The following is a 54278-nucleotide window of genomic DNA, read 5'->3' on the forward strand; positions in this document are numbered from 1 at the left end:
GCCCCAGATCTGGACGCCGTCGTCGAGCATCGCCCGTACGAGAAGAGTGCCGGTCACCGCCCGCCCGAGCGGCGTGGTGTTGAAATAGGTGCGGCCGCCGGACCGGATGTGGAAGGCCCCGCAGGCCAGCGCCGCGAGCCCCTCTTCGACCAGGGTCGCCCGGCAGTCGACCAGCCGCGCGATCTCCGCGCCGTATTCCTGGGCCCGCCCGGGCACCGAGGCGATGTCGGGCTCGTCGTACTGCCCGAGTTCCGCCGTGTACGTGCACGGGATGGCCCCTCGCTCGCGCATCCACGCGACCGCGACGGAGGTGTCGAGGCCACCGGAGAAGGCGATCCCGACTCGTTCACCGACAGGGAGGGAATTCAGCACCTTGGACACAAGCAGAACTATACACACCCATGCATGACCATGCAATCAAGCCGTCGACCAGCGGGCGACATGTGTCGCTGATCAAGTTGCAGATCGTGCGACAAAAGATGCAACATGAGATGTGGCATCCCAACGGGCACCCGTACCCCTGTCAGAGCTCGACCGGCAGTTCCTGGAGGCCATCCGCACTCCCGGGAGTCCGGAGAACCTGGCCGTCCAGCAGTTGGCGGGCGCCACTCTCGGCCCCGACACGTCCACCGCGACGGCCCTGCACACCCTCGTCGACGTGGCCAGGAAAGCGGTTCTGAACGAGGTGATGGTGACCGGATACGCCGCCCTCGCCGCCGCCCAGACCGAAGAAGACCACGCTCACCGCCGCGCCGCCCGCCGACGGACCGCCGAGGTCTCCCGCGACTGATGACCACCAACGCCGCATACCCCTTGCGGGGCCGGGTCTACATGGCCGACCTGGGCGAAGACTACGGCGAGAAGCCCTACGTCATCGTCAGCAACAACGCCCGGAACAGGGCGCTCCCCAGTTATCTGGCCGTCCGGGTCACCACGTCGGCCAAACCGCCGCTTCCGAGCATCGTGGAACTGACTCCGGAAGATCCGTTGGCCGGCCGTGTGCTCTGCGACGACATCGTGATCCTCTTCGAGGAGGATCTTCAGCGAGATCTGGGCGGGCTGAGCCTCCACTCGATGTTGCGCGTCGGCCAAGGCCTGAGACACGCGCTGGCCCTCTGATCATGCGAATTCGAGTGTGCCTGGGTAGGCAGTCCTCATGGGACTCGACTCCGGGCGGCCGCACGTCATCGGCCTCGTGGCGCATCCGCGTAATCCCGTCGCCGGTTCCGTCGCGCTGATCAGGGAGTTCGCGTCGGCCCGGGGGGCGACGCTGATCGCGCTGAAGGCCGACGCCGCCCGGCTCGGGGGCGATGTGCGGCCCGTCTCCGCCGTCGAGTTCGCCGAGCGGGCCACCGCGGTCGTCAGCCTCGGGGGCGACGGGACGATGCTGGGGGCGATGCGGCTGGTGGTGGGGCGCGGAACGCCGGTGCTCGGGGTCAACCACGGCAACCTCGGCTTCCTCGTCGAGGTCTCGCCCGCCGAGCTTCCGGCCGCGCTCGATCGGCTGACCAGGGGCGAGTTCATGCTGGAGCCGCACAGTTGCCTGATGGTCGACGGCGTGGTGGCGTTCAACGACGCGGTCGTGACGGGGGCGCGTCAGTGGGCGACGGTCAACGTCGACCTCTCGGTCCACGGGATCCAGCACGGCTACTACCGGTGCGACGCCGTCGTGGCGTGCACGCCGACCGGGTCGACCGCCTACAACTACGCGGCGGGCGGGCCGGTGTTGTCTCCCTCGGTGCCGGCGCTGGCGCTGACGCCGGTCGCGCCGATGACGGGCATCGACCGGACGGTCGTCTTCGGGTCCGACGACGAGATGCGGCTGACCAACCGGTCGGCCGAGCCGGCCCGGGTGCTGCTCGACGGCGTGCACACCCGGGATCTCGGCCCGGCCGACGGGATGGGGGTGCGGCTGCGCGCGGACGCGGTGAACCTGGTGCGGTTCGACGCCGCGGCGCACGCCCAGCGGACGCGGGTCAAGCTGAGCCTGCTCGACCTGCCGCTGCGGCCCGACCAGCTGCTCGAACTCGTGCCGGAGGAACTGAGGGAACGGGCTCAGCGTCTGCGCAGCAGGTAGGTGTCCATGATCCAGCCCTTGCGTTCCCGGGCCTCGGCGCGCACTTCCCTGATCCTGGGGGCGACTTCGGCGACCGGGCCCGCGACCAGGATCTCGTCGGGGGTGCCGAGGTAGGCGCCCCAGTAGATGTCGAAGTCGTCGAGGCCCTCGAAGGCGAGGCGGGCGTCGAGCATGACGACCATGTCGTCGGCGCTCGGGCCCTCGTCGGCGAGGCGGCGGCCGGTGGTCAGGTGGACGGGGCGGGCGACCCGCGTCAGGCCGATGCGGTGGCGGGCGGTCAGGGCGGCGACGGCGCTGATGCCGGGGATGACCTCCACGTCGATATCGGCCGGGAGGCCTTCGAGGGCGGCGAGCGTGCTGTCGTACACGCCCGGATCTCCCCAGATCAGGAACGCCCCGGTCTGGCCCTCGCCGAGGGCGTCGTCGATCATGCGGTGGTAGAGGACACCTCGGCGTTCGCGCCAGTCTTCGACCGCCTCGGCGTAGGCGGCGGCGGTGCGGTCGCGTTCGGGGTCGGCGGCGGTGACGATCCGGTGGGGGTCGCGCGCGTGCGCCTTGATCATCTGGTGGCGCAGATCGGTCAGGTCGCGCTTCTCCGCACCCTTGTCGACGATGAAGAAGACGTCGGTGGCCGCGATGGCCTTGACGGCCTGGAGGGTGAGATGGTCCGGATCTCCGGCGCCGATCCCGATGAGGAGGAGGCGTTTCACACAGACGAGTGTGTCACCGGGTCGCGGCGGCGATCACCCGGGTCAGCGCCTTGTGCAGGTCCTGCAGTTCGGCGACGTCCATGCCGAGCCGTTCGACGATCGTGGCGGGGATCTTCTCGGCCTGGGCGCGGAGCGCGCGGCCGTCGTCGGTGAGGGTCACCGCGAGGGAGCGCTCGTCGGCGGTGCCGCGCCGCCGCTCGACGAGGCCGGCCGCCTCCAGCCTCTTGAGCAGCGGCGACAGTGTGGCCGGCTCCAGTTGCAGCAGGCCGGCGAGGTCTTTGACCGACAGCGGCGCCCGCTCCCACAACGCCAGCATGACCAGGTATTGCGGGTGGGTGAGGCCCATCGGCTCCAGCACCGGCCGGTAGAGCGCGATCACCGACCGGGAGGCGACGGCGAGGGCGAAGCAGACCTGGTTCTCCAGAGACAGCGGATCCATTTTCGTCGCCTCCTAATAGTTAGTACACTAAATGTTAGTGCACTACCGAACCGAGGATGGCCCTGATGCGAAAGCCCCTGGAAGAGCGGATCGCCGAGCGGCAGGCGAAGCGCCCGCCGCTCAAGGACGACAAGACCTTCGAACACGGCCCGGCGAAGTGGCTGTTCGTCGCCTTCATGGTGTTCGTGGTGCTGATCCACCTGGTCGGGCTCGTCATCGTGATGGCGATGGAGACCTGATCAGCCCTGCGCCGGGATCCATCCCATGCCGACCGACAGGATGACGAACACCCCGAGGACGATCCGGTAGATCACGAACGGGGTGAACCGGTGGGTGCTGATGTAGCGCAGGAACCACGCCACCGCCGCGTAGCCCACGAAGAACGAGATCACCGTGGCCAGGATCGTCGGCCCCCACGCGGGCGCCTGACCCTCGCCGATCTCGAACAGCTCCAGCCCGCCCGACGCCAGCACGGCCGGGATGGCCAGCAGGAACGAGTACTTGGCCGCGTCTTCACGCCGGTAGCCGAGCAGCAGACCCGCGGTCACCGTGCCGCCCGAGCGGGACACGCCGGGGATCAGCGCCAGCGACTGGGCGAAGCCGTAGCCGAGGGCGTGCTTGAAGTTGAGGTGGGTCTGCAGCGACAGCGTGTTGCGCGCGGTGTGGTCGGCCCACCAGAGGATGAGCGCGAAGACGATCAGGGTGACGCCCACGATGCGCAGGTCGCGGAAGACCGTCTCGATCTGGTCTTTCAGCACCAGGCCGAGGACCGCGATGGGCAGGGTGCCGGCGATGATGTACCACCCCATGCGGGCGGCCCAGTTGTCGCGCAGCTCCTTGTTGAACAACGAGCGCGTCCAGGTGGAGATGATCTCCCAGAGCTCTTTCCGGAAGTAGATCAGCACGGCGGCCTCGGTGCCGAGCTGGATCACCGCCGTGAACGCCGCTCCCGGGTCGGGCCAGCCGGCGAAGGCCGACACCACGCGGATGTGGGCGCTGGAAGAGATCGGCAGGAACTCGGTGAGCCCTTGGATCAGCCCGAGAATGACCGCTTCGAACCAGCCGATCACGACCGCACCTTTCCTCTATTCAAGTGGTGGAGCGGCCAGGCTAGCGGATCTGGAGCCCCGCCCACGTCGACCTGACGGTCGAGGCGTGGAGTCGTACGGGGCTGGCACGCTGGACTGCTTAGAAGGTGATGTTTCCGTGAATGTCCCGGGCCTGGATCACTTTGTTGGCTTGACCCGTGAAGGAATTGGCCACACCGCCACTCTGCGCCTGGTTCCACAAGGCGTGACACTCCTGACGGAACGCCGGATCGCGTGAGAACTCCGTTTCCAGCGCGGCCGCAGTGGTCTCTTGTGATTCGAGTGCCTCCGGCCGACCCCGGAAGCGGTCGCGGATGCGGCCGACCATCGTCGACAGCGCTGTTCCCGCCGACTCTCCAGCTCCGGTGGCGACACCGGTAGCGATGGCACCCGCGATGGCGAGCGTGATGGGGTCCATGATGAAACTCCGATGATCAGGGGGCGGGACTCGGGCGGGGCAGGTTCTCCAATACGTAGACGTCCCAGCGAGGCGGAGTGATCCCGGTGAAGGGGCCGTTTCTGCCGATCAAGCGCCAGCCGAGATGCCGGTAGATGCTCTGTGTACTCAAAGCCGTCGGCTGTACGGACAGGACAGCCCGCTCCTCCGACCGAGAGCCGAGCAGACTGTCGATGAGTCTTCCGCCGATACCGTGACCTCGCCAGTTCGGAAGAACGGCGAGACTGACAAGGGCGAAGGTGCGGCTATCCCACTCGTCGGTGAACTCGGCCGGGAGCGACTCTGGGATAGCCCTCCACCATCCGTGGTCGGGAGGCAGACGATGACCGTAGGCGTATCCGACCGCTTCACCACTGTGCCATGCGATCGCCACGCCGAAACTCGGGTCTCCGGCCAGCCGGTGGAGTTCCTCCGCATTCTCCTGCGATGTCTGCGGTGTCCATGCGAAGGGTTCTCGAAGAAAGACGTCGTCATGAATGGCGCAGATGAAAGTGAACCAGTTTTGGCATGACGCCCCATGCCCCAGCTCCACAATGAACTCGCTCATTCGGCTTCAGCGGCTTTCGCCCGTAATTCTCCGCCGAGGGAGTCTTCGCCGAAGGCCTCATAGAGTTCCGCCGCCTCGCACCAACGATGTCGTGCGGCGGAGGAGTCGCCCTCACCTTGGTGTATGTCACCCATCATCGCCAATGTCATCGCAAGGCTCCGCCGATCCTTGAAGCGCTCGAACGTCGCTCCCGCCCGTTCGAGCAGTACTTGAGCCTCAGCGCTCCGTCCGAGCTCCATCAGCGCCCTTGCGAGTGGGCGAGTCCCCCAGGCCGCGCTCCATTCGTCGTGCGCCTCAACGAAGACCTCCACTGCTTCGGCTCCCAGTGACGCCGCCTTCTGGAAGTCGCCCAGCAGGGCGGCGTGTTCCCCGAGACTGAGCAGTGCCATGCCCTCTCCTCGCCGCAGTCCCCCAGAACGGAAAACCTCCAGCGCCGACCGAAAACAGGTGTAGGCCTCTTCGCGGTTACCCAACTGCTCGTGAATAAGCCCGAGACCACGAAAGGAGAAACCGGTGAGCCAGGCGTCGCCAGCCTCTTGACCATAGGCGATGACACTCTCGTAGTTCGCCATCCCACTTTCCGGTCTTCCGCCGCGCCAGTCGGCGTCACCCAAAGCGAAAACGTTCGAGGCTTCGCCCAGTCGATCACCGAGGATGCGTGCAGCCTCGGCTCCGGCTCGGTGGATGGCCTCCCACTCCGTCCAATACGAGTGGAGTTCGAAAAAACCGTCAGCGACGACCGGCAGTTTCCACGCGATGTCGTACTGACCAGTGTCCAGAGCCTGATCCAAAGCGGCCAGGATGTTGAGGTGCTCCACCTCGAACCAGACCATGGCCTTCTCCGCGTCGTTGAACGCCGGTATCTGGAGCTGTCCGGCCGGAACGAGAGGCACCTCATGCGAGTGAGGAAGGATCGCCTTCCGACCGGAATCGGTGGTAAGGAGATACCAGCTCAGAACCCGGCGTACGGCAAGCGTCTGGCCTTTCGCACTGACCTCTTCGCGAAGACGCTCCTTCGCGTATGTCCGAAGCAGGTCATGCAGGCGGTAACGGCCACGGGACACCTCGTGCAAGAGATGCGTCGCGCAGAGAGTTTCCAATAGCCGCTGAGTGACACGTGGTTCGACATAGTCGAGCAGCGCCATAGCCGCCTCGACGCCGAATTCACGTCCTGGATGGAGACCTAGCAGTCGAAAAGCGTGCTGCATTTCCGCAGAGAGCGCACGATACGACCACGAGAAGGCGGCACGCACGTCGCTGAGCTCATCTTCGCCGGACGCGAGCGAATCAAGCCTATGCTGTTCCTCTTCGAGCTCAGCGACGAGGTCGGCAAGCGCGAGCCTCGGCCTGTCCACCGCCCGTTCGGCCACCACTCTCAATGCCAGGGGTAGATGGCCGCAGAGCTCGGCGACCCGAAGGGCCGCGTCGGGTTCTGCCGCGACCCGGGCGTCGCCAATCACCTGCACGAGTAACTCGACGGCGTCCGATGGACTCAGCACGTCCAGGGTCACACGCGCGGCTCCTTCCCGTGTTACCAGCCCAGCCAGGCTACTTCTGCTTGTGATCAAGGCAAAGCAGCCGCGCGACGCCGGAAGTAGCGGGCGCACCGTTGCAGTGTCCGCGGCATTGTCGAGGACAACGAGCATCCGCCGACCGGTTACCAATGAACGGAACAACGAGGCACGCTCCGCGAGCGTCGCGGGGATGCCCTCCTTTGGAATATCCAACGCTCGTAGGAAACTGTCGAGCGCCTGATCGGCACTCAGCGGAGCGCTTGGCCCGTAACCGCCCAGGTCGACATAAAGATCTCCGTCCGGAAAGCGGTCGCGGACCCGATGCGCCCAGTGCATGACCAATGCGGTCTTTCCGACGCCGGGAGGGCCCGCAATGGCGGAGACCCCACCTGTGCCACTCTCAGTGGCGAGGAGGCGATCCAAGGCGGCGACGATCTCAACTCTGTTGACGAACCCAGCAACCGGCAGAGGCAACTGCCGAGGCAGCGGCAGGCTCCGGTTGGGGGACGGCAGATTGATGTGGCCGTGCATCGCACCGATCTGCACAACAGATTCGGCATCGCCGGCGAAATCGTTACTGAAGCTCTGCATTTGCGCCGAATCGCCAGAGATCAAAATACACTGTCATATTTTTCAGCGAACACGGGGAACGGGATGGACCAGCCCACCGCCATGTCGCGCCAGAAATTGGCCTGGACGATCCGCTCGGGGTCATCCACGATCTCGGCCGCCTCAAAGGCACCACCATCTTGGTAGTGCATCGTTATCAGAGTGGACGAGTCGAAGAGCCAGTAGTCATAATGCGGCATCCCCGTCGGCCACTCGCCGGACGAGACCGGAAGGAGCCGGACGTCTTCACCGGCCTGCACGGTATGTGTATAGGACCAAGCGCATTCGAAACGGACATAGTCCGACAAGGGCTCCTCTACCACGTGGACGCGGTGTAGAAGCTTCCCGGCAGCCCGTGCCGGTCTGACTGTCTCCTCTATCCACCGAGCGATGCCCGGGAACTCACCGCGCTGCTGGCCGCCCAGGAAGAGATCGAACTCCGCCTTCTCGTATGAGACGTCATAGCGCTGCAACGACTCCAGCCGGTAGGCGGTGAAGCGGAAATCGGTGAAGAAGCGGTTGAACTCCGCATCGTCGAGGGACCGAAACATCCGTCCCACTTAGCGGGCCTCCCCCTTCTCGCGGAGTCTCTCGACCGCTCCCAGCAGAACTTCGGGAGCGATCTGCAAGGCAATCTCACCTGGTAGGACGTTGACGAGGTTGGACGACGTGTCCTCGTCGACCGCCGGCCCTTGCACCACAATCTGGCCGTTATCGGCCAAGTAGATGGCAGGACAGCCGTTACCGCCAGAATTCTGGTCTTTATAGAGCATCTCGAGCCGCACGGGGCCTCCCATGAGATCGCCAAAATTGCCCACAAGTTATCCCGGCAATCCGTTCCGGTCAACCCAGTGGATCGAGAAGCCATAGCAGGAAATACACGGGTGCATCCATTTACGTGCCACACCGGCCAAGCAAGCCCGATACCCCCAAGTCCGATACGTACAGCAACTAGTCGACGCACCTGCGGTGAAGGAGATTAACCAAATGCCATTTGAGTCGATCTGCGACCGAAAATACTGACCCCAGCGCACGGCGGATGCTGTAGCCCCAGCTCGAGCTCCTGACAAAGATTCCGGTCAGGACACTCTCCAAAAGAAGGCTGAGATCAAATGCACGGTCTGGCAGACGCGGCGTCAGGCGGCACCGGCCGTCCCTTCTCCGGCAGCAGTGGCGGCTGGACATCTGAGCACACGCTCCAGCGCACAACGTGGCCAGGCAACGTACACACTGATGCCATCCGTCACAGGCGTGGTTAGGCGGTCGAACCCGTAGCCTGGCTCGGCATCGTAGCGAAGCGATCGCCCGGGACCTCGTGGCCTACCACGGCGACGTCATCGTCGAACTCATATCGCTTGCCTGCTACGTGCTCAATCGAAGAATCCAACAGATGGACGTGCCCGTTTCATGGTGATTCGTCAAGTTTGCAGGGGCAGGCTTCCCTCTGTTGGCAGATGATAAAGGGGTCCGATGGCCCTATCTGCACCACCTACGGCGTCGGCGAGCTGAGCGCGATCAACGGCATCGCGGCGGCGTACGCCGAGGAGCTGCCGGTGTTCCTATTGGTGAACATGCCGAACACGCCCGTACAGGCGCGTCGTTCGCTGGTCCACCACACGCTCGGCAACGGGGGTTCAACCTGTTCCGCCGGATGTCCGAGCCGGTCGTCTGCGCCAGCGGGATCCTGACCCCGCAGAACGCCGCCGCCGAGGTCGAGCGGTAGAACGGCGCCGCGCTGTACCATCGCCGGCCCGTCTACGTCGCCTTCCCCGCCGACCTAGCCTCGATGCCTATGGTCAGCCAGGCCGCACCGCTGCCGCCGTCGTCGAGGCGGTCACCCGGATGCTCGTCAAGGCCGAGACGGCGTGCATCTTGCCGGGTTGCTCACCGTGCGGGCCGGGCTGGCCGAGGAACTGCGGTCGTTCCTGGACGCCACGGGCCTGCCCTTCGATGGTTGTATCGAGGTGGTGACCGACGCGTACACGGCACCGCCGCTGGCCGTGCGACTACACGCCAACGTCGAGACCCTCTACTCCTAGAACCTCGATCTGGTAACGCCCGTCGGCGTCGCGGTGCGCGCCGTGGATGTCGGTGGCGAGCTCGGGAAAGGCGCGGTCGAACTCCTCCAGCGCGCGCAGGTACGCCATCAGCGGCCCGTCGGCCGCCCCGGCGGCCTCGCCCGGCATGAGCATGGGGATGCCGGGAGGGGTGACGACGACGGTGGCCGCGGCGACCCGGCCGGGGAGCTTGGCCAGCGGGACCCGTTCGGTGCGCCGCCGGATCATGGCCTGGTAGCAGTCGGCCGGGGTCGTCACCGGTTCGGGCAGGTCGGTGAAGACCTGGTCGAGCAGGTCGCCCACCGCCGACCCGCGCAGCATGTCGTGGACGTCGGCGCAGTACTTCCGCAGCGTGACCGAGGGCGGCCCGAAGCCGGGCAGCACCTCGGCCAGGGGCACGTCGTTGTCGTAGGCGTGCTTGAAGTCGGTCAGGGCGTCGATGAGGGTGCCCCACTTGCCCTTGGTGATCCCCATGGAGAACAGCACCAGGAGCGTGTGGTCGCCGGTCTTCTCCACCACGATGCCGCGCCGCTGCAGGTAGGCGTCGACGACGCGAGCCGGGATGCCCCAGTCGAGGGTGCCCGCGGCGGCGTCGGCGCCGGGGCAGGTGATGGTCACCTTGATCGGGTCGAGCAGGGCGTAGCCGTCGGCCATGCCGTCGAACCCGTGCCAGGCGGCCCCCGGCTCCAGCACCCAGTAGCGGGGGTCGGCGCACAACTCGGCGAGGTCGGCGTCGGCGACCGCCGGCGGCTGCCAGACGCCGAAGAACCATTCGGGGCGCCGGCCGTCTTCGCGGATGCGGGCGGCCAGCCGCGTCATGGCCTGCCGGAACCGGACCGCCTCGACGATCGCCTCCTGGGTGAGGAAGGTCCCCGACGGCCCGTCCATCATCGCCGCCGCGACGTCGAGTGAGGCGATCATCGGATAGAGCGGCGAGGTGGTGGCGTGCATGAGGAAGGTCTCGTTGAACGCGTCGTAGTCGACCGGCGCTCGCGGAGCCGGCCGGACGTGCACCATCGCGGCCTGCGACAACGCGGCCAGCAGCTTGTGGGTCGACTGGGTGGCGAAGACCGTGGGCCGGTCGGGCCCCGGCAGGGTGTGGACGTCGACCGCCATGCCGTAACGGCCCGCGTAGAGCGGGTTGAACCGCCCGTAGGCGAACCACGCCTCGTCGAAGTGCACCCGGGGCACACTGGCCCCGAGCAGCTCGGCGACCCTGACCGCGTCGTAGCAGACGCCGTCGTAGGTGGAGTTGGTGACGACCGCGTACGTCGGCTCACCGGAGGCGAGCGGGTGGTCGGCCACCCGCGCCCGGACGGCGGCCTCCTCCAGCGCCATAGGAGGAATCGGCCCGGCCAGCCCGAGTCCGTTGCGCTCGGGCACGAGGTAGACGGGCCGGGCGCCGCTGATCGCGAGGGCGTGCTGCACGGACTTGTGGCAGTTGCGGTCGACCAGGACGGTGTCGTCGCGGGCGATGGCATGGTGCCCGACGATGCGGTTGGCGGTCGAGTTGCCGTTGACGACGAAGAACGTGCGTTCGGCGCCGAAGACGCGGGCGGCGTTGTGCTCGGCCTCGCCGATCGGGCCGGTGTGGTCGAGGGGCGAGCCCAGCTCCGGCACCGAGATCGACAGGTCGGTGCGCAGCAGCCGCTCGCCGTAGAAGTCGAAGAAGGCCCGCCCCACGGGCGACTTCAGGAACGCGACGCCCCCGGCGTGCGCGGGGGTGTGCCAGGAGTAGCGGTGGTGGTCCTGCAGCCGCCGCAGGGCGCGGAAGAAGGGCGGGAGGATCGTGTCGGCGTACTGCTCGGCGGCGTGGGCGATGCGGCCCGCGATGAACTGCGGGGTGTCCTCCAGCGGGAAGACGTACCCCTGGATGACCTCGTAGACCCACAGGGGAAGCTCCTGGTCCTGCGTCATCAGGAAGACGGGCAGCCCGCGGAAGCGCCCGGCCACGGCACGGAGGAGGTCTTCTGCGCCGGGCGCGTCCCAGGCCGCCAGCACCGCCGTGAGCGAGGCGTCCGACCCGATGACGGCCAGGGCGTCGCCCGGCCGGTAGGTCCAGCGCACCTGCAGGCCCTGCTCACTCATCGCGGCACAAACCCGTCGGAGTTGCTCGGCCAGTGCGGTGTCGGCGTCGGGGTGCTCGGTGACGGCGACCAGAACCATTCGCTCCATGCAGCGCTCCACGGTCAAGGGGGCAGGCGTGACCATCCAATTACAGAGAGTGACTGGTCAAGTGACAATCCCTTTCGAGCCATACCGCCGTCGACAGCTCAGGACTTGATCACCAGATTGGCCTGCGGGTCGTAGCAGATCAGTCCGTTGCGCTTGGCCAGGGAGATCAGAGTGGAAGCGACTTCCACGCTTCTCGACCAGGAAACGGCCGCGATCAGAAAGCCGGGACCCGTGAACAGCTCGGACATCCAGGGGGAATTCTCGACGTCTTCATCGGTCGACTCCGAGGTCAGATCCGGATACACGGAGATCACCTGCTCATGGAACGTCCGCACGGCCGGAGCGTCGGGGACCAGGCCGCTCTTCTCCTCGATGAGGCCTCTGTAGATCTCCGCGGCCTGAGCGGCATCGGTGTCCTCGGAGGCGTGCCAGAACGCCAGATCGAAGCTCATGAGGGACCGTACAGGTGCCGCCAAAGCCTGGTCAAACTTTACATATGCGCAGGTAGGCGCAGTTATTCTGACGTTCCTGGCAGCGAACTCGGCCCCACCGGAAGAGGGGTGATGGCGTGAAATCGGCTGACAGTGTCCGTAGAGCGGCGACCCCGGCGGTCGCCGTCGTCGACTGCGCCGGGGTGGTGATCGGGTGGACCCGGGCCGCCGAGGAGCTCACCGGGTATCTCGCGGCCGACGTCTTCGGGCGGCCCATCGGCACGCTGCTGCGGCCCGGGGGCGAAGGGGGCGGTGCGTACCGGCCCGGTAAAGGGATCATGGAGGTGCGGCGGCGGGACGGTGAGGTGGTCATCGTTCGGGCCGACGCCGCGCCGATCACTCTGGGTGACGACACCGACGGCCCCGGGCAGTCGTGGTTGTTGTCGGCGATCCCGGTCGCCCTCGACCTGTCGACCGACACCGGCGCGCTGCTGGATTCGCTCATCGGCAGCTTTCCCGTCGCGATGGCGATCTGGGACAAAGATCTGCGCTGCGTCTGGTTCAACGAGGCGGCCGAGCGGCTCCGGGACGGCTATCCCTACTACCGGATCGGGCGTTCGCTGACCGAGGTCATTCCGGGGATCGACAACGAAGGGGTGCAGGAGGTGATGCGCGAGGTGCTCGCCGACGGGCGGCCCGTGATCGACCGTGAGGCCCACTGGTCCTACGCGGGTGAGAAGCGGGTGTTGTCGGTCTCGCTGCTGCCGCTCGCGGGGGTGGACGGAAAGCCGCTGGGCGTCTGCTCGGTGGCCCTGGATTTCAGCAACAGCAAGGCGCGGGACCACCTCGACCTGCTGCGTGAGGCCGGAGTCCGGCTCGGCAGCACCCTGGACGTCATGAGCACCGCCCAGGAACTGGCCGAGCTGGCCGTTCCGGTCCTGGCCGACTACGTGACCGTCGACCTGCCCGAGGCGATGCTGCCGGGCACAGAGCCGCTGCGGCGGCTGGCCACGACGGAGGCCGCGATCCCGGCGTTCCGGCGGGCGGGCGTGGCTTCGGTGCGGGCCGGGGCGCCCGAGTCGCTCTGGGAGCGGGGCGATGCCGTGTTCGTGCCGCCGAGGTCCCCGTTCATGGAGGTCCTGCGGTCGCGCCGGTCGCACTTCGAGCCCGTGCTCGACATCTCCCCCGGCACCTGGCTGGATCTGGACCCCGACCGGTCGCGGGTCATCCGTGCCACCGGCATGCACTCGCTGATCGTCGTTCCGCTGGAGGCACGCGGCGACGTCTTGGGCGTCGCGGTCTTCGTGCGCACCTCCAACCCGGCGCCGTTCAGCAAGGACGACCTGCTGGTGGCCGAGGAGCTGGTCACACGGGCCGCGCTGAGCCTGGACAACGCGCGCCAGTACACGCGTGAGCGGCTGACCGCGCTCGCGCTCCAGCGCGACCTGCTGCCGCACCACCTGTCCGGCGGCGGCGCCGTCGAGGTGGCCTCGCGCTACCTGCCCTCCGACGCGCACGAGGGGGTCGGCGGCGACTGGTACGACGTCATCCACCTCCCCGGCGGCCGCATCGCCCTGGTCGTCGGCGACGTCACCGGGCACGGCATCAACGCCGCGGCCACCATGGGCCGGATGCGCACCGCCGTGCGTGCCCTGGCCGTCTGTGACCTCCCACCGGACGAGCTGCTCAGCCACCTCGACCGGCTCATGACGGAGGACGCCCTCACCCCCGACGCCATGGGCGCCACCTGCCTGTACGCCGTCTACGACCCCCGGACCGGCCGCTGCACCATGGCCACGGCGGGCCATCCGCCACCCGCGATCATGACCCCGTCAGGCGCGGTGATCTTCCCGTCGCTGCCCCCCGGCACGCCGATCGGCGTGGGGCTGGGCGCCTTCCAGTCGTACGACCTGCACCTCCCGCCGGGAACCCTGCTGGCCCTCTACACCGACGGCCTGATCGAGACGCGGCAGGCCGACCTCGACGCGGGCATGGCCAGGCTCGCCGACACCCTCGCCCGCGCGGCGTCGCGATCGGCGACGCTCGACCACGTGTGCGGGGACGTCATCGGCTCCATCGTGGGTCAGGCGCCCTCCGACGACGACATCGCCCTGCTCATGGCCCGCATCCTGGCCTGATCGGTCAAGAGCGCCAGAGGGCGGCGTGCGAGATCTCGGAGTTGTTCGCCCCCTTGGTGACCACCGATCCCACGGCGTACACCTCCCTGCTGCCGGGCCGCCAGGCCAGCGAGTGGACGCGCGGCTCCGCCCCGGGCGGCGCGGGCAACCGGTGGCGGGTCCAGCGGCGACCGTCCAGATGCCAGAGCACATCCCTCTGCCCGATCACCCAGAGCCCTCCCCTGCCGTCGGGCTCGGCCTGGCCGAAGCGGGTCATCCGGCCGGCGGTGGAGGTCAACGGCCCCCAGTCGCAGGTCCAGCCCTTCCCGTCCCAGTGCATCGCCAGCGGGTGGCCCTTCTCCACGGGCTCGTTCTCCTCGTCGTACTCGTCCAGGACGGTCCAGGACAGACCGCCGACGACCCAGACGTCGTCGGCGCCGAGCACCACGACGTCGCTCAGGGTGGCGCGCGGCAGGGTCACGTCGGCGGGCGGCTCGAACGGTGGCGTGGTGATCCGGCGCCACGCCCCGGACTCCCGGCGCAGCGCCGCGGGTTCGCCGTTCTGCCCGCTGACCGCCCACAACTCCCCGCCTCCGGAGCTCAGGGCCCCGGCCGCCGCGGGCAGCGGGTGCTGACGCCACTGACCTCCCGTCCACGACACCGCCGTCGGGCCGTTCACGGCCCACGCCTCACCGTCGACGGCACGCGCGGTGGTGTCGGCCCAGCCGACCGAGCGCGCGGCCGGTTCGGGCAGCGGTTCCGCGCGCCATACGCCGTCCGCGAAGGCGGCGACGACTCCGGCGGTCTCCTTGGGCGACTTGCCGTTGGACACGCCGAACACCCACGCCTGATCGGCGGAGGCCGCCGCGACCGCCACGTTGGTCTGCCAACGTGGCGGCCGGGCCTGCGGGATCTGGAAGGTCTCCCACCTGGAGCCGTCCCACCGGCGCACCCCGCCGTCCCTGCTCACGAGGGCGCCGTCCTCTTCTTTCACGCTCCGGTAGGTCGACCACAACGCCCCGTCGGGGGCCGCCGCGAGCAGCGACATCGAGCCGCGCTCCTCGTCGATCCAGACCGGCCGCCATGCGGTGCGGACGTCGGCCGCGCGCAGGTCGTCGGCCTTCTCACCGGGAAGCTCGCAGCCCGCCGACCGGGCCGGCAGGGGCGGGAGCGCGGCCGCGGGGGTGGGCGTGGGAGTGGGCGCGGCGGTCGTGCGGACGGGCGCCTCCGGCGCGGACGTACAACCGGCGACGACCGCCACGGCTAAGAGACATGCGGCCGCTCTCATCCCGCGAGTCTCGCACGCGGGCGTCCTAGGCTACGGCGCATGGACACGATCCCCCTCGGCAGGCCCGCCCAGCTCGTGGTCGACTGCGCCGACCCGGCCTCCCTCGCCGTCTTCTGGGGCAGGCTGCTCGGCACGCCGCCGGTCCACCGTGATCCCTCGTGGTCATATGTGGACGGTGTGGTGCGGATCGCGTTCCAGCGGGTGCCCGAGCCGAAGACCGGCAAGAACCGGGCCCACCTGGACGTCGAGGTCGCCGACGTCGCCGTCGCGGCGGCCACGGCCGTCGCCTGGGGCGCGAGGGAGAGCGGGCCCCTGCGCACCGACGCCCAGGGCTCCTTCCAGGTCATGCGCGACCCCGAGGGCAACGAGTTCTGCCTGGTGTCGAATGACCATTCGGCGCTATCATCGCCGAATGGCGATGGATAGGCTCTGTGTCAGTGCGGACATCGCGGCCGGCGTCTCCCCCGCGGCCGCCCTGTTCCATTCATTGGGAGACGAGACCCGCCTGCGCATCGTCCAGCGCCTCAGCCGGGGCGAGGCCCGGGTCGTCGACCTCACCACGGAGCTCGGGCTGGCCCAGTCGACCGTCTCCAAGCACCTGGCCTGCCTGCGCGGCTGCGGGCTCGTCGACTACCGGACCGAAGGCCGCCAGTCCTTCTACGCCCTCACCCGCCCCGAACTGATGGACCTGCTCGCCTCGGCCGAGCACCTGCTCGCGGCCACCGGCCACGACGTGACCCTGCGCCCGGCCGGGGAGATGCGGTGACCACCGTCCCGGCCCGCCGGGCGAGGTTACGGAGCCGCATCCGCTGGCTGGTCGCCGCCACGATCACCTACAACGTCGTCGAGGCGGCGGTGGCGATCACCGCCGGGACCGTCGCCTCTTCGGCCGCCCTCATCGGCTTCGGCCTCGACTCCCTGGTCGAGGTCGCCTCGGCCGCCGCCGTGGCCTGGCAGTTCTCCGTCGCCGACCACGAGCGCCGCGAGCGAACGGCCCTGCGGGTGATCGCGGTCTCCTTCTTCGCCCTGGCCGCCTATGTGACCTTCGACGCCGTGCGCGCCCTGCTCGGTGCGGGCGAGGCCGAACACTCCACCGCCGGGCTCGTCCTGGCGGGGCTCTCTCTCGTCGTCATGCCGTTCCTGTCGTACGCGCAGCGCCGGACCGGACGCGAACTCGGTTCGGCCAGTGCCGTCGCCGACTCCAAGCAGACCCTGCTGTGCACCTACCTGTCCGGTGTCCTGCTCGTGGGCCTGGCGCTCAACAGCCTGTTCGGCTGGGCGTGGGCCGACCCGATCGCCGCCCTGGTCATCGCGGCCGTCGCGGTCAAGGAAGGCCGCGAGGCGTGGCGCGGCGACGCCTGCTGCGCGACCGGCTCCTGCGACGGCTGATCCCGTCCCGGTGATCAGTGTCCCAGGTGAAGAGGACCGCGTACCCGGCGCGGTTGCCTTCAACCCTTTCCGGCGATCGTAACTGAGCGTTAAGTTTCGACCACTCTGGGGTATCTGCCGGTTGTCCGAAGAGTGCGCCAAATGTCCCGGTTAGGGAAGTCCATGAACGCTCAGCACGCCGATGTGGTGGCCTTTCTGATCCGCCAGCATTCGGAGATCAAAGACCTGTTCGCCGAAGTCGAGGCCGCAGAGGGGGACGCCCGCGAGGAGGCCTTCCGCCGGCTGGTCCACCTGCTCGCCGTCCACGAGACGGCCGAGGAGGAGCTCGTCCACCCGTACGTGCGGCAGGTCGTCGACGGAGGCGACGGGATCGTCGACGACCGGCTGCGGGAGGAGAACGAGGCCAAGCAGCTGCTGTCCGACCTCGACGAGATGGGCTCGCAGCACCCCGACTTCCTCAAGCACCTGGAGGTGCTGCGCAAGGACGTGCTGACGCACGCCCGCGCGGAGGAGCGCTACGAGTTCCCCCACCTGACCCGCGAAGGCGATCCCGCCCGGTTGACGAAGATGACCGCCGCCGTCCAGGCCGCGGAGAAGATGGCGCCCACCCGGCCCCATCCCGGCGTCGAGTCGGCCACCAAGAACCTGCTGCTCGGCGCGCCCATGGCGATCATGGACCGGGCCCGCGACGCCATTCGCAAGGCCATGGGAGAGGGCAAATGACGTTCAACCCGCTGCGCGAGCGCGGCATCCCGCTCGACGAGCAGGTTCGCACCTGGCGGGAGCTCGCGGTGATGCCCATCGATCCCGACGAGGCCGACCCTTATACGCGCTGCCGGATCATCACGATGAACGGCATCGAGACCGAGGCGATCTTCTTCAGCCACCACATGGCCCGCCACTGCCCCAGCATCGAGATGAAACAGCAGCTCGCCCGGGTCCGCTACATCGAGGCCCAGCAGCAGAAAGCCGTCAACTGGCTGCTGCCCGGGCTGGCCTCGGTGCTGGAGACCACGATCGCCTACGAGCAGGTCGCGGTCGACCTGACCGCCTGGGTCGCCCGGATGGAACCCGACCCCTACCTCAAACAGGCCTACCAGTTCGGCGTGCTGGAGGACTTCGACCACCTCTACCGGTACGCCAACCTCTACGAGATGATCGAGCACCGCAAGGCCGAGAAGATCGTCGACGGGCTGACCGAGGTCATGCCGGGACGGCCGACCTACCTGCACCACCGGAACCCGGTCGACAACGTCCGCCAGAACTACGACAAGGACGCGGCCGCGCCGATCTCCAAGCTGCACGCCCTCACGATCATGGCGGCCGAGCAGCAGACCATGAACTTCTACATGAACGTCGGCCCGCTCTACATGGAACCGATCGCCCGCCAGCTCTATCAGGAGATCGGGATGATCGAGGAGGAGCACGTCACCCACTACGAATCCCTCGTCGACCCCGGCGAGACCTGGTGGGAGATGCTGCTCAACCACGAGTACAACGAGTGCTACCTCTACCACTCCTTCATGGAGACCGAGTCCGACCCGAGGATCAAGGCGATCTGGGAGCTCCACCTCAACATGGAGCTGGAACACCTGCGCCTGGCGGCCGAGATGTTCAAACGCCACGACGGCCGCGACCCCGAGCAGGTCCTGGCACCGGCGCTGCCGGCCCCGGTCACCTTCGAACCGAACAAGGCCTACCTGCGCGAACTGCTCGCCACCCAGATCGACTACACCACGATCGGGACGGGCTACGTCCAGGAGGCCCACGAACGCTTCGAGGCCATGCAGCGGGCCGTCATGGACGACGAGAAGCCCGCCTCGGAGTTGATCATCTCGGAGAACGCCATGAAGTCGGGACACGAGTACCGGCTGGAGACCGAGGGACCGCACCCGGTGCCGAGCCTGCGGATGAACCGGCCCACCTGACGCGTCCGGAAGAAATCACCTGACGATCGGGGCTTTTCCCGGACATGCCGGGAAGGGCCCCAATGGTGGACCATTCACGCGCACCCATTCTGGAAGCCCTCGCCGCCTACCATGCCAGCGGGCAGACTCCGTTCACCCCGCCCGGCCACAAACAGGGACGAGGGGTCGATCCCCGGGTCGCCGAGGTCATGGGCATGGACGTGTTCCGGTCGGACGTGCTGGCCACGGCCGGGCTCGACGACCGGCAGTCGACCGGCGGCATCGTGCAGGAGGCCGAGGAGCTGATGGCCCATGCCGTCGACGCCGACCATGCCTTCTTCAGCACCTGCGGCAGCTCGCTCTCGGTCAAGACGGCGATCATGGCGACGGCCGGGCCGGGAGAGAAACTGATCATCGGCCGCGACGCGCACAAGTCGGTCGGCTCCGGGCTGGTCCTGACGGGGGTGGTCCCGGTCTGGGTCGACCCGACGTGGGATCAGGAGCGGCAACTGGCCCACCCGCCGTCGGTGGAGGCGTTCGCCGCCGCCCTGGAGGCCCATCCCGACGCGAAGGGCGTCCTGGTGATCAGCCCGACGCCGTACGGCACCTGCGCCGACCTGTCGGGGCTGACCCGCGTGTGCCACGAGCACGGCAGACCGCTTCTCGTGGACGAGGCCTGGGGCGCCCACCTGCCGTTCCATCCCGACCTGCCGACCTGGGCGATGGACTCGGGCGCGGACATGTGCGTGACGTCCGTGCACAAGATGGGTTCGGCCCTGGAGCAGAGCTCGGTCTTCCACCTCCAGGGCGACCGCATCGATCCCGCCCTGCTCAAGGCCCGCTCCGACCTGCTCAACACCACGAGCTCGTCAGTGCTGATCTACGCCGCGCTCGACGGCTGGCGGCGGCAGATGGTCGAGCACGGTCACGCGATCTACGACCGCGCCCTGGCGCTGGCCCACCACGTGCGCGCCGCCGTGAACGACATCGACGGCTTCCACGTGTACGGCCGCGCCGAGTACGGGCACCTGACCGCGGACATGGACCCGCTCCAGGTGGTCATCGACATCTCCGCGACCGGCGCGTCCGGATACGTGATGGCCGACTGGCTGCGGGAACACCACCAGATCAACATGCACCTGTCCGACCACCGCCGGATCAGCGCCCAGCTCAGCCACGCCGACGACGAGAAGTCGGCCGAGGCGCTGCTCTCCGCCCTGCGCGACCTCGCCACGCACGCCGCCGACATGCCGGCCGCCGAGGTGCGGGTGCCCGGCGACCTGCGCCTGGAGCAGGTCATACCGCCCCGGGACGCCTTCTTCGCCGAGATCGAGCAGGTCTCCGTGGACGAGGCCGCCGGACGGATCTCCGCCGAGATGCTCACGCCCTACCCGCCGGGCATCCCGGCCGCCCTGCCGGGCGAACGCCTCACCGACGACGTGCTGACCTACCTGACCACGGGCCTGCGCTCGGGCATGGTCATCCCGGACGCGTGGGACTCCTCACTGAAGACGATCCACGTCGTCAAGGACTAGCACCAGCGCCACCTGCCCACCCGCACGCGGACACCCGCCGACGTGTGGGCGATCGGAGCCGCATCGGCGGACAGGCCCGCCGCCTGGAGCAGGTTCTGGTCGAGGGCGGTGACCCGTGCCCGGCGGAGGGACCAGCGCGGGTGCTCCACCTCGGCGGTGGCCAGCCGCCCGGCGACCACGGTGAACAGCCGGTAACGCTCCGTCAGGAAGTCGGTCAGCGCCTCCGGGGCCACGGGCTCGCCGATCTCGACGTCGGCGTCGCCGCTGATCCCGGCCCGGCCGTGCCTCCTGCACCGGTAGGCGACGCGGTCGGCGTCCACCCGCACCGACATGGCCGACCAGTGGTAGGGCAACCGGTACCCGGCCCGCCCGGCCGCCACGGCGGGCAGCCGGGCGGCGTCCAGCGACAGGAACCACAGGCCGCCGCGCCCCTGTTCGTCGTGGACGTAGGTCCGCACGTTGGTCTCGGGAAACCGGGACAACCAGGGCAGCGCCGGCACGACCGGAGGCCGCACGTCCTCCATGAGGAAGGGCGTCAGCCCGACCCAGGCCGACCCGTCATGCCGCTCGGCGGTGAGGCCGGGCGGCAGCAGGGACTGGATCAGGTCGGCCGGAAAACGCCAGTGCAGAAAGGTGATGTGCGACCAGCTCTGGTACATCACCGGCAGAGTGACCATGTTCGCGGTCTAGCCGAGTTCGTCGACGACGTCCTGCAGGTTCTCGTACGTGCGGTCGGGGATCGAGCGCACGAGGTCCAGGACCTCGTCCGGGGCGCCTTCGGACTGGGCCTGCTTCAGCAGGGCGGCACGGTCGGCCGGGAAGACGTGCGTCCCGCTGATCCATTTGGCCAGTTCGCTGCGGCTGTCGACTTCGCGCGACGTCATTCCCTCAGGCGAGCCGGGCGCGTGAGCGGGATCGTGTTGCATGTCATCGTCCTCTCGTCGCGGATGGTCAGTCATCCCTACCCGCGATGACATGGGCAAACATGCCGGGTTCCAAGATTGGCGGCCCAAAGAGGGATGGCGCGCGGAGCCACGGGTAAGGATGCGGACCTGGCCGAACAGCGTGCCATCTCGTCGGCTCACCCCTTGGGAAGGGGCACGCCATGGACAGCAAAGCCAAGGCCCTGGGTCATCCGATCCATCAGGTCCTCATCGTCTTCCCGCTGGGCCTGCTGGTCACAGCGGTGATCTTCGACATCATCCATCTGTTCACCGGTGGCCGGGACTTCTCGCTGGCCGCCGCCTACGTCATGGCGGCCGGCCTCATCGGAGGCGTGATCGCGGGGATCTTCGGGCTGGTCGACTGGCTCGCCATCCCGGCACGCAGCCGCGCCAAGCGCATCGGCGCCCTGCACGGACTCGGCAACGTGGTGGTGCTGCTGCTCTTCCTGGGGAGCTGGTTGCTGCGCGCCAACTCCGTGGACTGGGTTCCGGGCGCTCTGGCGCTCGTCCTGAGCTTCGCCGGAGTGGTGCTGGGCGGGGTGACCGGATGGCTGGGCGGCGAACTGGTCGACCGGCTCGGTGTCGGCGTCCACGAGGGCGCGAACGTCGACGCCCCCAGCTCGTTGACCCACCGGCGCGCCGCCTGAACCGGTGATCCGCACTGGGCGGATCTACGCTGAATGTTTGCGGCGGGACGCGATTAACGCGACACGTCGGCGGGGACGGAACCCAGTCCGGCCCGACGGGAACCCGGCCCACCCCATTACGCCTGACCTCGGTGAGGAACGGTGCAGGCGACTTTGGGAGTACGACACCATGGATTCCATCACGCGCGACCCCGGCCGCGAGCTGTCCGACGTCGCCGTTCCGCGCCAACTGTCCGTGCGGTTCCTCTCCGTCGGCACTCAGACGGTCGTCGCCGTCGTCGACGGCGAACTCGACCTCTACACGGCGCCGTTGCTGGAGGCGACATTGCTTCCGTTGCCCGCCAAGGGCGTGCGCCGGATCGTCGTGGACGCCCGAGGGTTGCGGTTCTGCGACGTCTGCGGCTTCCGGTCGCTGTCGGAGATCAACGACATGGTGGCCGGCCACGGAAGCGAACTCGTCGTCGCCCGGCCCAACAGGGGTCTTCGCCGCATCGCGACGCTCGTACAGGAGCTCTACCCGGCCGCCGGATCCCCGCCGATTCGTATACAACCCTGATCCAGGCACGCGGGACCGGCCGATCGCTCAGTCGCCGCGTCCGGGCTCGGTCATCCGGCGGGTCATGCGCGCCTTCAACGTCTCCGGCAGCACCTTGCCGGCCATGGTCTGCGCGAGGTTCTTCTTCGACCCAGCGACGACGTGGTCGTCACCGGCCATCAGGGCCTCGAACCCCTGGCGCGCGACCTCGGCCGGGTCGTCCTTGTCCGCCGAAGCGACCTTGGTGTCCTCCATCCCCGCCCGGCGGAAGAAGTCGGTGTCGGTCGGGCCGGGCAGCAGCGCGGTCACGGTGACCCCGGTGTCCTTGAGCTCCTCGCGGATCGATTCGGCGAAGGAGTACAGGAACGCCTTGGACGCGGCGTAGACGGCGTGGAAGGGCCCGGGCATCGTGCCGGCGATCGACGAGGTGACCAACACCCGCCCTCGATGGTTTTTGATCATTTCCGGCAGGACCAGCTTGGCCAGGTGAACGGCCGAGACGACGTTGAGCTTGATCAGCTTGAGTTCCGCGTCGAGGTCGGTCTCGCGGGCGAAGTCGCCCCCGACGCCGACCCCCGCGTTGATCGCCACCGCCTCGATCGGACGGCCCGACGCCGTGGCGCGCAGGTGGAGCTCCTCGACCCCCTCGTGGTGGGCCAGATCGACCCGGACCGTCGAGACCGCGGCCCCCATGTCCTCCAGGTTCCGGGCCGCCTCCAGCAGACGCTCGTCCTCGGCCGCCACGACCAGGTCGAAGCCGTTTTTGGCGAACTGCCTGGCCAGTTCGTAGCCGATTCCGCTCGACGCGCCGGTCACCAGGGCCAGTGGCCGCGTGCTGGGCATGCTCATGACAGATCCTTCCGTGGTGTGTCGCTGAGTCGGTTCAGCGCCGTGCTGAGCGTCATGCCGTAGACGACGTGCCCCAGCGCCATGACGGCCTGCCGCGCCGGACGGTCGCGTGACGCCGGGGGCAGGGCGCCCACAGCGGGCACCCATCCCTGGTAGGAGGCCAGCCACATGGTCAGCCCGTAGACCGCGCCGAGTAGCGCGGGCGGCCGGCGCCGCCGGGTCAGCAGCGCGAAAGCGCTGCCCGCCGCGGCGCCGAACCCGAAGTGGGACACCACCGCGAGCGGTTTCTCGGCCGGCTTGGGCCGGTGGCGCGACCCCGGCAGCAGGGTCCGGACGATGCGCTTGGGCGGCTGCTCGCTCATCAGTCCCGTGCCGCGACCCGCCAGCATGACGACGCTCATCGCGCCGGTGGCGAGCAGACCGCCGACCGCGCCCGCGCTCAGTCTCCTCATTGGGGCACCTTCTCCCGGGGTTCTCCTGGACGGGGGTGCTTTCGGGCGGCCGTACCCCTCCTACCAGGCGCTACACGTTCAGGCGTGCTCACGGCGGCCGGGGCGGGACAACACCACGCCGAGGGTGAGCAGGCCGAGGCCGAGGGCCAGGTGCAGCCAGTTGTCGGCCGTGTTCAGGGGCACGAAGTTGCCGTCGTCATCGTGGTCGACGATCAGGCCGTACACGAACAGCAGCAGGTAGACCACCCCGCCGCCGATGAGGAACGCGCGGGCCGCCGAGGCGGTGCGGGCGGCGGCGATGCCGGCCACGCCGAAGAGCAGATGGACGATGTTGTGCAGGATCGAGACCTGGAAGACGCCGAGCAGCAGCGCCTCCGAGTGGTGGCCGGCGAACTCCATGGTGTCGTAGTTGGTGGTGACACCGGGGATGAAGCCCAATAAGCCGACCAGCAGGAAGACGACACCGGCGATCAGCGAGGCCTGGCGAAGGGGGGAACGGGTCCGGTTGGACGCGGGAGTGTTCATGAGAACTCCTGTCAGGACAGGGAGTGCTCGCAGCGCGACTGTTGTGCTGGTGTCCCGCCGCTACCCGGCTCCGCCCGCCGCAATCACGAGGCGCGGGGCAACATCGAGCCGCCCAGCTCACCGCGGGGGTCGTAGACCACGCACATGATGTCGCGGTCGCCGTCCGCCCAGGTCTCGGCGGTCGGCAGGATCGGGTAGTAGTCGAGCTCGGCCCCCGCCGCACCGGGCCAGTAGTTCACGAAACCCCGCTTGCAGCTGGTCCAGCCGAAATCGGCCAGCGCGACACGGTCGTAGGGCCCGTCGTCGGCGTGCACGAAGCCGTAGGACTGGTTGTCGGCGTGCTGGTCGCAGGTCGTGTAGAGGACGATCTCCTCGCCCGCCGCCGGGGAGTACTCCGGGTCGGTGAAGCACTCGCCCGGCTCCAGGTTGAGCACGCCGGTCGTCTCGGGGGTCAGGAAGTCGTCGCCCTTCTGGACGGCGGGCGCGGCCGGGATGACGAAGAGCGCGCCGAGCGCGAGCACGGCCGGCGCCATCGTCAGAAGGCGGTGCGGCCGCCGGGCTACGGTCATCGACACCTGTGCAGGCTGGCGGACCATGTGAAATATCACCACAACGCCGGGTGTCGGCCGGATGACGGCTCGCCTCCCCCCGCGTGACCTCGGGTGACGTTGCTCACAACGGCGCGACGGAGATCGTCAGTTCACTCTGCGGCAAGCTTCCGGCCGATCTTTGGCCAACCGATTCTGCGTGGATTCGGACATCCCCATCGTGCCCCTCGGTGGGATGCAGTCCCCTTTCCTCAGGAGTGAAGCTCGACGTGAGTGACGCCACCCGACCCTGGTCCCTGCGGACCCGGAAGGCCAAACTGACCGTGATCGGCGCCAGCGCGCTGCTCGTCGGCGGTATCGCCTTCAGCCCGATGGCGTTCGGCGCCGCCGCACCGCCGAAGTTCCCCGCCGCCGAGATCCACAAGCCCACCCCGATGCCCGACCGGGTCATCCTCACCCCGACCACCACGCCTTCCTCGTCCCAGAAGGTCACGTGGCGGGCCGAGACCACCGCCGAGTTCGCCCAGGCCGAGATCCTGGAGTCGCCTCGCGCGCTGGGCGAGGTCGCCCCCGCCGCCGGCGCCGTCACCAACGTGAAGGCGCAGTCGAGCACCCCGGTCAACACCACCCTCGGGTACGCCTCGACGTACCACACGGTCGAGTTCACCGGCCTCAAGCCCGCCACCCGGTACACCTACCGCGTAGGCGACGGCACCAACTGGAGCGAGTGGAACGACTTCACCACCGCCGCCGCCGCTTTCCAGCCGTTCTCCTTCATCTACTACGGCGACGCGCAGAACTACATCGACTCGGCCGTCCCCCGGGTGTTCCGCCAGGCGTTCGCCGACCGGCCGCAGGCCAAGCTGATCGTCAACGCCGGTGACCTCATCGACTCCGCCAACAGCGAGGAGCAGTGGGGCCAGTGGTTCAAGGCCGGCGGTTTCATCGACAGCCAGGTCAACAACCTCTCCATCACCGGTAACCACGAGTACAGCGGCTCCGCGCTGTCGTCGTTCTGGGTGCCGCAGTTCCCCTACCCGGACAACGGCCCCGCCTGGACCGACTACCCGAGCGCCCAGAACATCGCGAAGACCGCGTACTACGTGGACTACCAGGGCGTCCGCTTCATCGGCCTGAACACCAACGTGCAGTCCATCCCCGAGCTGATGGCCAAGCAGACCGCCTGGCTGGAGGGCCTGCTCAAGGACAACCCGAACAAGTGGACCGTGGTGACCTTCCACCACCCCGTCTACTCCAACACGGGCACCCGCAACAACCCCGTGGTCCGCGCCCAGTGGGCCCCGCTGTTCGAGAAGTACGGCGTCGACCTGGTGCTCCAGGGCCACGACCACTCGTACGGCCGCGGCAACCTGAAGTCGGCCCGCCAGTCCGCGACCACGCACAACGGCGTCTCGTACGTGGTCTCCGTCTCCGGCGGCAAGATGTACGAGCTCAACGGCGGCGTGAACTGGACTGGCAACGGCGCCGAGGTGATCAGCACCAGCGAGAACACGCAGCTCTACCAGATGATCGACGTCGACAAGGACCAGATCCGCTTCGAGGCCCGCTACGCCAACGGCGAGCACCACGACGGCTTCCTGATCCGCAAGAACGACGCCGGTGAGCGCACCGTCACCGAGCTCGTCGACGGCAACACCGGCGAGCAGGTCACCGTCGACAAGACCAGCGTCGAGCCGGGCGAGCAGCTCACCGCCACCGCCTTCGGCTACGACGCGGCCGAGAAGGTCAAGGTCTACCTCCTCCGCACCAAGGGCACGGTCGACAGCCGGATCTACGTCGGCACCCAGACCGCCGACGCGCTCGGCAAGCTGACCTACGGCTTCAAGCTGCCGGCCGACCTCGACAAGGACAGCACCTACCGGGTGTACCTGGAGAGCGCCACCCAGAAGATCACCAGCCCGGTGATCACGGTCAAGTAGCACCCAGGACCGGGCCGGCGCACCCGCCGCCGGCCCGGCTCCGCCCCGACAGGAGACCCCGTGACCTTCCGCACCCGCCTGGCCTGCGCACTGCTCGCCGTGGCGACGACCGTCGCCGTACCGGCCGCCGCGCATCCCTTCGGCCCGCCGTCCACCGCGCGGATCAGCGTCGACGGCTCCCACGTGGCCATCTCCTGGCTGGCCGCCGAGGACGACTGGGTCGCGCTCGGCCAGTCGGTCGGCGCATTCGAGAACCCGGTCACCGGAACGGTGTCGACGACCCTCACGGGCGAACAGAAACTGCAACGGTCCGCGGCGGTGCGGGATTACCTGCTCGACCGGATCACCGTCGCGCAGGGCGGGAGGCCGTGTCCGGGCCGGCTTGAGTCGCTGGAGCAGTTGGTCGTCCAGGGCGCCCGGTTCACCTTCGACTGCCCCCAACCGGCCGTCGACCTGGACGTCACGGTGAGCGCCCTCACCGACCTCAACGAGAACTACCGGACCATGCTGACCGCCGAGACGCCGGCCGCCCCGTCGCAGGCGCTCTATACGGCACGCCAGCCGACCACCCGGCTCCGCTTCACCGCCTCGGGCGGAGGAACACCCACGGCGGTGCTCACCGTGGCCGCCGGCACTGCCGGCGCGGCTGCGCTCATCGGCGGATTCGTGCTGGTACGGCGCCGGCGGATCGCGAGCGCGGTGATCTAACGCGGATCGGCCGGATCGATGCCGCGTTCCCTCAGCAGCGCGTCGAGTTTGGCCTCGATGCGTTCATCGCTCTCCCTGGACTGGGAGGAACCCCAGTAGTAGAGCACCGCCAGACCCCGCGGTCTGCCATAGGAGCTGCAGGAACTCCGGGTGGAGGCCATGAACTGCGGCAGATGGTCCGCCCAGGCGAAGTCCCGGCCGTGATCACTCTGCTCGCCGGCGAACGCGACCGCCTGGAAGATGAACTGGCCGATCCAGGAGATCAGGAAGAACGCTCCGGTCACCAGCGCAAAAGAATAGGCCCGGCTGAACTTCGGCATCCTGACCTTGCCTTCGAGGTGCGTACCGGCCATGGCACACGCTCCTTGGCAGATGGCTTCTGTCCTGAACGGACGTCAGAGCTGCCCTCATATCCGGCGATGACACCTGAGCCCCAGCCTGAGCCCTGCCTCACTAGGCACCCTGAGGGTGCCTCCGATAGAGCAGGCAGAACTCGTTGCCCTCCGGGTCGGCCAGCACGACGAACCCCTCGTCTCCCCTTTGGCCGACGTCGACTCGTCTGGCCCCCAAGCCGATCAGTCGCTCGACTTCGTCGTCCACCTGTCCGGCTGGGACATGGAGGTCGGGATGGTTACGGTTCTTGCCGTTCTTGGGTTTGCCCGTCTCCTGGAGCCAGACCGTCAGCGACCCGGACGGGGCGTCGGACGGGGGCCACAGGTGCGGGCTGCTCCCGTCGTGCTCGATCTCGTAACCGAGTGCCTGCGACCAGAACGCGGCCATCTTCCGGCTGTCGATCACGTCGATCGTCCACTGCGCGAATCGGCTCGTCACGGTGCCCCCAGGAGTCGTGGACTCGGTGCTTACGAGGTGTGGGAGCTACCCCGGCAGACGGTGTTCAGCCGACGCGGAGATTTCTCGCCGTGGTGAACCTCCGGCTCAACGCCGGATGACGGCCGATAGGCGAGGTCGTTATCCGAGCTAGGCGGAGAGCGTGGGATTCAAACCCACGAGGAATGTCACCACTCCTAGCAGTTTTGATCATGAATCGGCAGCGACTGCCGGCTCATCCCACTGCTGGAGCTGTGGCACCCCTGACCGCCGCGTGCCTCGCTTGGCGCGCCGCCAACCTCCGGGTTACGCGACCTTCCTCATTCCTTGCCCCTCAGCCCACGCCATCCCATGGACCTGGGCGAAGCCCTGGGCCTCCGATCGCCCCCAGCGTGGCTGGCGCCCACTGCTTGGCGCCCGGGACGCGTGCGCGGATGGGCGCAAGCCGGCAACCTCTCCTGGGCATCCTTTCGCGGGCTTCTTGGACGGCGCCCAGGAAGTGCCGGCCGCGCTTTGAATCGATCTCGTGCACATTTGACGACGCGGCGTCGACGGTCGATACCGCTCAGACGGGCCGGATCACGGCGGCGGTCCTGGATGCTTCATTACTTCTCGCGGACCTGGGCGGCGTGGATGGGGACGTCGTTGTTTCCGCAGATCTTCGTCTTTTTCTTGGGCTTCCAGGTCATCTTCCAGGAACTGCCGTTCTCCTGGCTGGCTCCGACGCTGACGTTTCCGATCTTTATCGAGGCCGACGCCGTGTGGGTGGAGTCTCGCGACACCCACGTGTCGCTTCCGATCTGGGTGGTGTTATCCGACTTGCAGGGCCAGACGCTCTTGAGAGACTGCTTTGAGTTTCCTCCCGTGAAGCGGTCCGGGCGCCACTCGAAGACTCCTACGAGCTTGGTTTTGAGCGTGACGTTGTCGACACACACAAGATCCCATGTTCTGAACTCGAACTCGGCCCGAAGGCGGACGTTCTGGTTGGTGCCGATCTTGAATTTGACTCCGCTGGAGACGGTCTGCGCGTGCGTGTATCCGGCCTTGAACTCACGGCCTTGGCCGCTGACGACGGCCACCGCTTCGACCGAGGTCTTCGCGGTCGTCGACCACTCGTACAGGGCGGTGGTCTTCGATCTCGTGTACACGGTCTGGAGCGGGACCCAGCGTTTGATGACCGGGAGGCTCGACTTCCTCCAGGAGTAGCCGCCGTAGCCGTCGGGGCAGTATTTCCCCGGGTTGGGAATCGACGTGGTGGAGCGATGGCCGGTCAGTTGCAGACGGGGTGCGCCGGAGCTTGCGGCGAGGCGGCGGTCGGGTGATTCCGCACCGGTTGGGCCGGCACTTAGCCAGCGTGCCGCTTTTCTCGATGGGGGATACAAATACGTCCTGCGCATGACCGCGTGCTGCCCGCCCGCGGAGGTGACGAGGACGGAGACCCGCCCCGAGGCGTCGATGTAGCCGTCGAGCGAGGTCAGCGCCGGGGTGTCGAACGTGAAGGCGCCGCTGCCGTCAGTGGTGGTCTCGTCGAGCTTGATGACCTCGATGCCGACACCCGCTGCCGTGGCGGCGGTGACCTCGCGCGACGGTTCGAGGTCCAGGCGCAGCGGGGTATCCCTGATGGGTTCGCCCGCTTCGTCCAGGAGAGTTCCCGAGAGGATCGGCGTCCGCCGGACGCCTGGCATGGCCGCGGCTGCCAGGGCCCGGGAGAGTTCGAGATTCGGACGCTTGAGGCTGTTGACCGTGATTTCGGACGTGGGCGCTTGGAGCTCGTGCGCCTGAGCCGGTGGAACAGTTGGAACTACGAAGATCGCGATGAGGATCAAGGCGAATACCGACTTTGATGTAGCCATGTACTGTCCTCCGATTTACCTCATTCAAGGCATGGCGAAGTCGACTGAAGTCGATCCCCCGTTTTGAACACCCCGTCAGTGTTGATGGCGCCACTTCCGGCGCGATGAGTCGAAAGCACCGTAAATAGTCACGCGACCTCGGTCAACACGTTCCGGTTGAGCCTCATATCAAGCGCGCATAGAGGCGGTAGGTCAGCAGGCGGTCGCGCCGTCGTCGACCAGGTAATTGGCGCCGGTCATGTACGACGCTCGGTCCGAGGCCAGGAAGACCACCAGGTCCACGATCTCCTCCGGGCGGGCGAAGCGCTTGAGCAGGGCCTGGTCGTCGGCCAGGTCTCGTTCGCTCGCGGGGGTCAGCACCGGGCCCGAGCTGACGGCCACGGCGCGAATTCCGTGAGGGCTCCCTCCAACGCCACTCAGCGGGTCATGCCGATGACGCCCGCGTTGGCCGCAGCGCTGCCTGCGATCTGGCCGGCCATGGAGGCCACGTTGACGATGACGCCGCCGCCGCGTTGCACCAGGTGGGCCAGGCGAACTTGGACACGAGGAAGGGGATGTCCAGTTCGCCCGCGATCGTCGTGTGCCAGTCGGCGATCGAGAAGCCGAGCAGGGCCGCGTTGTTGTAGACCACGTCCAGGCCTCCATGGACGGCCACGGCCTCCTCCACCACCTGGTGGGCCTGGTCGGGGGTCGGTCGGGTCGATGGGGGCGACTCCCGTCATCTGGCCGCCTGCCTCGCGTACCAGCGCCACAGTCTCGCTGTTCGCCGCCGTCTGGATGTCGCAGCCGACCACTCTGAGCCGGACATCGTCCACCGCAAGGTGATCGTAGGGAGATGCGTCTACGGGCCTAATCACCTGGGGAAACATCACCAAGATCATCCCGTGATCAACGACATGCAGCCGGCCACGACGGCTCACGGCTGCACGCCCAAGAAATGATCACCCAGGCCACCCGCCACCTATCAGAGCAGGTCAGACCACGTTTCCCAAGCTAGGCGGAGAGCGTGGGATTCGAACCCACGAGGAACGTCACCGCCCCTAGCGGTTTTCAAGACCGCCGCCATCGTCCACTAGGCGAGCTCTCCAAAGCACCCCCAAGGGGGGTGCCACAGAACGCAACCCTACTCTCTCCCGCCCCCACCAGAGGACGGGAGAGCCACGCCACTAGATGTGATCCGGGATCTCGGAGTACCGCCGCTCCCCAAGCCCCGGCCCTCCAGCGAACCCGTCCCCCACAGAAGCCGCCAGCCGCAGGAACGCGGCCCGGGTAGGCTCCTGCAACCTCTCCAGGTCGATCTCCGCCCCTTCTTCAAGGTGCGGGTCATAAGGCACCCGAACCACAGCCCGGCACCGAGCCGCGAAGTGCGCCTCAAGCCGCTTGAGGTCGACGGTCGACTTGGACCGGGGCCGCACGCTACAGAGCACCACAGTCGCCGACCGGACAAGATCCCCGTAGTCGTGCGCCTCAAGCCAGTCGAGCGTCGCCGAAGCCGCCCGCGCCCCGTCGACGGAAGGACTGCTGACGAGCACCAGCTGGTCGGCGAGCCCGAGCACGCCGGACATCGCCGAGTGCAGCAACCCCGTCCCGCAGTCGGTGATGCAGATCGAGTAGAAGTTCTCCAGAACGGCCGAAACCGCCTGATAGTCCTCAGCGGAGAAAGCCTCCGACACGGAAGGATCCCGGTCGGACCCGAGGATCTCGAGCCGCGAAGGCGTCTGTGAGGTGAAGGCCCGGATGTCGACGTACCGCCGGATGTCCCCGCGCTCGTTCAGCAGGTCACGGATGGTCGCCGAGGTCTCGAGCTCGACCTTGTCGGAGAGCGTCCCACGGTCGGGGTTGGCGTCGACGGCGATCACGCGGTCGCCGCGGACCTGTGCCAGCGTCGCGCCGAGGCCCACGGTCGTGGTGGTCTTCCCGACGCCGCCCTTGAGGCTGAGCACCGCCACACGGTGGTGGCCGGCCGAGACGGGGGTGCGTGCCCGCGACACCAGCTCCTGGCGGCGCCGCACCTCGGGGGCCTCGCCGGGCTTTATCAAGCCGGCCGTCGCCTTGAAGACGACGCGGCGCCAGCCGGTGGCGGGTCCGTCCTTGCGGCCCTTGAGGAGGGTCGCGGGGTCGAGGCTGTCGGCCGAGGGCTTCGACGAGCGGGGCACGAGGGCCCGCGAGGGGGTCGAGAAGGCCGGTGCGGGCAGGTTGTCGGGCTGGCGGCGGCGCGGCTGGTAGGGCTCGCGCTCGGCGATCTCGCGCGACTCCGAGACCGGCGGCTGAACCTCTCTGGTGTACGCGTCCAGCGCCTCCCGCGCCGAAGACCGGAAGGCCTCCCCGGGACCGGGGGCGGCCTCGGCCGGCGTGCTGAGGTTCTCCCGCAGGGATCCCCTTAACGGCTCCTCGGCGTCCCTGATGGGCCGGAACCGGTCGCCGGGGTCGGTGTCCTCGGCGGCGGGGGTCTCCTCGGCCTCGGTGCCGGGCCAGGAGAACCGGCCGGACTCGGAGTCGGGCCGCGACACCCGGTCGGTGTCACGCGGGAAGCCGAAATGCCCCGAGTCGGTGTCAGAGCGCGAGAGACCGAAAGACCCGGAGTCCCGGTCGGTGTCGGCGCGCGAGAGGCCGAAAGACCCCGAGTCGGATTCGGTCCGCGTCACGCGGTCGCTGTCGGAGCGCGAAAGGCCGAAAGGCCCGGAATCGAAGTCCGAGTCGCTCTCCGGCCGCGAGACCCGGTCGGTGTCGCTCCGCGAGAACGTGAAGCCGCCCGAGTCGGACTCGCCGTCCGAACGCAGGGCGAAGCTCCCGGGGTCGGTGTCGTTGCGTCCGTAGCTCGCCAGGTCGGACACCGTCTCGGGCGAGAAGCGCCCCGTCTCGGCGTCGGGCCGGGGGAAGCGTCCCGAGTCGGACGGCTCGTCGGACACCGGCACGGCCGGCTCCAGCCAGCCGCGTACCGGCTCGTCGGAGGGGTCGGGCTCGGCCGGGGGCCGTTCGCCGAACGCGCCCACGTTGTAGGAGTCGGTGTCGATCGGGGAGTCCCCGAACGCCCCGCGCCCGTTCCCGAACGGCAGCGGGTCGAGCGTCTCCACCCCGTTGTCGGTCGCGGGCGGCTCGTCGACGGCGGCGACCGCGCGGAACGGCGCCGGTTCGGCCGGGACGGACCGCCACGGGTCCTTCGGGTAGGGCGAGGGCACCTCGTCGCTCGGCGGCGCGGGCTGCTGGGACGCTGCCAGCGACGACGCCGTCACCGCGGACACCGCGATGTCGACCTCGTCGGGCATCTCCTTGATCGCGTCGAGCCAGGCGAGCTGGTCTTCGAGCGAGTGGGGATCCTCACGATCGTGTCGTGCCACCGTGTTTCCCCCTCGGGATGGGCTAAAGGGGCAGCAAACACATTGCAGATTAGCGCCCCGTATACAGGCGAACGCGGCCAACCGTCGAGTTGGCCGCTCGGTTACTTTAGGTCACATGCGTGCGATCGTGATTTCAAGCCCCGGCGGACCGGACGTTCTAGAGTGGCGCGAGGTGCCGGATCCCGTTCCCGCCCGAGGTGAGGTGGTGATTGAGATCACGGCGTCAGCCGTGAACCGGGCCGACCTCCTGCAGCGGCAAGGACTCTACCCGCCTCCGCCCGGCGCGTCTGAAATTCCCGGGATGGAATGTTCTGGGGTGATCAGTGAGGTCGGCGAGGGTGTCGACACCCTCACGGTCGGTGACGAAGTCACGGCTCTGCTGGCCGGTGGCGGATATGCCGAAAAGGTGGCAGTTCCGTGGCAGCAGGTGATGCCCGCCCCCACCTCCCTGGCCGAGTCGGCCGCGCTGCCCGAGGTCGCCTGCACGGTCTGGGCCAACGTCTTCATGGCGGCGCGCCTGCGGAAGGGCGAGACCCTGCTCGTCCACGGCGGCGCGAGCGGCATCGGGACGATGGCCGTCCAGCTCGGCAAGGCCTTCGGCTCGCGGGTGATCGTCACGGCGGGTTCGGAGGCAAAGCTGGAACGATGCCTGGCGCTCGGCGCGGATAGAGGAATCAACTACCGAGAAGAAGATTTCTCCCAAGTACTGAAAGACGACCGCCCCGACGTGATCCTCGACATCATGGGCGCCAAGTACCTCCAGCCCAATGTCGCGGTCCTGGCCGAAGGCGGACGTCTGGCCATCATCGGGATGCAAGGCGGCACCAAGGGCGAACTCGACATCGCCACGTTGCTGCGCAAGCGCGGGACCGTCATGGCCTCGGCCCTGCGCAGCCGCACCCCCGACGAGAAGGGCGCGATCTGCCGGGGCGTCGCCGACAACGTGTGGCCGCTGGTCAGCGCGGGTGCGATCAGTCCGGTCGTCCACGCTGAGATACCGATGGAACACGCTGCGGAGGCCCACCGCATGCTCGAAGCCGGCGACCACATCGGCAAGATCCTGCTAGTAGGTTGAGAGACATGAACGCTGACGAGAGCACTCCACACATCGTGGTTCTTCCGGCAGGCGAAGAGGCCCCGGGCGGCGAGGAGCGGTCGGTCGCCGACCTGGTGGAACAGCCCGCGAAGGTGATGCGGATCGGCAGCATGATCCGCCAGCTTCTCGAAGAGGTCCGCGCGGCCCCCCTCGACGAGGCGAGCCGCAAGCGTCTCATGGAGATCCACCAGAGCTCGATCAAGGAGCTCGAAGACGGCCTGGCCCCCGAGCTCGTCGACGAACTCGAGCGCCTCTCGCTCCCGTTCACCGACACCAACGGCTCCCCGCCCAGCGAGGCGGAGCTCCGCGTGGCCCACGCCCAGCTGGTCGGCTGGCTGGAAGGCCTCTTCCACGGCATCCAGACCACCCTGTTCGCCCAGCAGATGGCGGCCCGCGCCCAACTGGAGCAGATGCGCCGCGCGCTGCCCGGCGGCTTCTCCCAGCAGGGCGGCCAGGAAGACCCCGGCCACCGCGGCGCCTCGGGGCCCTACCTTTAAAGCCCTATGTGTACGGGCTGGGCGACCCCCAGGGCACCCGGCCCGCCCACAACCCTCACATGGACGGCACCGCCCGGAGGGGACAAGCCGAACACGGCCACGGGATCGGGCGCTTCGCGCCCGAAATTTCGTGACATCGCCCGCTCCAAGGGCTGAGGAAAAGCGCAAACCACCACCCTCAGGCCGCCGAAGCACCCCCGTACAGCCGCTCCAGCACCAGCGCCACCCCGTCGTCGTCGTTGGCCGCCGTCACCTGGTCGACCGCCGCCAGCACGTCGGGATGCGCGTTGGCCACCGCGACCGACGTCCCCGCCCAGGCCAGCATCGGCAGGTCGTTCGGCATGTCGCCGAACGCGACCGCCTCCCCGGGCGCGATCCCGTTGCGTTCGGCGAACCGGGCCAGGGCGGTCGCCTTGGTCACCCCGAGCGCGCTCATCTCGATCAGCGCCCGCCCGCTCGAATGCGTCGGCGTCACCAGGCCGCCCACCAACGCCACGACCTGCTCGTAGAGATCGTCGGCGTCCATCGTGTGGTGATAGGCGAGCAGCTTCGCGCACGGAAGCCCCAGAACCGAGGCCACGGGCGGCCGGCCGTCGCCGAACCGGAGATCCCAGCCGCCCAGGGGGAAGCCGGTCTCGTAGGCGTACCCGTCCTCGTACTCGACCGAGAAGGTCAGCGACGGCACGGCGGCCCGCAACAGGGCGACCGTCTCGGCCACCACCTCCGACGGCATCAGGTGGGAGTCGGCGATCGACTCGGTGTGGAGGTCGTACAGGAGCGCGCCGTTGGCGCAGATGGCCAGGCCTCGGTGGTTGACGACGTGGGAGACGGTCGTCATCCAGCGGGGCGGGCGGGCGGTGACGAAGACCAGGGTCGCCCCGGAGTCCTCTACGGCGGCGAAGGCGGCGGCGGTGCGGGCCGAGATGGTGCCGTCGGAACGCAGGGCGGTGCCGTCGAGGTCGGTGGCGACGAGGCGCGGTGGGGCCATAACAGGTCCCAGTTTGCCCTGTCCCCGAGACGCCCCGGTCAGGGGGATCTCAGGACAAGAATTCTCCCCCGGACTTGGAACACCGGGGGGCCGACATAGTGTTAGATGTGAACGCGTTGTATTAGCTGTTCCCGTAGCGAAAACCAGCTTGACTGTTATGAGCCACCCGGGGAGCTGTGCGACACACCGGGGCTCACGAGGTGTGTGCCCCAAGATTCACTTCCTTAGGGAGAGCGTTAATGGCTCAGGGAACCGTCAAGTGGTTCAACGCTGAAAAGGGCTTCGGCTTCATCGCCCCGGACGGCGGCGCGCCGGACGTGTTCGTGCACTTCTCGGCCATCACCGGCTCCGGCTACCGGAACCTGGAAGACGGCCAGCGTGTGGAGTTCGAGGTCACCGAGGGCCCGAAGGGTCCGCAGGCCTCGCAGGTCCGCGCCCTCTAGACCACTGACAACGGCGAAGGCCGGGGCTCTTCGAAAGAAGAACCCCGGCCTTCGTCGTGTTATTTGACGGGTTCGAGAACGTCAAGCCCCACAAAGGGCCGCAGCGCCTTGGGAACCACGACCGAACCGTCGGCCTGCTGGTGGTTCTCGAGAATCGCCACAATCCATCTGGTGGTCGCGAGTGTGCCGTTCAGCGTGGCCACCACGCGGGGCTTGCCGTCTTCGTCGCGGAATCGCACCTTGAGGCGGCGGGCCTGGAACTCGGTGCAGTTCGACGTCGAGGTGAGTTCGCGGTAACGCCCCTGGCTGGGGATCCAGCCCTCGCAGTCGAACTTGCGGGCGGCCGACATGCCGAGGTCGCCCGCGGCGGTGTCGATGACCCGGTAGGGCAGCTCGCACTTGTCGAGCATCTGCTTCTCCCACGCGAGCAGCCGCTGGTGCTCCTCGGCCGAGTCCTCCGGCTTGCAGTAGGAGAACATCTCGACCTTGTCGAACTGGTGCACCCGGATGATGCCGCGGGTGTCCTTCCCGTACGACCCGGCCTCCCGGCGGAAGCACGACGACCAGCCCGCGTAGCGGTAGGGGAGCTGGGAGCCGTCGAGGATCTCGTCGGCGTGGTAGGCCGCCAGCGGCACCTCGGAGGTGCCGACCAGGTAGAGATCGTCTTCGGGCAGCCGGTAGATCTCGCTGTCGTGGGCGATCGTGAAGCCGGTGCCCTGCATCGACTCGGGCTTGACCAGCACCGGAGTGATCATCGGCACGAAACCGGCCTCGACGGCCTGCTGCATGGCCATGTTGAGCAGCCCGAGCTGGAGCCGGGCCCCGGCGCCGCGCAGGAAGAAGAACCGGGAGCCCGAGACCTTCGCGCCCCGCTCCATGTCGATCGCGCCGAGCAGTTCGCCCAGCTCAAGGTGGTCGCGCGGGGTGAAGTCGAACTCCCGGGGGGTGCCCACGTGGTCGAGGACGACGTAGTCGTCCTCACCTCCGTGGGGCGCGGCGGGGTCGACGATGTTGGGCACCGACATCACCTTGGCGTCGAGCTCGGCGCCGAGCTGCTCGGCCTCCGCCTCGGCCGCCTTCACCTGCGCCGCGAGATCCTTCGCCCGGTCGAGCAGCGCCTGCCGCTCGTCGCCGGACGCCTTGGAGACCGACTTGCCCACGTTCTTCTGCTCGGCGCGCAGGGACTCGAAGGAGCCCAGCGCGCTACGACGACGCTCGTCGAGGGAGAGCAGCGTGTCGACGACGGTGTCGTCCTCCCCGCGGGCGCGCTGCGAGTCGCGCAGCCGGTCGGGATCTTCGCGTAGGGTTCGCAGGTCAATCACAGAGCAAACGCTACCGTTGGACGGAACCTGCCCGCATGCGGCTTAGCCACCCGGCGGCCTCGGCGAAATCGGGGTCGGCGGTGCCGCGCTTGATCTGCGTCGGCACCTTGTCGGCCCGCGGATAGCTCCCGAGGAAGCGCAGATCGCCCGAAATGCGGTGCAGCCCAGAGACGGCCTCCCCGACCCGCGCCTCGGCGATGTGCCCTTCGCAGTCGAAGTGGAAGAAGTAGCTGCCGATGCCGTCACCGGTCGGACGCGACTCGATGCGGGTCAGGTTGACGCCGCGTACGGAGAACTCGGAGAGCATCTCCAGCAGCGCGCCCGCGTGGTCGTCGCGCAGGAAGGCCACCATCGACGAACGGTCGGCGCCGGTCGGCTCGGGCAGCGCCCCGGGGGGCGCGACCTGGACGAACCGGGTCACGGTGTCGTTGCGGTCACCGATGTCGGAGGCCAGCTCGGTCAGGTCGTAGATCTCACCCGCGATGGCCGGGCCGATGGCGGCGTCGTAGGGGGACTCGGGGTTGGCGATCTCCTGGGCCGCGCCGGCGGTCGAGGAGGCGTGGACGACCACGGCGCCCGGGATCTCCCGGTCGATGAACTCACGGCACTGCGTGTGCGCGGCGGGGTGGGTGAAGATGCGCTTGATCTGGCGCATCTCGGTGCCCGGACGGACGAGAAGGGAGAACTCGACGGGGAGCAGCAGCTCGGCGACGATCAGCAGCGGCTTGCCCCAGGCGAACTCGTCGAGCGTCTGGGCGATGCCGCCTTCGAGCGAGTTCTCGAGGGGCACGACCGCCCCTTCGGCCTCGCCGTTGCGGACCGCGTCGAGCGCGGCCTTGACGTTGGCGCACGGCAGGCGCTCGGCCTCGGGCGCAAGCTCACGAAGGGCGGCTTCACAGAAGGTGCCCTCGGGGCCCAGATAGGCGAGCTTTGACATAACACCAGGTTAGCCACAGTCGGCGGTGGTGTATGCGTAAAAGGAGACACGGACGGCCGAAGATCGGCCATGTCTCCGCCATGACTTCAGCGGGCGGAGTTGCTCCAGAGCCCTCCGGCGGGTCGCAGCAGGTCACCGTCGGCCGCCTCGACTTCCGGCCCCAGCCCCAGCCGCGCCGCCCGCACGGCCTGCTCCTCCTCCGGGGAGAGGGGCTGGAGCCCCTTGCCGCCCCTTAGTGCCCTGACGTAGGTGCGGGTTTCGGTCCGCCCGTTGATCGACGTGAGCACGATCCCGTCGCCCAGCCCATTGATCAGCGCGACCGAGAACGACAACCGCCCCGTCATCTCCTCCAGCGCGTCGTAGCGGAAGACGGCCACGTCGCGGATCGCCTTGGTGTCGACGACCCCCTCGACCGCCGCCCGCCTGGCCAGCACGTCGAGACAGTCCTGGACGGCGGCCCGCGCGTTGCGCAGCGAGTAGAGCCCGATGACGACCCCGGTGAACCCCGCGAGCAGCCCGGCGATCACGAAAGCGGTTACCAGCACGCGACCGAGCGTAATGGCGCGGTCACGGTTTCGCCCGGGTTCGGGCAAGGACGAACACGAGGGCCATGGCCCCCAGCCCGAACGCGTTCTGCACGATCTTCCCCAGGGTCGGCGACAACACGGGGATCTCCCACATCTTGATGTAGGCCCCCCACCACGGGATCGGCAACACGTAATAGACCCACGTGACCGCCCGCTGCCGGAACTCGGGCAGCGCCGCCAGCACGACCACGATCCAGGCGAGATGGTGAATCCAGGCCACCGGGGAAAGCAGCACCGCCATCAATCCGGTGAGCGCCGTCGCCGTGAGAGCGTCGCCGGCGAGGTAATGGCGGCGGGCGGCGCGGAAGCCGTACCACCCGATAAAGGCGACGGCGGCGAGCCAGAGCACGGTGGTCAGCGCATCGGGCCAGTAGAGCCGCAGCAGCATCCCCCGCATCGACTGATTCGTGGTCGCCGTATTGGCCCCGAGCCTTTCCGAATCGAGCAGCGCCCCGAACCAGAAGTCGACTGCGTCCTGCGGAATCACCAGAAACGGAATGACCGTGAGGAGGGCCGCCGTTCCCGACGCCGTGAGGAACGTTTTCATCTCCTCATTCCGGTACGGCTTCCGCCACGCCACCAGCAGCAAGAGGATGAGAAACACCCCCGGCGTGAGCTTCACCGCCGTCGCGATGCCGATGAGAATGCCGCGCGGCCACCAGGGCCGTTTGACGACGACGTCGAACAGGCACAACGCGACGAGGAACAGATCGACCTGACCGAACCTGATCTGGTCGCGGATCGGCATCAGGTAAAGGCACGCGATCGTGACCAGCGGCAACCATTTCCGCTGTTCGGGAAAGGCCACCCAGACGACGGCCACGAGCGTCGCGACGATGGCCGCCGTCCAGACCCACTGCAACACCGGCCACGGCAGCATGGCGAGCGGCACCGCGAGCATGGCCGAGATCGGCGGGTAGGTGAACGGCAGCAGTTGCGGCGCCGGGGTCACCACGCCGTAGACGGGGAGCCCGTCGAGGAGCGCCTGCCCGCCGAGCCGGTAGACGTCGAGATCGACGAGCCGCTGGTCATCGGGGTTGGTCAGCCAGTAGTGCACGAGCGGCGCGGCCGCGGCCAGCACCAGCAGCACCCCCGCCAGCGGCCACCACGTCGTCCGACTCCGCGCAACGCTTCCCACGACGAGGCAGGCTACCGTTTAGCCCGCTGATGGACCGCAGGGAAGGAGACCCCGTGCACGGACCCTCCGAAGGTGCGGCCGCACGGGGAGAAACACCGGACCTCGCGGCCCTTCCGCGAAACGCCACGACCGAGAACGGCACGGCCGAGAACCGCACGGCCGAGAACCGCACGGCCGAGAACCGCACGAGCGAGAACCGCACGAGCGAGAACCGCACGAGCGAAATCCGCACGGCGCTCGCTTCGGGCGGCGTCGCCGACACATCGCACCGAGCTCGTCCCGTGGCCAGGAGACCGGTCCGAGACGCAGGGTCCCGGAGAGCGAGGATCCACCGGATCGTCTGGGTTCTGCTCACCGCCGTTTTGACCGGGGTCTTCGGCCTGCCCGGGAGCGCGCTCGCCGCCCCCCAGGGGCAAGTGGTGATCATCGGCGTCCCCGGCCTGGAGTGGGCCGACCTCAGCCCCTCGCGCACCCCCAATCTGTGGAAACTCGCCGAAACCGCCGGTGCCGCCTCGTTGTCGACCCGTGCGGTCCCGCTCGAAGGCCGGGGCATCACCTGCCCGGTCGCCGGTTGGCTGACGGTGTCGGCCGGGCAGCGAGCCGCCTCCCCGGGGTGCGAACCACCCGTTCAGCCCAGAGGCGCCACCGTGCCCGACTGGCAGGCGCTAGTCGAGCTCCAGCGGCAGTCGTCGTTCCAGGCCCGGATCGGCGCCCTCGGACAGGCGGTCAAGGACGCGGGCGGCAAGACCGTCGCCGTGGGCCCGGGGGCGCTGCTGGCCGCGGCCGACCTGGCCGGGAACACCACCAGCTACTTCGAGAGCATCACCGATCTCGACCCCGGCGGCTACCAGCTCATCGTCGCCGAGGCCCCGGAGATCTCCGACGCCTGGCTGGCCGACGGCATGAGCTCCCGGGGAAGAGAGCAGGCCGTCGCCGCCGCCGACACGACCGTCGGGGCCATCCTCGCCAAGATCCCTCAAGGGGCGACGATCCTGGTCGGCGGGGTCTCCGACGCCAGGGCCGGCGCCCACCTGCACGTCGCCATGGCCAGTGGTCCCTCGTTCGGGACGGGCCTGTTGACCGCGTCGTCGACCCGCCAGGCCGGCCTGGTCACCATCACCGACCTGACCGCCACCGCCCTGACCGCCCTCGGCCTGCCCGTCCCGGACGGCGTCGTGGGCCGCGCCTGGACCGCGACGACCCAGCCCGCCGACCCGCAGGCCCTCGCCGACGACGACCTCGCCAGCCAGGTCCTCAGGGACGTGCGGGAGCCGTTCTTCTTCGCGCTGGTCATGATCCAGGTCCTCTTCTACGCCGTCGCGTCGGTGATCATGCGCCGTCAGGTCGCCGCCGCCGGACGGGCCATGATGATCGTCGGCGTCGTCAGCGGCGCGGTGCCGATCTCGACGTTCCTGGCGCAGCTCGTGCCGTGGTGGAGCGTCGCGCATCCGATGCCCGCGCTCGTCGGCACGATCCTCGGCTTCGCCCTGCTCATCGCGGCCGTCGCGTTCGCCGGGCCGTGGCGGCGCGACGTGCTCGGGCCGCTGGGCGTCGTCGCGGGCGTGTCGTCGGTCGCGCTGCTGCTCGACGTCATGACGGGCTCGCACCTCCAGGTCAACGCGGTCACCGGCTACGAGCCGGTCACCGGCGGCCGGTTCTACGGCTTCGGCAACATGGCCTTCGCCGTCTACTCGACCGGCACGATCCTGTTCCTGGCCGCCGCCGCCCATTTCATCCGCCGCCGCACGGCGGCCCTCGTCTTCTGCGCCGGGTACGGCGTGTTCGCCATCGCCGCCGACGGCTGGCCCTCCTGGGGGGCCGACTTCGGCGGGGTGCCGTCGTTCGTGCTCGGTTTCGCGGTGTTCATGCTGCTCCTGGCCGGCCTGCGGGTGTCGGTGGCCCGGCTGGCCCTGATCGCCGTCGGGGGCGCCGCGCTGATCACGGTGATCGCCCTGGCCGACTATTCGCGGCCGGCCGAGCAGCGCACCCACCTGGGCGCGTTCGTCCAGCAGGTCATCGACGGCGAGGCCGGCGGGGTGCTGGCGCGCAAGCTCAGCGCGATGCTCGGCACCCTGGGGAACTGGCCGCTGACCCTGCTGTCGCTGGTCGCGGTGGCGTTCCTGTTCCTCGTGCTGGCCCGGCCGCGCGAGATGAGGGTCGCCGCGCTGAGCGTGGCCTACGAGAAGGCCCCGGAGCTGCGGGCCGGGTTGATCGGCGCGCTGACGGCGGCGTTCGTCGGCTTCCTGATCAACGACTCCGGGATCGCGATTCCGGCGATGGCACTGACGGTGGCCGTACCGCTGACACTCGCGGCAGCCGTACGAGCAGAAACACCACCACTCCGAGCAGGAGCCACGGAACGACCTGAGACCTGACCACGTCCACCAGCCACTCCGACCCGGCGGGCTGGTCGAACTGCCGCGCCGGCAGGTAGGCGAGCGAGAGCAGCGAGATCCGGGCCACCAGGACGTAGTCGAGCCACGACCTCGGCACCAGCGCGAGCAGGGCGAAGGCGAGCCCGTCGTACCAGGGCAGCGCGTAGGGCGTGGAGAACAACCACGCGACGGAGAACGCCACGGCGACCCGCGCGGCGTCGAGCGGCGCCAGCGCCCGCAGCAGCAGCGCGGCCAGCGCGGCGAACAGGAGCAGCGAGCCGATCTGGATCCAGACCTTGTACGACCCCTCTCCGATCACGGTCTGCAGCCCGGTCTTGACCACGCTCCACGGCGTCGCGAGCGAGACCATCTTGCTCGCGTTGAGCACCTGGCCCAGAGAATGGGGCCCCGCGAGCCAGTAGGCCATCCCGGAGACCGCCAGCGCGGTCGCGGCCACCAGCGCCAACCGGCCCAGGTTCCGCCGCAGCTCCCAGGCGACCCCGAGCGCGACCACCCCGACGGTCACCTTGGCCGCGACCCCCAGGCCGAGGAACACGCCCTTGAAGCGGGTGACCAGCGCGGCGACCACGAAGGCGACGGCGAGCGTGTCGGCGTGCATGCCGGCGACCAGGTGGTAGACGACCAGCGGATTGGCCGTCCACAGCACCACCCCGCGCGACCCCAGCATCCAGGCGAGGGCGAGGAAGGCGGCTGCGTTGACGAGCGCCATCACGAACACGGTCAGCCGGACGGAGTCGCCACCGACGAAACTCGCCAGCGCCTGCACCCCGGTCGTGACGGGACCGTAGACGCTCGGCGTCGTGGCCCACTCCTCGACCGCCCCGAGAACCGGATCACCGGGGATTCGGTCAGGCGTGACCGAATAAGGGTCATGCCCCAAAGTCACGAGCCGACCGTAGGCGGCGTAGTTCAGATGGTCGGACGACCCGATCGGCGGCAGGAAGGCCAGCAGCACGACCGCCACGACCCCCAGCCACCGGAGCACTCGCAGCGAAGGCGCGCCGTAGAGCCCCAGCAGCACCCCGGCCGTTCCCAGGACGACCACCGCGAAGGCCAGCCCGATGGCCGGCCACCCCGGCAGCCCCGCGTCGACGAAGAACGGCACCCACCCGGCCCCGGTCAGCCGGGGCTGCAGCGCCGACGGCCCCAGCAGGGCCAGCAGCACCGTCAGCCCAAGGGCCGCCGCCACGCACCCGACGGCCAGCCTGCCCGCAGCCACACGCTCCACGCCGAGAAGCCTAGAGCCGCCCGCCGGACGTCAACCTGCCCGTAGGCAACCTGTGGACAACTCCCCGCTTGTGGAGAACCTGGCCTCAGCCTCCGAGGGCGGGTGGATTCCAGCATCCAGGGCGCGCAAGCGCCGATCCGAACGCGGGCCCGCATCGCGCGGACAGGTCCGTCCACACAATCCCTAAGGACGGGTCTGTGGCCGGAAGCTCTCGATCGTCTCCATCGCCTTGACCACGGTGGGTTCCCGGGCCGCCAGCGCCCGCGACACGTCCCGTAGTTGCTTCGCCCGGTGCAGTTGGGCCCGCCAGTCGGTTCCGGTCGCCCGGTGGGCCATCTCGACCTCGACCTCCACCACCCGGAACCCCTTCCGGACGAGGTCGATCGTCAACCCGGTCTCCACGCCGAACCCGGCGGCCAGCGGCCGGGCCGCGTCGAAGGCCGCGCGGGTCAGGCAGCGCTGGCCGTTGAGGGGCTGCGCCGGGTCGAACCCGGTCAGCCGTTTGATGCCGTCGCGGGCGACCCGCACCACGACGCCGTGCCCGCCGAGCTTCACCCGGGTGGCGAAGGTCGCGATGGTCATGTCGGCCACGCCGTCACGAACCGGTCCGATCAGGGGAGCCGCCGCGGCGGCCGTCTCCCCCAGGTCGGCGTCGAGAAAGAGCAGGTGGCAGTCTTCGTCGAGCAGTCGTACGGCCTCGGCGCCGCTCTCCATGGCCGCGGCCTTGCCCCGGTTGCGGCTGTGGCGCACGACACGGGCGCCGGCGGCCCGCGCCACCCGTCCCGTCTCGTCGGACGAGCCGTCGTCGACCACGAGGACGAGCGAGACGCCGGGCAGGCGGAGGGCCGCGGTGACCGTCGCGGCGATGCGGTCGCCCTCGTCTTTGGCCGGGATGACGACCGCGGTGTCCGAGCGGGGGGAAAGATCGCTCATCCGGTCGGGTTGGCCAGCTCCGCGGGCACGCTCTCGTGCACGGTGAACACCGAGTCGAGACCGGTCACCTGAAGGATCTTGCGGACCGCCGGACGTGGCGCGGCCACCTCCAGCACGCCGCCGCGTTCCTTGAGCCGCTTGAGAGCGGACAGCAGCACGTTCATGCCGGTGGAGTCACAGAACTCCACGCCGGACATGTCGATGACGACCCGGTCAAGCGCGGTCTCTTCGAGCACTCGGGTGAACTCCGACTGCAGGCGAGGCGCGGTATAGAGGTCGATTTCTCCGATTACGGCCATCACAGCGTGACCCGCATGCGATCGAGTCGAGACTTTGAGCTCCACAGCGCGCACACTAGCGCCGGTCGGGCGCTGGGTCACGTTCCTCTGGGATTACCGAAGAGTCGTCCGCCCTTTGTCCCCGATTTCGGTCCCATGTAAACGCAGAGTGCGCGAAGCTTGACGCTATGGAACCGGCTCCCGCCGGAGCCGAAGGAGGAGCGGCGCTCATGAACACGGAACTTCCCGAAGATCCACAGAGACGTCGGCTTCGTGAGCGGCTGGAGGTCATCCAGATCCGCACCGACAAGGCGAGTTCATGGCGTGACGCGGTCAGACCTCTGCGGCATCTGCTCAACCGTGAGGGCTTCGTACCGATCAAGACCCGGCTCGCCTCGACCGACCTCGACTTCCTGGAATCCTCGCGCGACGATCTGCTGGCCTTCTCCGAGTTGTCGCTGCGGTTGATCGATCTCCACCAGCCGCGCGACGCGGGCGGCATCACGAGTGACACGGCCCATCCCATCCTGCGCTGCCGGAGCTGCATGTGGCGCTGGCCGTGCCCGACGTTCCGGGCGATCACCGAGGCGTTCTCGATCGGCTACGACACGGGTTCGTAGCGGTAGCCGACGCCCCAGACGGTGATGATGCGGCCGGGATCCGTCGGATCGCGCTCGATCTTCTCCCTCAGCCGGCGCACGTGCACGGTCACCGTCGAGGAGTCGCCGAAGGCCCAGCCCCAGACGCGGTCGAGCAGGTCGGTGCGGCTGAACGCCTGGCGGGGGTTGCGCAGCAGGTAGACGAGCAGGTCGAACTCGCGGGCGGTCAGGGTGACCTCCGCGTCGCCCAGACGCACGTGGCGGGCTCCGACGTCGACCACGAGGTCGGCGTCGCGGAGCACCCCGGTTCCGGCCGGCACGATCGATCCTCGGGCTCTGCGCAGCACCGCGGCGACGCGCAGGGCCAGCTCGCGGGGGCTGAAGGGCTTGGTGACGTAGTCGTCGGCGTCGGCGTCGAGGTCGACCAGGTCGATGGCCTCGCCCAGGAGGATCACCGGGACCGGCCAGCGGGCCCGCAGCTCGTGGCCGACGGCGAGCCGGTTCATGTCCAGGATGAGCAGATCGGGCGGGACGGTGAGGTCGGCCGGATCACACCGGACCTCGTGTCCGTCGCGTTCGAGATAACGCGCGACGACCTCGGCCACGGCGGGGTCGTCGTCGACCACGAGAATGACGGTCACGCTCCAAAGACTAGGTCGCACGGCGATCGCCGAACGCGTAGTTTGTTGGCCATGACCCGTACTGTTCTTGCGGTCGTGGGGATCTTCCTCGCCATCTGGCTGGTGATCGGATTCGTCATCCCCGCGCTCTTCGCGACGCTGAAGTTCCTCCTGGTCGTCGCGCTGATCGCGGCGGTCGTGGTCGGTGTGATCACGCTGGTGGGCAAGAAGTAACACATGTTCGTCCAGGCCCTGCTCGGCGCGCTCGCGATGCCCGGTGGCATCGCGCTGCTCGCCGTGCTGGGCCTGCTGCTCGTCGCGTGGGCGCTGCGGCTGCTGTCCGCGGCGCCCCACGTCGCACAGGCGCCGCTCGGCGCGGGTGTCGAAGCCGTTCTGGTACGGCTCCGCCACCCCAATTCACCAGGCCGAACACGGTCGAGAGCTCCGACAGGAAACCCGGCGCCCCGCTGATCGCCATTGATCGGCAAGGGCGCCTTCGTCGTGTCCGAAAACTGACGAAAGGTTCCTGAATCGTGTTCGACTTCATTCTCGGCCCGGCCTACGACGCCACGGCGGCGCTGGCCGGCCTCGTCGGCGCAGCCCCGGCGATCGTGCTGCTGACCCTGCTGGTCCGGCTCGCCCTGCTTCCCCTGGGGATCCGCCAGGCGAAGCTCCAGCGCATCCGCCAGAGGCTGGCCCCCGACCTGGCGAAGATCCAGAAACGCCACGCCAAAGACCCGGAACGGATGGCCCGGGAGGTCCGGTCCCTCTACGCCGACGCGGGCACCTCGATGTTCGCCGGCGTCGGGACGGGCCTGGCCCAGATCCCGTTCGTGTTTGTCTTGTACAACCTGTTCACCCACCCGGTGATCGCCGGGCAGCAGAACGTCCTGATGACCCACAGCGCGCTGTCGGTGTCCCTGAGTGAGCACCTCGGGGCGGTCGTCGCCCACTCCGGATTGTTCGGCGGACCCACCCTGGTGTTCGTCGGCCTCCTGGTGCTCATCGCACTGGTGGCGTGGCAGTCGTCCCGACTCGTGATCAGGACGCCTGAAATGCCCGGAAGCGGGCTGTTGAAACTGCTTCCCTACGGGACCGTGCTCGCCGCCGCGTTCCTGCCGTTCGCGACGGGCGTCTACCTGCTGATCAGCACCGCATGGACGACGACCGAACGGCGACTACTCACCGTTTAGACGACTTCGCGCAGTGCGCTGATTTCGGACTCACCTGACTGCCCATTTCGGGCGGGCTGAGGGGCGTGGACGATGGCCCATACGGTGGTCGTCTCGCCCTCGTGGCGTACTCCCCAGCGCTCTGCGAGGAACTCGACGATGCCGAGCCCCCGGCCCCCCAGAGACGAGAGAGTAGGCCGTCCGGCACGCGGCTCGGTGGTCGCCCCACCGTCGCTCACGGCCACTTCCACATGTCCGTCACCACAGGCCCATGTGACTCTGAGCTGCCCAGACGCGAGGGGGTGTGCGTGGCGCAGGGCATTGCTCAACAGTTCGCTCATCACCAGGACCGTGTCGTCGACCGCCGCTTCGAAAACCCCGGAAGCGAGCAGGTCGGCGCTGAGGCGTTGACGCGCCACAGCCACGCTCGACAGAGCGTACGGCAGCATGACGACGCTCGACGCACTCACCTCCCCGTTCTCCCGAACCCCCTGAAGATGGTCACCCCAGTAAGACCGAAATGCCCCGTTCGCTGACCGTGGAAACCGAGCACTGATTACAGCTTGTGCACTTTGGACAATAGGTCAGCTTCGGTGTTACCCCGCTCTTACCGGCCCGGTGTGTCGGGTGCGGTGACAAACCCCTCTCTGCGCAGCACGAACTGCATACGTGTACCACCTTCGGGTCGGGGCAGCGCGGCCACCTCCCCTCCTTGGGCCCGCGCAAGGCTCCGGACGATGTACAACCCGAGCCCCACCCCGCCGAACCGGCGGCGGTCGCCGCTCTCGCCCTGGACGAACCGTTCGAAGACGCGTTCGCGGTCGGACGGGGCGATGCCGATGCCCTCGTCGTCGACGGTCAGCACCACCCGGGTCTCCTCCGCCCAGGCCGAGACCTGGATGAGGCCCCCGTCGGGGGAGTACTTGAAGGCGTTCTCCAGCAGCTGGTCGAGCAGTATGTCGGTGGCGAGCGCGTCGCCGCGTACCAGCGGAAGGTCGTCGGGGACCCGCACCTCGACGCGGTGGCGGTCGGACAGCACCGGCAACCCCAGGGTCGCGGCGCGCACCCGTTCGGCCAGGTCGAAGGCCTCGTCGCGGACCGACGGCTCGGCCGCCCCGGCGCGGGCGCCGAGCAGGAGGTGGTCGATCAGCCGCCCGAGCGACTTGGCCCGTTCGGCGATCGTGTGGACGTGGGCCCGGCGGTCGGCGTCGGAGAGCTTGTCCCACCGGTCGGCCAGCGTGCTGGCGAAGCCGGTCACGACGGTGATCGGGGTGCGCAGCTCGTGGCTGGTGGTGGCCAGGAACAGGTCCTTGGCCTCCTCCAGCTCCTTGGCGCTGGTGATGTCGCGGAAGTCGGCGACGATCTCGCCGGTCTCCGGGATGGTCGCGCAGAGCACGTCGAGCCAGCGGCCCGATTCGAGCTGGAAGGTCAGCTTCTCGCCGGGCGCGGGCAGGTCGAAGGGCGGCGGCCGGCCGATGACGTCCTCGTAGGCGTAGCCGGTCAGTTCGGCCGCCTTGGGGTTCCAGCGCGTGACCGTGCCGCTCTCGCTGAGCACGGCGATGCCGTCGGCGCTGGCGTCGAAGACGGCGCGTTCGTGCGCCCGCTGCCGGACGGCGTCCTGGTAGGCCACCGCGTTGCCGACCGCGATCCCGGCGTGCCCGGCGAGCAGTTCGAGCAGTTCGAGCTCCACGTGGCCGGGCTTGCGCCGGGCGAACAGCGCGTAGAGGGCGCCGTAGGGCCGCCCGCCGACGGCCGCGATGCCGACGGCGATGGTGTGCAGCCCGTCGAGCTGGGCCCAGATGAGGTCCTGGAGGCCCTCGGGCCCGGTTTCGAGGATGACCGGCTTGCCGGTGCGCAGCAGCTTGCCGACCAGGCTGCTGCCCAGGTCGGCGGTGGCGCCCTTCATGCCCTCGGGCAGCCGGTGGGAGCTGACCAACCGGAGCTTCTCGCCGTCGATCAGCACGAACCCGCCCGCGTCGGCCCCGGTCAGCTCGGTGAGCGAGCCCGCGATCCGGTCGAGCACCACGTTCTGGTCGAGTTCGGCGTTGATGTCGCCGACGACGTCGGTGAGGCGGCGGACGAGCTGGGCGCGCCGGACCGACCGGGCCCGCGCGGCCTCGTTGTCGTCGCGCTGGTGGTAGACGCCGACGTAGCCGAGCAACGCGCCCGAGGGCGTGCGCAACCCGCTGATGTCGGCCTGCACCTCGATCAGCGTGCCGTCACGCCGGAACCTGCGGGTTCTGAGCTGTACGGTCCCACCCGTGCGCACCCGTTCGAGCACGGCGTTGTGCTCGGCCATCAGCTCCTCGGGCACGAAGGGCGGCCGGCGGCCGAGGATCTCCTCGGCGGGCCAGCCGAACAGCCGCTCGGCGGCCGGGTTCCACGTGACCACCGACAGATCGCGGTCGAGGGCGACGATGGCATCGGCCGCGCTGGCGACTACCGCCCGCGCGATCCCTTCGTCCTCGTCGTCACGTTTGTCCCAGTGGTCACATTCCACGGGTCCATCGTGCCGCTTTTCCGATCGTGATCATGGGCTTTTCCGATGCTCCGCTACGCTGCCCTCGAACCCGGGGAAGGGAAGTGCATGGACGCGTCGGCCGCATCGGGCGACCTGGAGGCACTGCTCCGGGTCACCTCGCCCACGTACGTAGGGGAATCCGCACCCGACATCGCCTTCGGCACCCACGAGACCCCCGCCGGCCCGCTCGTGCTGGCCGTCACCGCGCGGGGTGTGATTGCCGCCACATTCGACGACGAACACGCCGTCTACGAACGGATCTACCGCGAGGTCGGGTCGTTCATCGGCCACGATCCCAAGCGCCTCGACCCGCTGAAGCGGGAGATCGACGCCTACTTCGAGCGCCGGCTGCGGGCCTTCACCCTCCCGTTCGACCTCCGGCTCGCCACGCCGTTCGCCCGCAGCGTGCTCCAGATGATCACCTCGGTGCCCTACGGCACGACCACCACCTACGCCGAGGTCGCGGCCCGCATCGGCCGGCCCCAGGCGCTGCGGGCGGTCGCCAACGCGGTCACCGAGAACCCCGTCTGCCTGCTGGTCCCGTGTCACCGGGTGGTCGAGGGGCCGGGCTCGCCGGGGGCGTACGCCGGCGGAAAAGCGGCCAAAGAACTGCTCTTGAACATGGAAATCGCCTAGCGCAACGAGTCTGTCCCCACACGGTAAACCTGTGATCACTCAATGTGATAGTAATCTCACGCCGGGCAATCACCAGGTCACTAGTGGGGAGTGGTCATGCTGGGGTTCATCGTCGCCGTGGGGTCGGCGATCGCCGTGGTGGCACTGTCGGCGTTCCTGTTCCGAAGGTTCGGCGCCGGCAGTGAAGACTCCGACCCGGGCGGCCCGTCGGTCGGCCACGCCGGGTCGATGTTGTCGGCGCTGTTCCTGCTGGTCTTCGCCATCGCGATCGTCGTACCGTGGACGACCGCCGACTCGGCCCGGCAGAACACCTACACCGAGAGCCAGTCGGCCGTGGAGGCCTACTGGGCCGCCGACGAGCTGCCCGGCCCGGCCGCCGCGCAGGTCCAGGCCGGTCTGCGCGACTACGTCGGCTTCGTGGTCGACCAGGAGTGGCCGCTGATGGCCGACGGGCGGCTCAGCCCCGAGGGCACCACCCGCCTGAACACGTTGCGCACCCAGGTGGCCGGTCTGGTCGTCGACGGCGAAGACCAGGAAGACGCCAAGGCGGCCGTCATGGACCAGATCTCCCAGCTCAGCTCCTCGCGGCGGCAGCGCGCCGCGGACGCCGGGGCGACGCCGCCGACGATCCTGCTGGTGCTGACCGTGGTGACCGGCCTGATCGTGCTGGTCTTCCCGTTCCTGGCCGGGGCCCGGCCGAAGGGGATGGCGCTGCTGCCGATGCTGGCCATGGCGGCGCTGCTGGGGGTCGGCATCTACATGGCCTTCGACATCGTCCACGTGTTCGACGGCGGGCTGGCGGTCAAGCCCGACGCGTTCACCAGTGCGCTGGCCGAGTTCGGCCGCATATCGGGGTTGAGCTGATGAACAACCGGATAACGGCCGCCGCGCTCGGCTTCCTGATGCTGGCCACCCTGTCGGTGGCCTCGGCCCCGGCCGCCACGGCCGACGACATCCTCGGGGTGGGCCTCGACGTGGGGCCCGGCGTGGGCGTGTGCGTCAAGGTCGGGGTGGTCCTCGACGTGGAGCTGGGGGTCGGCGTCGGCCAACAGCCGCCATGCGACCAGCCGCCACCTCCTCCGCCGCCACCGCCGCCCCCCGCGGAGGAGGAACCGCCACCACCGCCACCGCCGGCCGAGGAGGAACCGCCGCCCGTGCCGCAGGAGCCGGAGGTGGAACAACCACCGCCGCCCCCGCCACCGGCCGAGGAGGAACCGCCTCCGCCCCCGCCACCGCCGCCACCCCCGCCGCCGCCTCCGGTGAAGGAGCCGACGCCGAGGGCGGAGCGCCCGGCCAGGGTCGTTCCGGTACGCCTTCCGAAACCGGCCCCCACCACGAAGAAGCCGTCTCCGCGTCCGAAGCCGACCCCGTCGGCCACGCCGGAGCCGCGCAGCCCGAGGGTCGCGGCCGTGGCCAACCCGCCCAAGCGTGAGAACCCGCTGAAGTCGGTGCTGTTCATGGTCGTGTTGTCGACCGTGATCGCCTCAGCCGCGGCGGTGGCCTTCACCCGCATCAGATAGACGACGTGGCCGGGCGCCGCGTGAGGCTCCGATCGCCAGCGTGACCAGCGCGGCGACCAGGAAGGAGCCGAGCGCGGCGCTCATCCACGGCGCGGGGGTGAACCCGACGGCCTCCCGGGCCGACGTCCAGATCGCCTCCCACCAGCCGATGTCGGGCAGCGCCCCGAGCATCCACCAGGTGGCGAACCCGAGCAGCCACGGCACCGTCATCGACCACCGCGACGGCGCGTGGTCGGAGGTGTCCCAGCCGCGCGAACCGCCGAGCAGGAAGTAGTCGACCACCAGCACGGCGAACATCGGCACGAACACCGCCCCGATGATCCCCAGGAACGCCGAGTACGTGTCCGCGCTCACGAAGATCGCCAGCAGCGTGACCAGCACCCCGATGATCAGGGACAGCACCCGCCGGTCGACCCTCGGCAGCAGGTTCTGCAGCGACATCGTCACCGAGTAGACGTTCACGAACGACTGGTCGGTCTCGCGCAGCACCAGGATCCCGAAGAAGACCGCCCCGAGCGACGCGGTGACGAACGGGTCCCACACCTTGTTCGTGTCGTTCCCGACCAGCGCCAGCGCCGCGATGCCCAGCGCCAGGCAGGCCACCTGGGCGATCGTGTAACCGCCGACCACCCCGCCGAACGCCGCCCGCGAGCTCTTCGAGAAGCGCGAGAAGTCGGCCGCCAGCGGCACCCACGACACGCTCAGCGCGATGACGTAGTCGACGGCCGGCGTGAACGCCTCCCACGACCCGGCTCCCAGCGAGGGCCCGCGGGAGATCAGCTCGTACGCGAAATAGATCATCGCCAGGACCACGCCGACGGTGACGTACCTGCGCAGGATGCGCACCGCCCCCAGCGGCTTGATCGTGAGCGCCGTGGTGATCACCCCGGCGACGACCACCCAGACCGCGTAGTGCACGGTGACGCCGAACTGGCCCGCGATGGCCTGGGCGCCCTGGGCGATGACCCAGAGCTCGAAGGCCCCCCAGCCCAGCATCTGGATGATGTTCAGCACGCTCGGGAGATAGGAGAGTCTCGCCCCGAAAAGCCCTCTGAGCAGCATCATCGCCGGAGCGCCCGTCTGGGTGCCCGGGATGGCCGACAGGCCGACCATGGCCGTGCCGATGAGACTGCCCGCCACCGCGGCCGTCAGGGCCGCGACGAAGCTCAGCGGACGGTCGCCGAGAGGGTTGACGAGTGCGATCGCTCCTGAGAACCCGAGCAGTGACACTCCGAGGTTGGCCCACAGGGCACCCTGGTCGAGCAGGCCGAGCGTCTTCGGCGGAGCCTCGTCGAGGGTGAGTGGTGCTTCGGAGTCGACGACGGCAGTCATCACACACGCTCCCTACGCCGGCATTACCCGGACAGGTTCATGCGGTCGGCGACGCTGGTCGCCCTCTCAGCCCGGTTACGCCCGAGCTCCCGCGGTTCTTAGGTTGTCGCAAACCGGGATCAACCCCGGTTCGCTCCCACATGATGCATCATGAGCCCCACTTCGACCACCCCCGTCACTCGTCGCCGTGGTCGGTCGCCGCTCCCGATGTCCGCGAGCGGGCCAGCTCAGTGAGCTGGTTCAGGTCCAGTCCGTCGCAGGTGAGCTCCGCCGAGGCGAGCGTGGCGCGGATGACGGGATCGGCCGGTCCCGGCACGGCCACCGTCGCGGTCTGCATCGCCGCCCAGTCGCGGATCTCGTCGATCGACGGCTGCGGCAGCTCCCGCGAGTACTGGACGATCAGGGCGTTGTCCCGCACGATCAGGTGCTCCAGGCTGCCGCCAGTGGGCACATCCGGGTCGGCCGGGGCGTAGAACGACCGGTCGGGGTGGCGCCACTCGGTGTCGCCGGGCCCGGCCAGGGACGTAC

At 68.8% G+C, this 54278-nt stretch carries 64 protein-coding genes, 1 tRNA gene, 1 pseudogene and 1 riboswitch (2 of these 67 running past the window's edge); of the genes and pseudogenes, 27 read left to right on the forward strand and 39 right to left on the reverse strand.

What is annotated here, in order from left to right:
• A protein-coding gene (gene argG / locus QSK34_RS22670) for an argininosuccinate synthase (RefSeq protein WP_285586322.1) crosses the window boundary here: on the reverse strand, nt 1-381 show its 5' portion. Its footprint begins 1065 nt before the window's first position; only the first 381 of its 1446 coding nucleotides appear in the window; it begins with the start codon at nt 379-381; its stop codon lies beyond the left edge, outside the window.
• A 112-nt stretch (nt 382-493) separates the two neighbouring features.
• Between argG and QSK34_RS22675 the strand changes: the two genes are divergently transcribed.
• The 3 genes from QSK34_RS22675 to QSK34_RS22685 are packed head-to-tail and all read left to right on the forward strand — an operon-like array spanning nt 494 to nt 2077.
• On the forward strand, nt 494-790 hold the full coding sequence (locus QSK34_RS22675; protein ID WP_285586324.1) for a hypothetical protein: 297 nt from the start codon (nt 494-496) through the stop codon (nt 788-790).
• The gene (locus QSK34_RS22680; RefSeq protein WP_285586326.1) at nt 790-1119 is read left to right on the forward strand and encodes a type II toxin-antitoxin system PemK/MazF family toxin; all 330 of its coding nucleotides are present in this window, start codon (nt 790-792) and stop codon (nt 1117-1119) included. The genes QSK34_RS22675 and QSK34_RS22680 overlap by 1 nt, the downstream gene beginning before the upstream one ends.
• Before the next feature lie 37 nt (nt 1120-1156).
• Nucleotides 1157-2077 carry an NAD(+)/NADH kinase gene (locus QSK34_RS22685; RefSeq protein WP_285586328.1) on the forward strand — a complete coding sequence of 307 codons (921 nt, stop codon included), beginning with the start codon at nt 1157-1159 and terminating at the stop codon, nt 2075-2077.
• On the opposite strand, the gene cobF is transcribed toward QSK34_RS22685, so the two are convergent.
• Nucleotides 2056-2787 (reverse strand): precorrin-6A synthase (deacetylating), encoded by a 732-nt coding sequence (gene cobF / locus QSK34_RS22690; RefSeq protein ID WP_285586330.1) that lies wholly within the window; start codon nt 2785-2787, stop codon nt 2056-2058. The two genes, QSK34_RS22685 and cobF, sit on opposite strands and share 22 nt — an antisense overlap.
• A gap of 13 nt (nt 2788-2800) precedes the next feature.
• The gene (locus QSK34_RS22695) at nt 2801-3226 is read right to left on the reverse strand and encodes a MarR family winged helix-turn-helix transcriptional regulator (RefSeq protein WP_161479538.1); all 426 of its coding nucleotides are present in this window, start codon (nt 3224-3226) and stop codon (nt 2801-2803) included.
• Between the two features lie 65 nt (nt 3227-3291).
• On the opposite strand from QSK34_RS22695, the gene QSK34_RS22700 reads away from it, so the two are divergent.
• The gene (locus QSK34_RS22700) at nt 3292-3465 is read left to right on the forward strand and encodes a hypothetical protein (RefSeq protein ID WP_197038844.1); all 174 of its coding nucleotides are present in this window, start codon (nt 3292-3294) and stop codon (nt 3463-3465) included.
• Here QSK34_RS22700 and QSK34_RS22705 read toward each other — a convergent pair whose 3' ends face one another.
• The 7 genes from QSK34_RS22705 to QSK34_RS22735 all read right to left on the reverse strand — a co-directional run bounded on the left by QSK34_RS22705 (nt 3466) and on the right by QSK34_RS22735 (nt 9068).
• Nucleotides 3466-4296 (reverse strand): undecaprenyl-diphosphate phosphatase, encoded by an 831-nt coding sequence (locus tag QSK34_RS22705; protein WP_030455265.1) that lies wholly within the window; start codon nt 4294-4296, stop codon nt 3466-3468.
• A gap of 118 nt (nt 4297-4414) precedes the next feature.
• Nucleotides 4415-4732: a hypothetical protein gene (locus QSK34_RS22710; RefSeq protein ID WP_285586334.1), complete on the reverse strand. Its 318-nt coding sequence runs from the start codon at nt 4730-4732 to the stop codon at nt 4415-4417.
• A gap of 16 nt (nt 4733-4748) precedes the next feature.
• Nucleotides 4749-5318, reverse strand: coding sequence for a GNAT family N-acetyltransferase (locus QSK34_RS22715; RefSeq protein WP_285586336.1), 570 nt, complete (start codon nt 5316-5318; stop codon nt 4749-4751).
• Entirely contained in the window at nt 5315-7447 is a 2133-nt protein-coding gene (locus tag QSK34_RS22720; RefSeq protein ID WP_285586338.1) for an ATP-binding protein, read from the reverse strand. Before QSK34_RS22720 ends, QSK34_RS22715 begins: the two co-directional genes overlap by 4 nt.
• Nucleotides 7444-7992, reverse strand: a complete 549-nt coding sequence (locus tag QSK34_RS22725; protein WP_285586341.1) for a DUF6879 family protein — start codon at nt 7990-7992, stop codon at nt 7444-7446. Before QSK34_RS22725 ends, QSK34_RS22720 begins: the two co-directional genes overlap by 4 nt.
• A 9-nt stretch (nt 7993-8001) precedes the next feature.
• The gene (locus tag QSK34_RS22730; RefSeq protein WP_137245852.1) at nt 8002-8226 is read right to left on the reverse strand and encodes a hypothetical protein; all 225 of its coding nucleotides are present in this window, start codon (nt 8224-8226) and stop codon (nt 8002-8004) included.
• Nucleotides 8227-8930: 704 nt separating this feature from the next.
• The gene (locus tag QSK34_RS22735; protein WP_285586348.1) at nt 8931-9068 is read right to left on the reverse strand and encodes a hypothetical protein; all 138 of its coding nucleotides are present in this window, start codon (nt 9066-9068) and stop codon (nt 8931-8933) included.
• A 253-nt stretch (nt 9069-9321) separates the two neighbouring features.
• Here QSK34_RS22735 and QSK34_RS22740 point away from each other — a divergent pair, with 253 nt between their 5' ends.
• The gene (locus tag QSK34_RS22740; RefSeq protein WP_285586350.1) at nt 9322-9480 is read left to right on the forward strand and encodes a hypothetical protein; all 159 of its coding nucleotides are present in this window, start codon (nt 9322-9324) and stop codon (nt 9478-9480) included.
• Here QSK34_RS22740 and QSK34_RS22745 read toward each other — a convergent pair.
• Both QSK34_RS22745 and QSK34_RS22750 read right to left on the reverse strand, forming a co-directional pair.
• Entirely contained in the window at nt 9448-11673 is a 2226-nt protein-coding gene (locus tag QSK34_RS22745; protein WP_285586352.1) for an Orn/Lys/Arg family decarboxylase, read from the reverse strand. The genes QSK34_RS22740 and QSK34_RS22745 overlap by 33 nt on opposite strands.
• Before the next feature lie 98 nt (nt 11674-11771).
• Nucleotides 11772-12125, reverse strand: coding sequence for a hypothetical protein (locus QSK34_RS22750; protein ID WP_285586354.1), 354 nt, complete (start codon nt 12123-12125; stop codon nt 11772-11774).
• A gap of 116 nt (nt 12126-12241) precedes the next feature.
• On the opposite strand from QSK34_RS22750, the gene QSK34_RS22755 reads away from it, so the two are divergent.
• The gene (locus tag QSK34_RS22755; protein WP_285586356.1) at nt 12242-14242 is read left to right on the forward strand and encodes a SpoIIE family protein phosphatase; all 2001 of its coding nucleotides are present in this window, start codon (nt 12242-12244) and stop codon (nt 14240-14242) included.
• Between the two features lie 4 nt (nt 14243-14246).
• Here QSK34_RS22755 and QSK34_RS22760 read toward each other — a convergent pair whose 3' ends face one another.
• Nucleotides 14247-15509 (reverse strand): hypothetical protein, encoded by a 1263-nt coding sequence (locus QSK34_RS22760; RefSeq protein ID WP_285586358.1) that lies wholly within the window; start codon nt 15507-15509, stop codon nt 14247-14249.
• Between the two features lie 39 nt (nt 15510-15548).
• Between QSK34_RS22760 and QSK34_RS22765 the strand changes: the two genes are divergently transcribed.
• The 6 genes from QSK34_RS22765 to QSK34_RS22790 all read left to right on the forward strand — a co-directional run bounded on the left by QSK34_RS22765 (nt 15549) and on the right by QSK34_RS22790 (nt 20340).
• Nucleotides 15549-15935 carry a VOC family protein gene (locus QSK34_RS22765; protein ID WP_285586360.1) on the forward strand — a complete coding sequence of 129 codons (387 nt, stop codon included), beginning with the start codon at nt 15549-15551 and terminating at the stop codon, nt 15933-15935.
• On the forward strand, nt 15922-16275 hold the full coding sequence (locus tag QSK34_RS22770; RefSeq protein ID WP_285586361.1) for an ArsR/SmtB family transcription factor: 354 nt from the start codon (nt 15922-15924) through the stop codon (nt 16273-16275). Before QSK34_RS22765 ends, QSK34_RS22770 begins: the two co-directional genes overlap by 14 nt.
• On the forward strand, nt 16272-16898 hold the full coding sequence (locus QSK34_RS22775) for a cation efflux transmembrane domain-containing protein (RefSeq protein ID WP_285586363.1): 627 nt from the start codon (nt 16272-16274) through the stop codon (nt 16896-16898). The genes QSK34_RS22770 and QSK34_RS22775 overlap by 4 nt, the downstream gene beginning before the upstream one ends.
• Nucleotides 16899-17060: 162 nt before the next feature.
• A complete protein-coding gene (locus QSK34_RS22780) occupies nt 17061-17621 on the forward strand; it encodes a hemerythrin domain-containing protein (protein WP_285586366.1) in 561 nt (186 codons plus the stop codon).
• On the forward strand, nt 17618-18826 hold the full coding sequence (locus tag QSK34_RS22785) for a hypothetical protein (RefSeq protein WP_285586368.1): 1209 nt from the start codon (nt 17618-17620) through the stop codon (nt 18824-18826). Before QSK34_RS22780 ends, QSK34_RS22785 begins: the two co-directional genes overlap by 4 nt.
• Before the next feature lie 62 nt (nt 18827-18888).
• Entirely contained in the window at nt 18889-20340 is a 1452-nt protein-coding gene (locus QSK34_RS22790) for an aminotransferase class I/II-fold pyridoxal phosphate-dependent enzyme (protein ID WP_285586370.1), read from the forward strand.
• Here QSK34_RS22790 and QSK34_RS22795 read toward each other — a convergent pair.
• Together QSK34_RS22795 and QSK34_RS22800 are read right to left on the reverse strand one after the other, a co-directional pair.
• A complete protein-coding gene (locus QSK34_RS22795; RefSeq protein WP_285586372.1) occupies nt 20337-21017 on the reverse strand; it encodes a YqjF family protein in 681 nt (226 codons plus the stop codon). The two genes, QSK34_RS22790 and QSK34_RS22795, sit on opposite strands and share 4 nt — an antisense overlap.
• A gap of 9 nt (nt 21018-21026) precedes the next feature.
• Complete coding sequence (locus QSK34_RS22800) at nt 21027-21224, reverse strand: DUF2795 domain-containing protein (protein WP_285586374.1); 198 nt, start codon at nt 21222-21224, stop codon at nt 21027-21029.
• Between the two features lie 221 nt (nt 21225-21445).
• Between QSK34_RS22800 and QSK34_RS22805 the strand changes: the two genes are divergently transcribed.
• Both QSK34_RS22805 and QSK34_RS22810 read left to right on the forward strand, forming a co-directional pair.
• Nucleotides 21446-21931, forward strand: a complete 486-nt coding sequence (locus QSK34_RS22805; RefSeq protein ID WP_285586376.1) for a DUF2231 domain-containing protein — start codon at nt 21446-21448, stop codon at nt 21929-21931.
• Between the two features lie 169 nt (nt 21932-22100).
• Nucleotides 22101-22487 (forward strand): STAS domain-containing protein, encoded by a 387-nt coding sequence (locus QSK34_RS22810; RefSeq protein ID WP_285586379.1) that lies wholly within the window; start codon nt 22101-22103, stop codon nt 22485-22487.
• Nucleotides 22488-22514: 27 nt separating this feature from the next.
• On the opposite strand, the gene QSK34_RS22815 is transcribed toward QSK34_RS22810, so the two are convergent.
• From QSK34_RS22815 to QSK34_RS22830, 4 genes are all read right to left on the reverse strand, one after another.
• Nucleotides 22515-23315: an SDR family NAD(P)-dependent oxidoreductase gene (locus QSK34_RS22815; protein WP_285586380.1), complete on the reverse strand. Its 801-nt coding sequence runs from the start codon at nt 23313-23315 to the stop codon at nt 22515-22517.
• Nucleotides 23312-23767 carry a DUF6789 family protein gene (locus tag QSK34_RS22820; RefSeq protein ID WP_285586382.1) on the reverse strand — a complete coding sequence of 152 codons (456 nt, stop codon included), beginning with the start codon at nt 23765-23767 and terminating at the stop codon, nt 23312-23314. Before QSK34_RS22820 ends, QSK34_RS22815 begins: the two co-directional genes overlap by 4 nt.
• Before the next feature lie 78 nt (nt 23768-23845).
• Nucleotides 23846-24292, reverse strand: a complete 447-nt coding sequence (locus QSK34_RS22825) for a DUF4383 domain-containing protein (RefSeq protein ID WP_285586384.1) — start codon at nt 24290-24292, stop codon at nt 23846-23848.
• Between the two features lie 83 nt (nt 24293-24375).
• Nucleotides 24376-24867: a hypothetical protein gene (locus QSK34_RS22830; RefSeq protein ID WP_285586385.1), complete on the reverse strand. Its 492-nt coding sequence runs from the start codon at nt 24865-24867 to the stop codon at nt 24376-24378.
• Between the two features lie 242 nt (nt 24868-25109).
• Between QSK34_RS22830 and QSK34_RS22835 the strand changes: the two genes are divergently transcribed.
• Entirely contained in the window at nt 25110-26780 is a 1671-nt protein-coding gene (locus QSK34_RS22835) for a purple acid phosphatase family protein (protein ID WP_285586386.1), read from the forward strand.
• Nucleotides 26781-26840: 60 nt separating this feature from the next.
• A complete protein-coding gene (locus QSK34_RS22840) occupies nt 26841-27488 on the forward strand; it encodes a hypothetical protein (RefSeq protein WP_285586387.1) in 648 nt (215 codons plus the stop codon).
• Here the strand turns inward: QSK34_RS22840 and QSK34_RS22845 are convergent.
• The 7 genes from QSK34_RS22845 to QSK34_RS22875 form a co-directional block, all read right to left on the reverse strand.
• Nucleotides 27485-27841 (reverse strand): hypothetical protein, encoded by a 357-nt coding sequence (locus QSK34_RS22845; protein WP_285586388.1) that lies wholly within the window; start codon nt 27839-27841, stop codon nt 27485-27487. The two genes, QSK34_RS22840 and QSK34_RS22845, sit on opposite strands and share 4 nt — an antisense overlap.
• Before the next feature lie 100 nt (nt 27842-27941).
• The gene (locus QSK34_RS22850; protein ID WP_285586390.1) at nt 27942-28319 is read right to left on the reverse strand and encodes a VOC family protein; all 378 of its coding nucleotides are present in this window, start codon (nt 28317-28319) and stop codon (nt 27942-27944) included.
• Nucleotides 28320-28921: 602 nt separating this feature from the next.
• Nucleotides 28922-30169 (reverse strand): hypothetical protein, encoded by a 1248-nt coding sequence (locus QSK34_RS22855; RefSeq protein ID WP_285586393.1) that lies wholly within the window; start codon nt 30167-30169, stop codon nt 28922-28924.
• Nucleotides 30170-30361: 192 nt separating this feature from the next.
• Nucleotides 30362-30589, reverse strand: coding sequence for an SDR family oxidoreductase (locus tag QSK34_RS22860; RefSeq protein WP_285586709.1), 228 nt, complete (start codon nt 30587-30589; stop codon nt 30362-30364).
• Between the two features lie 4 nt (nt 30590-30593).
• A complete protein-coding gene (locus QSK34_RS22865; protein ID WP_285586725.1) occupies nt 30594-30824 on the reverse strand; it encodes a hypothetical protein in 231 nt (76 codons plus the stop codon).
• A gap of 343 nt (nt 30825-31167) precedes the next feature.
• A tRNA-Ser gene (locus QSK34_RS22870) sits at nt 31168-31256 on the reverse strand.
• Between the two features lie 79 nt (nt 31257-31335).
• Nucleotides 31336-33507 (reverse strand): nucleotide-binding protein, encoded by a 2172-nt coding sequence (locus tag QSK34_RS22875; protein WP_285586395.1) that lies wholly within the window; start codon nt 33505-33507, stop codon nt 31336-31338.
• 115 nt (nt 33508-33622) lie between these two features.
• Between QSK34_RS22875 and QSK34_RS22880 the strand changes: the two genes are divergently transcribed.
• Together QSK34_RS22880 and QSK34_RS22885 are read left to right on the forward strand one after the other, a co-directional pair.
• Complete coding sequence (locus tag QSK34_RS22880) at nt 33623-34582, forward strand: NAD(P)H-quinone oxidoreductase (protein ID WP_285586397.1); 960 nt, start codon at nt 33623-33625, stop codon at nt 34580-34582.
• Between the two features lie 5 nt (nt 34583-34587).
• Nucleotides 34588-35100 carry a bacterial proteasome activator family protein gene (locus QSK34_RS22885; protein ID WP_030455235.1) on the forward strand — a complete coding sequence of 171 codons (513 nt, stop codon included), beginning with the start codon at nt 34588-34590 and terminating at the stop codon, nt 35098-35100.
• A gap of 178 nt (nt 35101-35278) precedes the next feature.
• Here the strand turns inward: QSK34_RS22885 and QSK34_RS22890 are convergent, their stop codons facing one another.
• Entirely contained in the window at nt 35279-36088 is an 810-nt protein-coding gene (locus tag QSK34_RS22890; RefSeq protein ID WP_285586398.1) for an HAD family hydrolase, read from the reverse strand.
• A 239-nt stretch (nt 36089-36327) separates the two neighbouring features.
• Between QSK34_RS22890 and QSK34_RS22895 the strand changes: the two genes are divergently transcribed.
• Entirely contained in the window at nt 36328-36531 is a 204-nt protein-coding gene (locus QSK34_RS22895; RefSeq protein ID WP_030455233.1) for a cold-shock protein, read from the forward strand.
• A 59-nt stretch (nt 36532-36590) separates the two neighbouring features.
• Here the strand turns inward: QSK34_RS22895 and serS are convergent, their stop codons facing one another.
• From serS to QSK34_RS22915, 4 genes are all read right to left on the reverse strand, one after another.
• Nucleotides 36591-37853, reverse strand: a complete 1263-nt coding sequence (gene serS / locus QSK34_RS22900; RefSeq protein WP_161479504.1) for a serine--tRNA ligase — start codon at nt 37851-37853, stop codon at nt 36591-36593.
• Nucleotides 37854-37863: 10 nt separating this feature from the next.
• Nucleotides 37864-38790 (reverse strand): prephenate dehydratase, encoded by a 927-nt coding sequence (pheA, locus tag QSK34_RS22905; protein WP_161479503.1) that lies wholly within the window; start codon nt 38788-38790, stop codon nt 37864-37866.
• Nucleotides 38791-38876: 86 nt separating this feature from the next.
• A complete protein-coding gene (locus QSK34_RS22910) occupies nt 38877-39335 on the reverse strand; it encodes a DUF4446 family protein (RefSeq protein ID WP_051760653.1) in 459 nt (152 codons plus the stop codon).
• A gap of 22 nt (nt 39336-39357) precedes the next feature.
• On the reverse strand, nt 39358-40467 hold the full coding sequence (locus tag QSK34_RS22915) for a glycosyltransferase 87 family protein (RefSeq protein ID WP_285586400.1): 1110 nt from the start codon (nt 40465-40467) through the stop codon (nt 39358-39360).
• A 101-nt stretch (nt 40468-40568) separates the two neighbouring features.
• On the opposite strand from QSK34_RS22915, the gene QSK34_RS22920 reads away from it, so the two are divergent.
• Nucleotides 40569-42890, forward strand: coding sequence for an MFS transporter (locus QSK34_RS22920; protein ID WP_285586402.1), 2322 nt, complete (start codon nt 40569-40571; stop codon nt 42888-42890).
• 502 nt (nt 42891-43392) lie between these two features.
• On the opposite strand, the pseudogene mptB reads toward QSK34_RS22920, so the two are convergent.
• From mptB to QSK34_RS22935, 3 genes and pseudogenes are all read right to left on the reverse strand, one after another.
• Nucleotides 43393-44139: pseudogene (mptB, locus tag QSK34_RS37820) on the reverse strand (polyprenol phosphomannose-dependent alpha 1,6 mannosyltransferase MptB); the annotation flags it as partial.
• A gap of 183 nt (nt 44140-44322) precedes the next feature.
• Nucleotides 44323-45072 (reverse strand): glycosyltransferase family 2 protein, encoded by a 750-nt coding sequence (locus tag QSK34_RS22930; protein WP_285586405.1) that lies wholly within the window; start codon nt 45070-45072, stop codon nt 44323-44325.
• Nucleotides 45069-45416: an STAS domain-containing protein gene (locus QSK34_RS22935; protein WP_030455225.1), complete on the reverse strand. Its 348-nt coding sequence runs from the start codon at nt 45414-45416 to the stop codon at nt 45069-45071. The genes QSK34_RS22930 and QSK34_RS22935 overlap by 4 nt, the downstream gene beginning before the upstream one ends.
• Nucleotides 45417-45580: 164 nt before the next feature.
• On the opposite strand from QSK34_RS22935, the gene QSK34_RS22940 reads away from it, so the two are divergent.
• Nucleotides 45581-45970, forward strand: coding sequence for a hypothetical protein (locus QSK34_RS22940; RefSeq protein ID WP_285586409.1), 390 nt, complete (start codon nt 45581-45583; stop codon nt 45968-45970).
• Here QSK34_RS22940 and QSK34_RS22945 read toward each other — a convergent pair.
• Entirely contained in the window at nt 45952-46590 is a 639-nt protein-coding gene (locus QSK34_RS22945; RefSeq protein WP_285586412.1) for a winged helix-turn-helix domain-containing protein, read from the reverse strand. The two genes, QSK34_RS22940 and QSK34_RS22945, sit on opposite strands and share 19 nt — an antisense overlap.
• A 51-nt stretch (nt 46591-46641) precedes the next feature.
• Here QSK34_RS22945 and QSK34_RS22950 point away from each other — a divergent pair, with 51 nt between their 5' ends.
• The 3 genes from QSK34_RS22950 to yidC all read left to right on the forward strand — a co-directional run bounded on the left by QSK34_RS22950 (nt 46642) and on the right by yidC (nt 47762).
• On the forward strand, nt 46642-46803 hold the full coding sequence (locus tag QSK34_RS22950; protein WP_197038838.1) for a hypothetical protein: 162 nt from the start codon (nt 46642-46644) through the stop codon (nt 46801-46803).
• A 3-nt stretch (nt 46804-46806) separates the two neighbouring features.
• The gene (locus QSK34_RS22955; RefSeq protein ID WP_030455222.1) at nt 46807-47040 is read left to right on the forward strand and encodes a DUF6412 domain-containing protein; all 234 of its coding nucleotides are present in this window, start codon (nt 46807-46809) and stop codon (nt 47038-47040) included.
• Between the two features lie 62 nt (nt 47041-47102).
• Nucleotides 47103-47762, forward strand: coding sequence for a membrane protein insertase YidC (gene yidC / locus QSK34_RS22960; RefSeq protein ID WP_285586416.1), 660 nt, complete (start codon nt 47103-47105; stop codon nt 47760-47762).
• Here the strand turns inward: yidC and QSK34_RS22965 are convergent.
• Nucleotides 47759-48211 carry an ATP-binding protein gene (locus QSK34_RS22965; RefSeq protein ID WP_231515593.1) on the reverse strand — a complete coding sequence of 151 codons (453 nt, stop codon included), beginning with the start codon at nt 48209-48211 and terminating at the stop codon, nt 47759-47761. The two genes, yidC and QSK34_RS22965, sit on opposite strands and share 4 nt — an antisense overlap.
• Nucleotides 48212-48348: 137 nt before the next feature.
• Complete coding sequence (locus QSK34_RS22970; RefSeq protein ID WP_161479498.1) at nt 48349-50241, reverse strand: PAS domain S-box protein; 1893 nt, start codon at nt 50239-50241, stop codon at nt 48349-48351.
• Nucleotides 50242-50286: 45 nt separating this feature from the next.
• Between QSK34_RS22970 and QSK34_RS22975 the strand changes: the two genes are divergently transcribed.
• From QSK34_RS22975 to QSK34_RS22985, 3 genes are all read left to right on the forward strand, one after another.
• A complete protein-coding gene (locus tag QSK34_RS22975; RefSeq protein WP_285586420.1) occupies nt 50287-50898 on the forward strand; it encodes a methylated-DNA--[protein]-cysteine S-methyltransferase in 612 nt (203 codons plus the stop codon).
• A gap of 96 nt (nt 50899-50994) precedes the next feature.
• Complete coding sequence (locus QSK34_RS22980; RefSeq protein WP_285586422.1) at nt 50995-51762, forward strand: bestrophin-like domain; 768 nt, start codon at nt 50995-50997, stop codon at nt 51760-51762.
• Nucleotides 51762-52418: a hypothetical protein gene (locus QSK34_RS22985; protein WP_285586425.1), complete on the forward strand. Its 657-nt coding sequence runs from the start codon at nt 51762-51764 to the stop codon at nt 52416-52418. Before QSK34_RS22980 ends, QSK34_RS22985 begins: the two co-directional genes overlap by 1 nt.
• Here QSK34_RS22985 and QSK34_RS22990 read toward each other — a convergent pair.
• Both QSK34_RS22990 and QSK34_RS22995 read right to left on the reverse strand, forming a co-directional pair.
• The gene (locus QSK34_RS22990) at nt 52383-53750 is read right to left on the reverse strand and encodes a purine-cytosine permease family protein (RefSeq protein ID WP_285586427.1); all 1368 of its coding nucleotides are present in this window, start codon (nt 53748-53750) and stop codon (nt 52383-52385) included. The genes QSK34_RS22985 and QSK34_RS22990 overlap by 36 nt on opposite strands.
• Nucleotides 53742-53853, reverse strand: a riboswitch (TPP riboswitch). Its footprint overlaps the gene before it by 9 nt.
• Nucleotides 53854-53925: 72 nt before the next feature.
• A protein-coding gene (locus QSK34_RS22995; protein ID WP_285586429.1) for a hypothetical protein crosses the window boundary here: on the reverse strand, nt 53926-54278 show its 3' portion. It continues 106 nt past the right edge of the window; the window shows 353 of its 459 coding nt (coding positions 107-459); its start codon lies off the right edge, out of view — the gene reads right to left on this strand; the stop codon is at nt 53926-53928.

The organism is Herbidospora sp. NBRC 101105, from assembly GCF_030269205.1.
Taxonomy (GTDB): Bacteria; Actinomycetota; Actinomycetes; order Streptosporangiales; family Streptosporangiaceae; genus Herbidospora; species Herbidospora solisilvae.

Coding starts and splice junctions, on each gene's coding strand:
- QSK34_RS22880 (WP_285586397.1), top strand. CDS start 33,623: ATGCGTGCGATCGTGATTTCAAGCCCCGGCGGACCGGACGTTCTAGAG.
- QSK34_RS22815 (WP_285586380.1), bottom strand. CDS start 23,315: ATGAGCATGCCCAGCACGCGGCCACTGGCCCTGGTGACCGGCGCGTCG.
- QSK34_RS22845 (WP_285586388.1), bottom strand. CDS start 27,841: ATGGCCGGTACGCACCTCGAAGGCAAGGTCAGGATGCCGAAGTTCAGC.
- pheA (WP_161479503.1), bottom strand. CDS start 38,790: ATGTCAAAGCTCGCCTATCTGGGCCCCGAGGGCACCTTCTGTGAAGCC.
- QSK34_RS22760 (WP_285586358.1), bottom strand. CDS start 15,509: ATGAGAGCGGCCGCATGTCTCTTAGCCGTGGCGGTCGTCGCCGGTTGT.
- QSK34_RS22785 (WP_285586368.1), top strand. CDS start 17,618: ATGACGTTCAACCCGCTGCGCGAGCGCGGCATCCCGCTCGACGAGCAG.
- QSK34_RS22725 (WP_285586341.1), bottom strand. CDS start 7,992: ATGTTTCGGTCCCTCGACGATGCGGAGTTCAACCGCTTCTTCACCGAT.
- QSK34_RS22980 (WP_285586422.1), top strand. CDS start 50,995: ATGCTGGGGTTCATCGTCGCCGTGGGGTCGGCGATCGCCGTGGTGGCA.
- QSK34_RS22985 (WP_285586425.1), top strand. CDS start 51,762: ATGAACAACCGGATAACGGCCGCCGCGCTCGGCTTCCTGATGCTGGCC.
- QSK34_RS22810 (WP_285586379.1), top strand. CDS start 22,101: ATGGATTCCATCACGCGCGACCCCGGCCGCGAGCTGTCCGACGTCGCC.
- QSK34_RS22685 (WP_285586328.1), top strand. CDS start 1,157: ATGGGACTCGACTCCGGGCGGCCGCACGTCATCGGCCTCGTGGCGCAT.
- QSK34_RS22770 (WP_285586361.1), top strand. CDS start 15,922: ATGGCGATGGATAGGCTCTGTGTCAGTGCGGACATCGCGGCCGGCGTC.
- QSK34_RS22930 (WP_285586405.1), bottom strand. CDS start 45,072: ATGAGCGATCTTTCCCCCCGCTCGGACACCGCGGTCGTCATCCCGGCC.
- QSK34_RS22710 (WP_285586334.1), bottom strand. CDS start 4,732: ATGGACCCCATCACGCTCGCCATCGCGGGTGCCATCGCTACCGGTGTC.
- QSK34_RS22790 (WP_285586370.1), top strand. CDS start 18,889: ATGGTGGACCATTCACGCGCACCCATTCTGGAAGCCCTCGCCGCCTAC.
- QSK34_RS22695 (WP_161479538.1), bottom strand. CDS start 3,226: ATGGATCCGCTGTCTCTGGAGAACCAGGTCTGCTTCGCCCTCGCCGTC.
- QSK34_RS22825 (WP_285586384.1), bottom strand. CDS start 24,292: ATGAACACTCCCGCGTCCAACCGGACCCGTTCCCCCCTTCGCCAGGCC.
- QSK34_RS22940 (WP_285586409.1), top strand. CDS start 45,581: ATGAACACGGAACTTCCCGAAGATCCACAGAGACGTCGGCTTCGTGAG.
- QSK34_RS22820 (WP_285586382.1), bottom strand. CDS start 23,767: ATGAGGAGACTGAGCGCGGGCGCGGTCGGCGGTCTGCTCGCCACCGGC.
- QSK34_RS22805 (WP_285586376.1), top strand. CDS start 21,446: ATGGACAGCAAAGCCAAGGCCCTGGGTCATCCGATCCATCAGGTCCTC.
- QSK34_RS22990 (WP_285586427.1), bottom strand. CDS start 53,750: ATGACTGCCGTCGTCGACTCCGAAGCACCACTCACCCTCGACGAGGCT.
- QSK34_RS22750 (WP_285586354.1), bottom strand. CDS start 12,125: ATGAGCTTCGATCTGGCGTTCTGGCACGCCTCCGAGGACACCGATGCC.
- QSK34_RS22890 (WP_285586398.1), bottom strand. CDS start 36,088: ATGGCCCCACCGCGCCTCGTCGCCACCGACCTCGACGGCACCGCCCTG.
- QSK34_RS22765 (WP_285586360.1), top strand. CDS start 15,549: ATGGACACGATCCCCCTCGGCAGGCCCGCCCAGCTCGTGGTCGACTGC.
- QSK34_RS22975 (WP_285586420.1), top strand. CDS start 50,287: ATGCTCCGCTACGCTGCCCTCGAACCCGGGGAAGGGAAGTGCATGGAC.
- QSK34_RS22950 (WP_197038838.1), top strand. CDS start 46,642: ATGACCCGTACTGTTCTTGCGGTCGTGGGGATCTTCCTCGCCATCTGG.
- QSK34_RS22745 (WP_285586352.1), bottom strand. CDS start 11,673: ATGGAGCGAATGGTTCTGGTCGCCGTCACCGAGCACCCCGACGCCGAC.
- QSK34_RS22700 (WP_197038844.1), top strand. CDS start 3,292: ATGCGAAAGCCCCTGGAAGAGCGGATCGCCGAGCGGCAGGCGAAGCGC.
- QSK34_RS22680 (WP_285586326.1), top strand. CDS start 790: ATGACCACCAACGCCGCATACCCCTTGCGGGGCCGGGTCTACATGGCC.
- QSK34_RS22800 (WP_285586374.1), bottom strand. CDS start 21,224: ATGACGTCGCGCGAAGTCGACAGCCGCAGCGAACTGGCCAAATGGATC.
- QSK34_RS22715 (WP_285586336.1), bottom strand. CDS start 5,318: ATGAGCGAGTTCATTGTGGAGCTGGGGCATGGGGCGTCATGCCAAAAC.
- QSK34_RS22795 (WP_285586372.1), bottom strand. CDS start 21,017: ATGGTCACTCTGCCGGTGATGTACCAGAGCTGGTCGCACATCACCTTT.
- QSK34_RS22855 (WP_285586393.1), bottom strand. CDS start 30,169: ATGGCTACATCAAAGTCGGTATTCGCCTTGATCCTCATCGCGATCTTC.
- QSK34_RS22955 (WP_030455222.1), top strand. CDS start 46,807: ATGTTCGTCCAGGCCCTGCTCGGCGCGCTCGCGATGCCCGGTGGCATC.
- QSK34_RS22885 (WP_030455235.1), top strand. CDS start 34,588: ATGAACGCTGACGAGAGCACTCCACACATCGTGGTTCTTCCGGCAGGC.
- QSK34_RS22895 (WP_030455233.1), top strand. CDS start 36,328: ATGGCTCAGGGAACCGTCAAGTGGTTCAACGCTGAAAAGGGCTTCGGC.
- QSK34_RS22780 (WP_285586366.1), top strand. CDS start 17,061: ATGAACGCTCAGCACGCCGATGTGGTGGCCTTTCTGATCCGCCAGCAT.